Origin of the sequence: Streptomyces sp. NPDC047017 (assembly GCF_040644175.1) — a bacterium.
Classification (GTDB): Bacteria; Actinomycetota; Actinomycetes; order Streptomycetales; family Streptomycetaceae; genus Streptomyces.
Genome location: NZ_JBEYVW010000026.1, coordinates 56242 through 113064, shown reverse-complemented (window position 1 = coordinate 113064; position 56823 = coordinate 56242). Strand labels below are relative to the sequence as shown.

45 protein-coding genes and 1 pseudogene are annotated in these 56823 nt (G+C 74.0%); 23 read left to right on the top strand and 23 right to left on the bottom strand.

Features of this window, described 5'->3' with window-relative positions; translation table 11 throughout:
* Nucleotides 1-656 precede the first annotated feature (656 nt).
* Nucleotides 657-1415: a DUF3761 domain-containing protein gene (locus tag ABZ858_RS33495; protein WP_361387425.1), complete on the top strand. Its 759-nt coding sequence runs from the start codon at nucleotides 657-659 to the stop codon at nucleotides 1413-1415.
* Nucleotides 1416-1617: 202 nt separating this feature from the next.
* Here ABZ858_RS33495 and ABZ858_RS33490 read toward each other — a convergent pair whose 3' ends face one another.
* The gene (locus ABZ858_RS33490) at nucleotides 1618-2856 is read right to left on the bottom strand and encodes an FAD-dependent oxidoreductase (RefSeq protein ID WP_361387422.1); all 1239 of its coding nucleotides are present in this window, start codon (nucleotides 2854-2856) and stop codon (nucleotides 1618-1620) included.
* A 124-nt stretch (nucleotides 2857-2980) separates the two neighbouring features.
* On the bottom strand, nucleotides 2981-3925 hold the full coding sequence (gene sigJ, locus ABZ858_RS33485) for an RNA polymerase sigma factor SigJ (protein ID WP_361387419.1): 945 nt from the start codon (nucleotides 3923-3925) through the stop codon (nucleotides 2981-2983).
* Between the two features lie 401 nt (nucleotides 3926-4326).
* On the opposite strand from sigJ, the gene ABZ858_RS33480 reads away from it, so the two are divergent.
* On the top strand, nucleotides 4327-5823 hold the full coding sequence (locus tag ABZ858_RS33480) for a DEAD/DEAH box helicase (protein ID WP_361387416.1): 1497 nt from the start codon (nucleotides 4327-4329) through the stop codon (nucleotides 5821-5823).
* 281 nt (nucleotides 5824-6104) lie between these two features.
* Nucleotides 6105-6467, top strand: coding sequence for an SCO5918 family protein (locus ABZ858_RS33475; protein ID WP_361387413.1), 363 nt, complete (start codon nucleotides 6105-6107; stop codon nucleotides 6465-6467).
* Here the strand turns inward: ABZ858_RS33475 and ABZ858_RS33470 are convergent.
* The 5 genes from ABZ858_RS33470 to ABZ858_RS33450 all read right to left on the bottom strand — a co-directional run bounded on the left by ABZ858_RS33470 (nucleotide 6452) and on the right by ABZ858_RS33450 (nucleotide 9939).
* Nucleotides 6452-6826 (bottom strand): hypothetical protein, encoded by a 375-nt coding sequence (locus tag ABZ858_RS33470; protein WP_361387410.1) that lies wholly within the window; start codon nucleotides 6824-6826, stop codon nucleotides 6452-6454. The genes ABZ858_RS33475 and ABZ858_RS33470 overlap by 16 nt on opposite strands.
* 47 nt (nucleotides 6827-6873) lie before the next feature.
* Nucleotides 6874-7257: a transcriptional regulator gene (locus tag ABZ858_RS33465; protein WP_361387407.1), complete on the bottom strand. Its 384-nt coding sequence runs from the start codon at nucleotides 7255-7257 to the stop codon at nucleotides 6874-6876.
* Nucleotides 7254-7808: a hypothetical protein gene (locus tag ABZ858_RS33460; protein WP_361387404.1), complete on the bottom strand. Its 555-nt coding sequence runs from the start codon at nucleotides 7806-7808 to the stop codon at nucleotides 7254-7256. The genes ABZ858_RS33465 and ABZ858_RS33460 overlap by 4 nt, the downstream gene beginning before the upstream one ends.
* 167 nt (nucleotides 7809-7975) lie before the next feature.
* Complete coding sequence (locus ABZ858_RS33455) at nucleotides 7976-8620, bottom strand: response regulator transcription factor (RefSeq protein ID WP_361387401.1); 645 nt, start codon at nucleotides 8618-8620, stop codon at nucleotides 7976-7978.
* A complete protein-coding gene (locus ABZ858_RS33450) occupies nucleotides 8608-9939 on the bottom strand; it encodes a histidine kinase (protein ID WP_361387398.1) in 1332 nt (443 codons plus the stop codon). The genes ABZ858_RS33455 and ABZ858_RS33450 overlap by 13 nt, the downstream gene beginning before the upstream one ends.
* 172 nt (nucleotides 9940-10111) lie before the next feature.
* On the opposite strand from ABZ858_RS33450, the gene ABZ858_RS33445 reads away from it, so the two are divergent.
* From ABZ858_RS33445 to ABZ858_RS33435, 3 genes are all read left to right on the top strand, one after another.
* Complete coding sequence (locus ABZ858_RS33445) at nucleotides 10112-10528, top strand: hypothetical protein (RefSeq protein WP_361387395.1); 417 nt, start codon at nucleotides 10112-10114, stop codon at nucleotides 10526-10528.
* A gap of 183 nt (nucleotides 10529-10711) precedes the next feature.
* Nucleotides 10712-12076, top strand: a complete 1365-nt coding sequence (locus ABZ858_RS33440) for an alkaline phosphatase (protein WP_361387392.1) — start codon at nucleotides 10712-10714, stop codon at nucleotides 12074-12076.
* A gap of 239 nt (nucleotides 12077-12315) precedes the next feature.
* Complete coding sequence (locus tag ABZ858_RS33435) at nucleotides 12316-12945, top strand: phosphatase PAP2 family protein (RefSeq protein ID WP_361387389.1); 630 nt, start codon at nucleotides 12316-12318, stop codon at nucleotides 12943-12945.
* A 117-nt stretch (nucleotides 12946-13062) separates the two neighbouring features.
* Here the strand turns inward: ABZ858_RS33435 and ABZ858_RS33430 are convergent, their stop codons facing one another.
* From ABZ858_RS33430 to ABZ858_RS33420, 3 genes are all read right to left on the bottom strand, one after another.
* Nucleotides 13063-13221 carry a hypothetical protein gene (locus ABZ858_RS33430; RefSeq protein ID WP_361387386.1) on the bottom strand — a complete coding sequence of 53 codons (159 nt, stop codon included), beginning with the start codon at nucleotides 13219-13221 and terminating at the stop codon, nucleotides 13063-13065.
* Nucleotides 13218-18122 (bottom strand): DNA repair ATPase, encoded by a 4905-nt coding sequence (locus tag ABZ858_RS33425; protein WP_361387382.1) that lies wholly within the window; start codon nucleotides 18120-18122, stop codon nucleotides 13218-13220. The genes ABZ858_RS33430 and ABZ858_RS33425 overlap by 4 nt, the downstream gene beginning before the upstream one ends.
* Before the next feature lie 113 nt (nucleotides 18123-18235).
* Nucleotides 18236-20341, bottom strand: coding sequence for a flotillin family protein (locus ABZ858_RS33420; RefSeq protein WP_361387379.1), 2106 nt, complete (start codon nucleotides 20339-20341; stop codon nucleotides 18236-18238).
* Between the two features lie 637 nt (nucleotides 20342-20978).
* Here ABZ858_RS33420 and ABZ858_RS33415 point away from each other — a divergent pair.
* From ABZ858_RS33415 to ABZ858_RS33405, 3 genes are all read left to right on the top strand, one after another.
* Nucleotides 20979-22067 (top strand): hypothetical protein, encoded by a 1089-nt coding sequence (locus tag ABZ858_RS33415; RefSeq protein ID WP_361387376.1) that lies wholly within the window; start codon nucleotides 20979-20981, stop codon nucleotides 22065-22067.
* A gap of 175 nt (nucleotides 22068-22242) precedes the next feature.
* Complete coding sequence (locus tag ABZ858_RS33410) at nucleotides 22243-23046, top strand: hypothetical protein (protein ID WP_361387462.1); 804 nt, start codon at nucleotides 22243-22245, stop codon at nucleotides 23044-23046.
* Between the two features lie 26 nt (nucleotides 23047-23072).
* Nucleotides 23073-23438 carry a hypothetical protein gene (locus ABZ858_RS33405; protein WP_361387373.1) on the top strand — a complete coding sequence of 122 codons (366 nt, stop codon included), beginning with the start codon at nucleotides 23073-23075 and terminating at the stop codon, nucleotides 23436-23438.
* Here ABZ858_RS33405 and ABZ858_RS33400 read toward each other — a convergent pair.
* On the bottom strand, nucleotides 23402-24625 hold the full coding sequence (locus ABZ858_RS33400) for a hypothetical protein (protein WP_361387459.1): 1224 nt from the start codon (nucleotides 24623-24625) through the stop codon (nucleotides 23402-23404). The two genes, ABZ858_RS33405 and ABZ858_RS33400, sit on opposite strands and share 37 nt — an antisense overlap.
* Nucleotides 24626-25184: 559 nt before the next feature.
* On the opposite strand from ABZ858_RS33400, the gene ABZ858_RS33395 reads away from it, so the two are divergent.
* Nucleotides 25185-25847, top strand: coding sequence for a hypothetical protein (locus ABZ858_RS33395; RefSeq protein WP_361387370.1), 663 nt, complete (start codon nucleotides 25185-25187; stop codon nucleotides 25845-25847).
* Between the two features lie 35 nt (nucleotides 25848-25882).
* Here the strand turns inward: ABZ858_RS33395 and ABZ858_RS33390 are convergent, their stop codons facing one another.
* Nucleotides 25883-26854, bottom strand: coding sequence for an NAD(P)-dependent oxidoreductase (locus tag ABZ858_RS33390; protein WP_361387367.1), 972 nt, complete (start codon nucleotides 26852-26854; stop codon nucleotides 25883-25885).
* A 107-nt stretch (nucleotides 26855-26961) separates the two neighbouring features.
* Between ABZ858_RS33390 and ABZ858_RS33385 the strand changes: the two genes are divergently transcribed.
* Complete coding sequence (locus ABZ858_RS33385; protein WP_361387364.1) at nucleotides 26962-28635, top strand: glycoside hydrolase family 13 protein; 1674 nt, start codon at nucleotides 26962-26964, stop codon at nucleotides 28633-28635.
* 65 nt (nucleotides 28636-28700) lie between these two features.
* Here the strand turns inward: ABZ858_RS33385 and ABZ858_RS33380 are convergent, their stop codons facing one another.
* A complete protein-coding gene (locus ABZ858_RS33380; protein ID WP_361387361.1) occupies nucleotides 28701-29423 on the bottom strand; it encodes a DUF4142 domain-containing protein in 723 nt (240 codons plus the stop codon).
* Between the two features lie 234 nt (nucleotides 29424-29657).
* Between ABZ858_RS33380 and ABZ858_RS33375 the strand changes: the two genes are divergently transcribed.
* Nucleotides 29658-30341, top strand: a complete 684-nt coding sequence (locus ABZ858_RS33375; RefSeq protein WP_361387358.1) for a DUF6445 family protein — start codon at nucleotides 29658-29660, stop codon at nucleotides 30339-30341.
* 98 nt (nucleotides 30342-30439) lie between these two features.
* Here the strand turns inward: ABZ858_RS33375 and ABZ858_RS33370 are convergent, their stop codons facing one another.
* Complete coding sequence (locus ABZ858_RS33370) at nucleotides 30440-31411, bottom strand: nucleoside hydrolase (protein ID WP_361387456.1); 972 nt, start codon at nucleotides 31409-31411, stop codon at nucleotides 30440-30442.
* Between the two features lie 622 nt (nucleotides 31412-32033).
* On the opposite strand from ABZ858_RS33370, the gene ABZ858_RS33365 reads away from it, so the two are divergent.
* On the top strand, nucleotides 32034-32624 hold the full coding sequence (locus tag ABZ858_RS33365; RefSeq protein WP_361387355.1) for a hypothetical protein: 591 nt from the start codon (nucleotides 32034-32036) through the stop codon (nucleotides 32622-32624).
* Nucleotides 32625-32667: 43 nt separating this feature from the next.
* Here ABZ858_RS33365 and ABZ858_RS33360 read toward each other — a convergent pair whose 3' ends face one another.
* Nucleotides 32668-34011, bottom strand: coding sequence for a helix-turn-helix transcriptional regulator (locus ABZ858_RS33360; RefSeq protein ID WP_361387352.1), 1344 nt, complete (start codon nucleotides 34009-34011; stop codon nucleotides 32668-32670).
* A 199-nt stretch (nucleotides 34012-34210) separates the two neighbouring features.
* Between ABZ858_RS33360 and ABZ858_RS33355 the strand changes: the two genes are divergently transcribed.
* Nucleotides 34211-34384 carry a hypothetical protein gene (locus ABZ858_RS33355; protein ID WP_361387349.1) on the top strand — a complete coding sequence of 58 codons (174 nt, stop codon included), beginning with the start codon at nucleotides 34211-34213 and terminating at the stop codon, nucleotides 34382-34384.
* 66 nt (nucleotides 34385-34450) lie between these two features.
* Here the strand turns inward: ABZ858_RS33355 and ABZ858_RS33350 are convergent, their stop codons facing one another.
* The 4 genes from ABZ858_RS33350 to ABZ858_RS33335 all read right to left on the bottom strand — a co-directional run bounded on the left by ABZ858_RS33350 (nucleotide 34451) and on the right by ABZ858_RS33335 (nucleotide 40455).
* Complete coding sequence (locus ABZ858_RS33350) at nucleotides 34451-35863, bottom strand: extracellular solute-binding protein (RefSeq protein WP_361387346.1); 1413 nt, start codon at nucleotides 35861-35863, stop codon at nucleotides 34451-34453.
* Nucleotides 35864-35913: 50 nt separating this feature from the next.
* Nucleotides 35914-38823: a substrate-binding domain-containing protein gene (locus ABZ858_RS33345; RefSeq protein ID WP_361387343.1), complete on the bottom strand. Its 2910-nt coding sequence runs from the start codon at nucleotides 38821-38823 to the stop codon at nucleotides 35914-35916.
* Nucleotides 38824-38827: 4 nt separating this feature from the next.
* Complete coding sequence (locus ABZ858_RS33340; protein ID WP_361387340.1) at nucleotides 38828-39193, bottom strand: hypothetical protein; 366 nt, start codon at nucleotides 39191-39193, stop codon at nucleotides 38828-38830.
* A 167-nt stretch (nucleotides 39194-39360) separates the two neighbouring features.
* Nucleotides 39361-40455 (bottom strand): hypothetical protein, encoded by a 1095-nt coding sequence (locus tag ABZ858_RS33335; protein WP_361387337.1) that lies wholly within the window; start codon nucleotides 40453-40455, stop codon nucleotides 39361-39363.
* 165 nt (nucleotides 40456-40620) lie between these two features.
* On the opposite strand from ABZ858_RS33335, the gene ABZ858_RS33330 reads away from it, so the two are divergent.
* From ABZ858_RS33330 to metG, 5 genes and pseudogenes are all read left to right on the top strand, one after another.
* Nucleotides 40621-41073, top strand: coding sequence for a hypothetical protein (locus tag ABZ858_RS33330; protein ID WP_361387334.1), 453 nt, complete (start codon nucleotides 40621-40623; stop codon nucleotides 41071-41073).
* 260 nt (nucleotides 41074-41333) lie between these two features.
* Nucleotides 41334-42422, top strand: coding sequence for a hypothetical protein (locus ABZ858_RS33325; protein WP_361387331.1), 1089 nt, complete (start codon nucleotides 41334-41336; stop codon nucleotides 42420-42422).
* A gap of 68 nt (nucleotides 42423-42490) precedes the next feature.
* Nucleotides 42491-42682: pseudogene (locus ABZ858_RS33320) on the top strand (endonuclease/exonuclease/phosphatase family protein); the annotation flags it as partial.
* A gap of 67 nt (nucleotides 42683-42749) precedes the next feature.
* Complete coding sequence (locus ABZ858_RS33315) at nucleotides 42750-44084, top strand: VWA domain-containing protein (RefSeq protein WP_361387328.1); 1335 nt, start codon at nucleotides 42750-42752, stop codon at nucleotides 44082-44084.
* 141 nt (nucleotides 44085-44225) lie between these two features.
* Nucleotides 44226-45944: a methionine--tRNA ligase gene (metG, locus tag ABZ858_RS33310; RefSeq protein WP_361387325.1), complete on the top strand. Its 1719-nt coding sequence runs from the start codon at nucleotides 44226-44228 to the stop codon at nucleotides 45942-45944.
* Between the two features lie 126 nt (nucleotides 45945-46070).
* On the opposite strand, the gene aspS is transcribed toward metG, so the two are convergent.
* On the bottom strand, nucleotides 46071-47834 hold the full coding sequence (gene aspS, locus ABZ858_RS33305) for an aspartate--tRNA ligase (protein ID WP_361387322.1): 1764 nt from the start codon (nucleotides 47832-47834) through the stop codon (nucleotides 46071-46073).
* Between the two features lie 192 nt (nucleotides 47835-48026).
* Between aspS and ABZ858_RS33300 the strand changes: the two genes are divergently transcribed.
* Nucleotides 48027-50177 carry a SpoIIE family protein phosphatase gene (locus tag ABZ858_RS33300; RefSeq protein ID WP_361387319.1) on the top strand — a complete coding sequence of 717 codons (2151 nt, stop codon included), beginning with the start codon at nucleotides 48027-48029 and terminating at the stop codon, nucleotides 50175-50177.
* A 43-nt stretch (nucleotides 50178-50220) separates the two neighbouring features.
* Here the strand turns inward: ABZ858_RS33300 and ABZ858_RS33295 are convergent, their stop codons facing one another.
* The 3 genes from ABZ858_RS33295 to ABZ858_RS33285 all read right to left on the bottom strand — a co-directional run bounded on the left by ABZ858_RS33295 (nucleotide 50221) and on the right by ABZ858_RS33285 (nucleotide 52976).
* Nucleotides 50221-51249: an AI-2E family transporter gene (locus ABZ858_RS33295; RefSeq protein WP_361387316.1), complete on the bottom strand. Its 1029-nt coding sequence runs from the start codon at nucleotides 51247-51249 to the stop codon at nucleotides 50221-50223.
* 143 nt (nucleotides 51250-51392) lie between these two features.
* Complete coding sequence (locus ABZ858_RS33290) at nucleotides 51393-52370, bottom strand: pirin family protein (protein WP_361387313.1); 978 nt, start codon at nucleotides 52368-52370, stop codon at nucleotides 51393-51395.
* Between the two features lie 117 nt (nucleotides 52371-52487).
* Complete coding sequence (locus tag ABZ858_RS33285; RefSeq protein WP_361387310.1) at nucleotides 52488-52976, bottom strand: SseB family protein; 489 nt, start codon at nucleotides 52974-52976, stop codon at nucleotides 52488-52490.
* Nucleotides 52977-53215: 239 nt separating this feature from the next.
* Here ABZ858_RS33285 and ABZ858_RS33280 point away from each other — a divergent pair, with 239 nt between their 5' ends.
* The 3 genes from ABZ858_RS33280 to ABZ858_RS33270 all read left to right on the top strand — a co-directional run bounded on the left by ABZ858_RS33280 (nucleotide 53216) and on the right by ABZ858_RS33270 (nucleotide 56812).
* Entirely contained in the window at nucleotides 53216-55042 is a 1827-nt protein-coding gene (locus ABZ858_RS33280; protein WP_361387307.1) for an acyl-CoA dehydrogenase, read from the top strand.
* A 90-nt stretch (nucleotides 55043-55132) separates the two neighbouring features.
* Entirely contained in the window at nucleotides 55133-56437 is a 1305-nt protein-coding gene (locus ABZ858_RS33275) for a M18 family aminopeptidase (protein WP_361387304.1), read from the top strand.
* Nucleotides 56438-56560: 123 nt separating this feature from the next.
* Entirely contained in the window at nucleotides 56561-56812 is a 252-nt protein-coding gene (locus ABZ858_RS33270; protein WP_361387301.1) for a DUF6458 family protein, read from the top strand.
* Nucleotides 56813-56823 lie beyond the last annotated feature (11 nt).

Genomic DNA, 56823 nt, shown 5'->3' with positions numbered 1-56823 from the left:
GACAAGTGCGATGCGCTTTCACTAGTTTGACCCCGGCAGACCTTTTCAGCTCGACTAGGTGGAGTGAACCGTCGCCCCGGACGAGCGGGATGTCGACCTCGTCTCCCGGCACCAGTCGTCGCTGCTGGGCCTCACCGATGAAGCGCCCGCCGAATATCCAGTACATGCCCTTGAGCGCCCGTTGCAGGGCGTGTTCGGTAGCGGTGGCGTCTTCGGCAAAGGGCCGCCCCAGGATGTTCGCCGAGGTATTGAACGGCTTCCTTGCGCCACAAGTCGAGGTGGATCTCAAGAGCCATATCGGATCGTGTGGGCATGCCGGGATTCTGACGCACGGGTCTGACATCGAGCGGTCCAAGCCGTCCAGGCGCCCGGGACGCCCGGGCGGCCCGCCGTACGCGTCTTTGGCGAGTGGTGTTTCTCCCTGCCCCGGTCCACCGATCGGTGGACCCGAGGTTCAACCGGGCACCTCTGTCGGCCCAGGGCCCGTACTCCCCACTTATTTCATTGAACGGTCACCTACTCGGCGGTACGAAGCTAGAGTCGTCGCCCTGCCGGCATCCGCCCCTCGCTGTGGCGGTTGGGCACTGGTTCGCGAGTGCGGGCAGGACCGAGCGCGCTGGGGAGCGCGCAGCATGTGACGCAGGGGGGACCTGTACATGGCTCATGATCCAAGACGTCAGCAGACGGCGGAGGACAAGAAGAACCTTCGGGTCGGCTGCGGCGTGATGCTGGCCGCGCTTCTCGTGATCGGTGGCTGCGGCGCCCTGGTCGACGGCGGAAAGGACGCGTCGTCCAGCGTGTCGTCCTCGGCGTCCTCGCCTGGCGACGAACCGAGGTCGGTCACCGTCAAGGACTACGTCGGGATGGGGCTCCAGGCAGCCCAGGACGCGGCCCAGGGCGACGGCATCCGCCGCCTCGACTCCACCGACGCCACCGGCCGGAACCGCCAGCAGCTCTGGGACCGCAACTGGACCGTCTGCGCACAGACGCCCGCGGCCGGCGCGTCGATGAGCGCCGAGGACACGCTCACGTTCGACACCGTCAAATCCAGCGCGGGCGAGAGCTGCACCGGCCGGACGGGGACCGGCACGAGCGAGGCCCCCTCTGTCTCCGGGACGGACGATTCCCCCGCTGCCTCTGTCACGGAGGACGACGGCCCTTCCTCCGCAGGCGCCGGCACCGGTGACGACCACGGCGACGACTCCACCGGCGACGACTCCGGCTCGTCGAACAGCAGCTCCGGCTCGTCGGGGGACGACTCGGGTTCGTCCTCGTCCTCGGGCGGAGAGCAGCAGGCACCGGCCGGTGCCACCGCACGGTGCAGTGACGGCACGTACAGCTACTCCGCCCACCGCCGGGGCACCTGCTCGCATCACGGTGGCGTCGCGGTCTGGCTTGCCGGTGCGCCGTCCTAGGCTCTGTCGTCACCTTCCCGCCCGCCCCGCATGAATTCGCCGTTCTCCGTCGCGGCGAAGAAGCGAGTCGTACCCCCGTACGTGCCGGCCCTCTACCCGGTCTTCGCCTGGGGAACGCCCCTGTTCACTCTGCTCGTCGCCGCGACGGGGGCGCCCGGCGCCGAAGGACGTCCCGGGGTGAGGGCCGCCCGCGGCGGGGCGGTCAGGCCGCTGTCGTGGTCGGGGCGGTCGGGGTGCCGGGCGTCGTCGGTCGGGGCTGTGTCCGAAGGAGGTGGCGGCGGCGGGCCGGGAGGCCCGTGGTCGGGTTGGCCACGGCCCAGGCCGCGCCCTTGCAGACCAGTTCCTTGTAGACGGCGGCGAGGCGGCCGGTCAGGGCGGCGCGGACGGCGCGGTCGTCGGCGGTGACGTACTGGATCAGGCCCTCCTTGCGGCCCAGGGAGACGCACTGGTTGAAGTAGCGCAGCGGCACCTTCGGGAGCTTGCCGCCGGTCAGGCGGGCGGCGATCGCGTCGGCGGCCTGCCAGGCCATGGGCATGCCGGAGGCGCAGGACATCCGCAGCGGCTTGCCGCCCGGGCCCGCCGCCAGGGCCGCGTCACCGACGGCGTACACGTCCGGGTGGGAGCGGGAGCGCATGGTCTCGTCGACCACGATCCGGCCCGTGCCGGTGACCTCCAGGGTGGTGGCCCCGGCCAGGGGATGGACGGCGAAACCCGTGGTCCAGACGGTGACCGCCGCCGGGAGGTCCGTGCCGTCGGCGGTGATGACACGGTCGGCCCGCACGGCGGTGACGGCGGCGTGCTCGTACGCGGTGATGCCGAGCCGGCCGAAGACCCCGCGCAGGTGGCCGCGGCCCTTGGGCGAGAGCCAGTCCCCGAGCGCGCCGCGGGCGGCGAGGGTGACGTCCAGGTCCGGGCGGGCCTCCGCGATCTCGGTCACCGCCTCCACCCCGGTGAGGCCGCCGCCGACCACAACCACGGACTGCCCGGCGTCCAGGCGGGCCAGGCGCTCGCGCAGCCGGAGCGCTCCGGCGCGGCCGGCGATCTCGTGGGCGTGCTCCGCGACACCCGGGACGCCCTGGTCGTCCCACGCGCTGCCCAGGGCGTAGACGAGGGTGTCGTACGTCAACTCCTCGGTCGTGTCCGCCGCGTGCGCGCCGGTGCCGGTGACAGTGACGGTGACCGTCTTGCGGTCCGCGTCCACGGCGGTGACCCTCGCCTGCTTCAGGCTGACGCCGGTGCCCGCGAACATCTCGCCCAGCGGGCGGGACTTGAGCTTCTGGCCGACGGCGAGCTGGTGCATCCGGACGCGTTCGACGAAGTCGGGCTCGGTGTCGACGAGGGTGAGGGTGACGTCGTCGCGGTGCAGGCGCTTGGCGAGCCGCCCGGCGGCGGTGGCTCCGGCGTATCCGGCCCCGAGGACGATGATGCGGTGCTGCTGCATGTCCTAGCTCCTTGCTCCTGTCAGCTGCGGATTCGCCTCTTGAACCGGGCGGGCCGCGTTTTCCTGACAGGGAGCCGATGTGAAGCACCTCACACATCACATGCGGGGATTGCCGGGACGGGCTTCAGAAGGCGGTGAGCAAGGGGGTGCCGTGGTCGGTGGCCGCCCAGAGGCGGGTCGCGCGGTCGAGTTTGTCCGGGTTGACCTGATTGCGGAAGGCGGTGATGCCCTCGGCGGTGATCTCCAGGCACATGACGCCGACGACCCGGCCGTCGACGACCGCCACGAGGGCGGGGCCGCCGTTGGCGGTCGTCGCGTAGAGCGCGGGCGAGCCGCCGACCAGGTCGCGCTTGGCCTTGCTGGGCTTGAACAGGCCCCGCATGAACTTCGCGACCGCGAGGGCGCCCTCGAACGCCTTGGTGCGGGCCGGGACCTTCCCGCCGCCGTCGCCGACCGAGACGACGTCCTGGGTGAGCAGCCGTACCAGCGGCTCGGTCCGGCCGCTGGTGGCCGCCGCGAGGAACTCGTCGATGATCCGCCGGGCGGCGGCCTCGTCGATCTCGGTACGGGCCTTGCCGGCCGCGATGTGCTTCTTGGCGCGATGGAAGATCTGCTGGCAGGCGGCCTCGGTGAGGTCGAGCAGGCCGGCGATCTCCCGGTGCGGGTAGCCGAACGCCTCCCGCAGCACGTACACCGCCCGCTCGTTGGGCGACAGGCGCTCCAGCAGCGCGAGGACCGCGTACGAGACCGATTCGCGCTGTTCGGCGGTGTCGGCCGGGCCGAGCATCGGGTCCCCGGCGAGCAGCGGCTCGGGCAGCCACTGGCCGACGTAGGTCTCGCGCCGGGCGCGGGCCGAGGTGAGCTGGTTGAGGCACAGGTTGGTGAGCACCTTGGTCAGCCAGGCCTCGGGGACCTCGATGCGCCCGACGTCGGCGGCCTGCCAGCGCAGGAACGTTTCCTGCACGGCGTCCTCCGCCTCGCTCGCGGAACCGAGGAGGCGGTAGGCGATGGCCTCCAGGCGGGGCCTGGACGCCTCGAACCGGTCCACTTCGCTCATGGTCAGCGCCATGCCGGGATCCTAGCGAGTCCCGCCCGCGGGCACGCCGGGCACGCGGGGGGCGGTTCCTCTCCTCCGCGGGGCCGGGTCCCGACGTGTTAGTGTCGGTTCCAGATGCAGAAGGTGACGTTCGATAGCGGTCAGGGCCCGGAAATCCGACGGCCGAGAACATCGTTCGCGCTTGACGCCGACCGAACTGGCGCACAATTTTCGCAGCTGGAGCCCGCACCTCGGGGTGCGGACCCCGGCTCGCTGCATTTCCGGGGCCGTGCGGAATCTCCCCCGCACGGGACATGTTCTCCGTCCGACCCGTTCCGGCCGCCCCATCGTCCCCGACTCGTTCTCGCGATTCTCTGCGCTGCTCGACCGCTGCGGGAATTCCTTGATACGTGTCGCATCAAGGAAGGTCCCGCATGAACCGCGACCGTGCCCGCACGAACCGCGCCCACGATCGTTCCGGCGGCTCCGCCGCCCACCGCTCCGGCGGTCCCCGGCGCAGCCGCCGTCCCCAGGGCGGCGGTGGCCGTCCGGCCGCTCCCCAGGGCGAGTTCGCCATGCCGAAGACGATCACTCCCGCGCTGCCCGCGGTCGAGTCGTTCGCCGATCTCGCCCTGCCCGCGCGGCTGCTGAGCACGCTCGGCCGCGAGGGCGTGACCGCGCCGTTCCCGATCCAGGCGGCGACCCTGCCGAACTCGCTGGCCGGCCGCGACGTGCTGGGCCGGGGCCGGACCGGTTCGGGCAAGACCCTCGCCTTCGGTCTCGCGCTGCTGGCCCGGACCGCCGGGCGGCGCGCCGAGCCCCGGCAGCCGCTCGCGCTCGTCCTGGTCCCCACCCGTGAACTCGCCCAGCAGGTCACCGACGCCCTGACGCCGTACGCCCGTTCGGTCGGGCTGCGGGCGGCCACCGTGGTCGGCGGGATGTCGATCGGCCGGCAGGCGGGCGCGCTGCGGGCCGGTGCCGAGGTCGTCGTCGCGACGCCGGGACGGCTCAAGGACCTCATCGACCGCGGCGACTGCCGGCTGGACCAGGTCGCCATCACCGTCCTGGACGAGGCCGACCAGATGGCCGACATGGGCTTCATGCCGCAGGTCACCGCCCTGCTCGACCAGGTGCGCTCCGACGGGCAGCGGATGCTCTTCTCGGCCACCCTGGACCGCAACGTCGACCTGCTGGTCCGCCGCTACCTGAACGACCCGGTGGTCCACTCCGTCGACCCCTCCGCGGGTGCCGTCACCACGATGGAACACCACGTGCTGCACGTGCACGACGCGGACAAGCACCGTACGACCACGGAGATCGCGGCGCGCGACGGCCGGGTGATCATGTTCCTGGACACCAAGCACGCGGTGGACCGGCTGACCAAGCACCTGCTGAACAGCGGTGTGCGGGCGGCCGCGCTGCACGGCGGCAAGTCCCAGCCGCAGCGCACCCGGACGCTGGCCCAGTTCAAGGACGGCCACGTCACCGTCCTGGTCGCCACCAACGTCGCGGCGCGCGGCATCCACGTCGACAACCTCGATCTGGTCGTCAACGTCGACCCGCCCACCGACCCCAAGGACTACCTGCACCGCGGCGGCCGTACCGCCCGGGCCGGCGAGTCCGGCAGCGTGGTCACCCTGGTGACCCCGGACCAGCGCCGCGCGATGAGCCGGCTGATGGCCTCGGCCGGCATCACCCCGCTGATCACCCCGGTGCGTTCGGGCGAGGCGGAGCTGAGCCGCATCACCGGCGCGCAGGCTCCCTCCGGTGTCCCGGTGACCGTCGCGGCCCCGGTCGTGGAACGCGCCCCGCGCCGCACCGCGCCGTCCTCGTCCCGCGGCCGCCGCGGTGGCGGGGCCAAGGGCCGGCCCGCCGGTGAGGCCGCCCGCCGCGCCGCGCGCCGGCCGTCCGCCGTCGACCCGGCGGCCTGAGGGCTTCCCCGGCCCTCAAGGTCTTCCGTTCGGATCACGCCGCCTCATGGGCGCTCATCGGTGCTGATGGGCGCTCACGGGCCCGGGCACCGCTCCCCGACCCGGCCCGGTCCCGCCCGGCCCGGCGTGATCCGAACCAGCCCGATCCAGCCCGGCCCGGCGTGATCCGGCCCGACCGGCCCGATCCGAACCGAAAGCCCCCCGGCCGGGGCCCGCTCCCGACCCGACACGCAGTCACTCCCCACGCAAGGCCCATCGTCCCCCTCTCCCTGTGAGGCACCATGCGCTGTGTCATCGCCCGGTACCCGTTCGAGCTGACCCAGGCCGGAGTCCTGGCCTCGATGAAGGGCGTCAAGCCCGAAGCGGTCACGGCCGAGTCCGTGACCATCGGCCGACGCCGCTACCCCGTCAAGCAGGTGGGTGAGGTCATCACCCGCCAGGACCGCCGCGACTTCACCAGCGGCGAGGTCGTCCGGGCCATGACCCGCCTGGGCTTCACCTGCCACGCCGTCCCGGAGCCGGAACCGGCGCCCGGACTCACGCCCGAGTCCGGCCCCGCCGACCTCCCGCTGTGGGCCACACCCGACCCGGCCCCGACATCGCTGTGGAGCGCGCCGGAGTCCTCGCCTCACCGCTCGGAGTAGCTGAAGTCCCCCACCGTCCAGGCGTTGACGTCCTTGATGGCGACCCGGTACATCCCGCCCGTCTCCGGGATGCCGAGGCTGCCCTGGAGGATCCGCGCGAGGTGGAAGTGCAGGTGCGTCGGCGGCCCGTCGTGGGCGGGCCGCCGCCGGGCCCGGTGACCGGTGAAGACCTCGGCGAACGGGCCGAGCCGGTCGGAGTCCTTCAGGACCTCCGAGACGCGCTCCCGCCATGTGGCCTCGGGAGCCAGCCGGCCGGTGATGACGGCACCGCCGACGACCACGGTCAGCGACATCTGATTGCTTGGCTCCGACTCCACCATGGTGGCGAGGGCGATGAGCAGTTCGTCGGCATTCGACATGGCAGCGATTCTATTCAGCGGCGCGCGGGGCGACGGGGCGCGTGCCGTCAGGGACGTGGTGCCGCCGGGCCGTTCTCCGTCCCGCTCGTCCGGGCGGCGTCGGCGAGGGACTGGAGGGCGGCGAGGTGCGTCTCCAGGGCGGTGCGGCCGGTGGGGGTCAGGGAGAGCCAGGTGCGGGGGCGGCGGCCGACCGCGCCCTTGCGGACCGTGAGGTATCCGGCCTCCTCCAGGGCGGTCGTGATACGGCTGACGCTCGGGTCGGAGACCTGGCAGTAGTCGCGTACGGCGGCGAACTCCGCTTCGGCGCAGCCCGCGAGGAAGGCCATCATGATGAGCCGGGTCGGATGGTGGATGACCTGATTGATGGCCGGGGGCGGGGCCGGAGACGGGGACGGGGGCGGCGACTGGGGCGGGGGCGGCGCAGGGCTCATTCCGCGCTCTCCGTGCTCTCCGTGGCTCTCGGCGCGGTCGGCCCGGCGATGTGCGGGGTGTGCGGGGTATGCGGGGTGTGCGGGGTGTTCCTCCGGTCCTCCCGCCACCACAGGGCGGCTGCCGCCAGGACGGCCAGCACGACCGCGCCCACGGGCCGGCCGAACGCGAGGAACGCGAGGGCGGACAGGCCGTAGGCGGCCACCGGTACGCCTTCGCGCAGCAGGCGCTGCCGCGCGGTGCCCGGCGGCGGCCACGAGCGGACCCGCATGCGGGAGGCGCGCACCGCGCACATGACCGGGAAGACGGCCAGCGCCACGAGCGCCACGATCATGGCCACGGTCGCCGACGCCGTCGTACCGCCCTGGCGGTGGTACAGCGGGCCGAACAGCAGGCCCAGGCCGGCGCCGTGCGTGACGGCGGCCACCGGCGCCCACCACGAGGGCAGCGGCGGGGGCGTGTTGGCCGTCAGCCTGGCCCGCCTCGCGGCCTCCAGCGCCTTCCTGGCGCCCAGCGCGCCCAGCGCGCCCAGTCCGCCCGACGCGTTCGGCACGCCTGATACACCCGGTACGCCCGGTACACCCGGGTATTCGCTGCTCGACATGAGTCCCCGCCCGTTCGGTCGATTCCGCTGCCTCCTGGCGGCTTCGGCTCCTCCATCATGGCATCTACTTTTGTGATGCGAAAGTACTTGCGCGAGATTCGACCGAGGCCGCCGGTTCAGGCCACCCCGAGAAACCGCAGCGCCGCCAGGACGCGGCGGTGGTCCGTGTCGGCCTTCGGCAGGTCGAGCTTGGTGAAGATGCTGTTGATGTGCTTGGCCACCGCGCTCTCGCCGACCACGAGTTCCCGGGCGATCCCGGCGTTGGACCGGCCGCCGGCCATCAGCTCCAGGACCTCGCGCTCGCGCCGGGTGAGCCGGTCCAGGGGATCGCTGTGGCGGCGTACCAGCAGCTGGGAGACGACCTGGGGGTCGAGCGCGGTGCCGCCGGCCGCCACCCGGCGCAGCGCCTCGGCGAACTCCTCGACGTCCGCGACCCGTTGCTTGAGCAGGTAGCCGATCCCGGAGGTGTGGGCGGACAGCAGGTCGGCCGCGTACCGCTCCTCCACGTACTGCGACAGCAGCAGGACCGCCGTGTGCGGCCACTGCCGCCGGATGACCAGCGCGGCCCGCACGCCCTCGTCCGTGAAGCCGGGCGGCATGCGGACGTCCACCACCGCGATGTCCGGCCGGTGCTCCTCCACCGCCGCCAACAGCGCCTGCGCGTCGCCCACTTCGGCGGCCACCTCGAACCCGGCCATCTCCAGCACCTTCACCACGCCGATCCGCAGCAGGACGGAATCCTCGGCGATCACGGCACGCACGGCAGCTCCACGGTCAGCACGGTCGGCCCCCCGACGGGGCTGTCGACGGACAGCGTGCCATCGACCGAGGCGACCCGTTTGGCCAGCCCCGCGAGTCCCGTGCCGGCGGCCGGGTCGGCGCCGCCCGCGCCGTCGTCGCTGACGACGACCAGCAGGGTGCTGCCGAAGCGTTCCACCATCACCTCGGCGGTGGCCGCCGCCGCGTGCTTGACGACGTTCGTCAGCGCCTCGGAGACCACGAAGTAGGCGACGGCCTCGATGGTGGGCGAGGGCCGCGACGGCAGGTCCACCCGCACCCGGACCGGCAGGGGCACCCGGGCGGCGAGACCGGAGAGCGCGGCGTCCAGGCCGCGGTCCTCCAGGACGGCCGGGTGCAGTCCGCGCACCAGGCCGCTCAGCTCCTCGATCGCCTCCTTCGCCTCCCGGTGCGCCGCGTCGATCACCCGCCGGGCGTCCTCGGGCAGGTCGCGGAGGGTGGCCTTGGCCAGCCCCAGGTTGACCGCCAGGGACACCAGCCGCTGCTGGGCGCCGTCGTGCAGGTCGCGTTCGATGCGGCGGCGTTCGGCGTCGGCCGCGTCCGCCAGGCCCGCCCGGGTCTCGGTGAGCACCTCGACCCGGCGCGCCAGCCGCTCCTCGCGGCTGGGCCCGAGCAGCGCGGTGGCGGTACGGGTCTCCAGCCGCACCAGGGCGCCGCAGAGCCACGCCGCAGCGCAGAGCACGGCGAGGCCGGCCACCGTGACGTAGGCGCACCAGGTGCTGTACCCGGGCAGGTCCAGGCGGCGGTCCAGCGGGACCAGCCAGATCCACCCGTAGACCGAGGCGGCCAGGGCGCCCGCCGCCCACAGCAGCAGGACGCAGACCGCCGCGAGGGCCAGCAGCGGCCCGTCGACGAAGTGGTACGTCCACTGCCGGCGCGCCGCCGGGGACCGCAGCCACACGGCCAGGCGCGGCCGCGGCCCCTGGTAGGGGGCGGGCAGCTCGACGCCGAGCCGGGTGCGGAAGCGGCCGTGCTGGGCGGCGGTCAGCGCGGGTCCGGCCAGCGCGACGGCGGCGAGCGGGAGGAACACCGCGGTCAGGATCGCCGCCATCGAGGTGGGCACGGTGAGCATCCACGGCAGGCCCATGACGAGCAGCACGCCGAACTGGATCAGGACACCGGTGGCGAGGAACGCGACCGGTCGGCCGGTCCCCCTGAACGGCTTCAGGGCCAGGTGCTTCAGGCGTGCGGTGGTCCGGGAGGCCGGGGCCGTCGGGGCGGTCCGGGCCGGCGGGGCGGTCCGGGCCGGCGGGGCGGTCCGGGCGGTCGGCGTGGTCTGCATGAGAAGACCGTAGGTGCCGAGGTCAGAGGCGGTCCATGGCGTGGGTTCCCGCTTCGGGGGTGCAACTGGTGCCACCCCGGTCCGGTCCTCCGCGTTACTGACCGCGAGCGCCGCGCGGTGAAGGCTTGGGCCCATGGCGGAGTGCCGTGGACACGACGAGGAGAACCGACCGATGAGCGCTGTGACCGTCCCCGCGGGCCGCCGGCTCCGGGTGGAGTACGCCCTGATCGGCTGCGGGCTGGCGCTGCTGCCCTGGCTGGCCGTGCTGGCGGGCGTGCTGCCGGGGGCCGCCGGAGCCACGCGCTGGCGCGGGGCCTGGATCGGCCTGGACGTCCTGGAGGCGCTGGGCCTGATCGCCACGGGGCTGCCGGTGCTGCGCCGCCACCGCCTGCACGCGCTCGCGGCCACCGCCACCGCGACCCTGCTGGTCACCGACGCCTGGTTCGACACGATGACGGCGGCCCCGGGCCCGGACCGGCTCGCCGCGCTGGCCATGGCGCTCTGCGCGGAACTGCCGCTGGCGGTGGTGTGCGGCGTCCTGGCGGCTCGCCGCCAGGGGGAGAGTCACCGTGGCCGCCCACAGAGCTGAACGCACAGGGTCACGGAGTCCTGAACGCACAGGGGCGCGGAGACGTGAACCCGTCCGCCGTCACACCGGCGCAACCAAGCTCCGGGCAGTTTTTTCCCAACGGTTCACCAAGGACTGGTGAGCTGCACTCCACCGGTTCCCGCAGGGCACCCCGTCGTGCGGACGTTCCAAGGAGTCGCTGCCATGCACAGACCCACCCGTCGTCGCCTCACGATCGCCACCGCGCTGGCCGCCGCCACCGCGGCCGCCCTCACCGCCACCACGGTGGCCGGCGCCTCGGACGGCGAGCGGCACGCCGAGCGCGCCGTCCAGGGCGGGAAGGCGAAGAACGTCATCCTGCTGATCGGTGACGGCATGGGCGACTCGGAGATCACCCTCGCCCGCGACTACACCGTGGGCGCGAGCGGCCGGCTGGACATGGACCGGTTCCCGCTGACCGGCGCGTACACGACGTACGCGGTGCACGCCGACGGCACCCCGGACTACGTCACCGACTCCGCCGCCAGCGGCACCGGCTGGGCCACCGGCCGCAAGACGGTCAACGGCCGGATCTCCAAGACGCCGGGCACCGACAAGGCGGTCCCGACCATCCTGGAGCTGGCGCAGCGGGGCGGGTACGCCACCGGCAGCGTCACTACCGCCGAGCTGACCGACGCCACTCCGGCGGTGCTCGCCTCGCACGTCACCGACCGTTCCTGCCAGGGCCCGGCGGACATGGCCAAGTGCCCCGAGGACGCCCTCGCGGCCGGCGGGCCCGGCTCCATCGCCGAGCAGTCCGTGAACCACAAGGTCGACGTGCTGTTCGGCGGCGGCGGGCAGCGCTTCGACCAGAAGGTCACCACCGGGACGTACCGGGGCCTGACCGTACGGGAGCAGGCGCGCCGGCTCGGCTATCAGGTCGTCACCGACGACGCCTCGATGAAGGCCGCGAAGGCGGGCAAGCCGGTCCTCGGCCTGTTCGCCCCCGGCAACGTGCCCGTGGAGTGGACCGGCAAGGCCGCCGCGGTCGGCGGCACCGCCCCGCAGCGCTGCGCGAGCGCCAACCCGCAGCGCCCTGCGGCCACCCCGAGCCTGGCCGACTCCGCCGCCAAGGCGATCCAGCTCCTGGAGGCCAAGCAGCGGCACGCGCACGCCAAGAAGGGCTTCTTCCTGCAGATCGAGGGCGCCTCCATCGACAAGCAGGACCACGCGGCCGACCCGTGCGGCCAGATCGGCGAGACCGCCGCCTTCGACCGCGCGGTCAAGGTGGCCCGCGCCTACGCCGCCCGGCTCCCCGACACCCTGGTGGTGACCACCGCCGACCACGGCCACTCCAGCCAGATCGTGCCGCTGGAGGCCACCCCGCCCGGCCTGTCCTCCACCCTGGTCACCGACGAGGGCCAGCAACTGAAGGTCAACTACTCGACCAACACCCCGGGCCAGTCCCAGGAGCACACCGGCACCGAGGTCCGGATCGCCGCCCAGGGGCCGCAGGCGTACCGCGTCCTCGGCGTCACCGACCAGACCGACCTGTTCACCACGCTCCGCGAGGCGCTGCGCCTGCGCTGAGTCCCGCCGCGCCCCGTCGCGCGGTCACCACCCCGAGGGGGGTGGGAGAAGCCACCGGCTTCTCCCACCCCCCTCGCCCGTTCTCCGGCCGCACCGGTCCGTCCCCTGCCGTCCGTCCCCTGCCGTGCGGGCAACCACAACTCCGGCTGCTAACGTCTACCGACCTGGAGACGTTCATTCATAGGACATCCCGAATTCACGAGGATTCCACCTCCAGAACCGGCCCGGAGATCCACCTGATGACGACAACCTCCCCGACCGCCCTTGCGCTCGACGGCGCGTCCATCGACGGCGGGCTCTACACCGACGTCACCGACTTCGCCCGCCACACGCACTGGCTGAACGGGACCGCGGCCGCCTACTCCTCCGTCGGCATGGGTGTCTTCGTGATCATCCTGCTCGCCGCCTGGTGGACGGCGCGCCGGCAGGGCAACTCGGTCATGACGGCGGTCCTGGCGACCCCGTTCGCCGTCGTCATCGCCTACGCCGCCAACACCGGCGTCAAGGACGTCTTCGAGGAACCGCGCCCCTGCCGGGCCCTGCCGCACGACTTCCTCATCGAGGCGTGCCCGCCGGTGGACGACTACGCCTTCCCCAGCAACCACACCACGGTCGCCTTCGCCTTCGTGGTGGCGCTGTTCTTCGTCAACCGGTGGCTGGGCTCCATCGCCCTGCTCGCGGCCGTGGCGATGGGCGCCTCACGGGTGTACGTCGGCGCGCACTACCCGCACGACGTCGGGGTGGGCGCGGTCGTCGGCAGCGTCGTCTCGCTGCTCGTCGTCCTGGTGGCCTTCCGGTTCTGCACCCCGCTGGTGCAGCGGCTGCGCGCCGGGGCACTGCGCCCGTTGCTCGTCGACCGGTCCGCCTGAGCCACCCGCACCCCCGCCGCAGGGCCGCTCCGGACCGCCCTCATCGCACCCCCGCGGCCCACTCCGAGCCGCCCTCATCGCACGCCGCCGGGCCGCTCCCAGCCGCCCGCGCCCCGCTCACACGACGGACCCCGGGCCGTCGGCGCCCGCCGCCCGCGCGCGCCGGCGGTCCCGTCGTATCAGGACGCCGGTGGCGCCCGCGACGACCAGCAGGGCCGCGGCGGGCGGGACCAGGAACGCGGTGAGCACCGCCGTCAGGCTCATGGGCTCCGTCACGACTCCTTCCGGTGGGTGATCGCCGCCTCGATCGCGGTCAGCCGGTCGGCCAGCAGGGCGAGGGCGGCCGTGGCGCGGGTGAGCGGGTCCTGGGCCGGGCCGCCCAGGGCGCGGGCGCGGACGTGGGCGGCCTTCAGCTCGGTCCAGCGCGCGGCCCGGGCGGGGGTGAGGGTGCCGCGCAGTTCGGCCAGTTTCAGCAGGTTGGCCTCGGCCCCGGTGGTGAGGGTCCGGGCCTCGGCGGTGAAGTGGTCGTCCAGCACCGCGGCCAGCTCCGCCCCGTTCATGACGGGCCGGACCCGCTGCACGATCTTGTTCAGGGTGCGGTACGAGCCCTGGAGGCGGAACGGCGGCTCGGTGCGGGTGTCCTCGGACTGGGCGGCGGAGGCGATGTAGGCGGCGTTGACCGCGAGGACCGTCTCGCGCGCGGTGAGCAGATGGCGCAGCACCGACACGATCCGGTCCAGCTCGGCGGGGTCGTAGGGGTGGGTGAGGCGGTCCGCGCGGGCCGCCGGGTCGCCGGCCGCCAGCCGCGCCAGCAGGTCCAGGTCGCCCCGGTCGCGGCCGGCCAGCGGGGCGAGCACCGGGTGGGAGGTGAGCGCGTTCTCCAGGAAGCTGGACGCGAAGGCGTCCTCCTTGCCGGACAGCACGTCACCGAGGTTCCACACGTCGGCGCGGTTGGCGAGCATGTCGGGGACGCGGAAGCGGTCGCCGGACTCGGTGTAGGGGTTGCCGGTCATGCACACCGCGAACCGCTTGCCGCGCAGGTCGTAGGTGCGCGGCTCGCCGCCCCGCACCCCGTCCACCCGGCGGGTGGCGTCGCACAGCGGGATGAACTTCTGCAGCAGTTCGGGCGAGGTGTGCTGGATGTCGTCGAGGTGCAGCAGGGTGTTGTTGCCCGCCGCCAGCGCGAAGTTGATCTTCTCGACCTCCTGGCGGGCGGTGGCGTCCGGGGCCTCGGCCGGGTCGAGCGAGGTCACGCCGTGCCCGAGGGCCGGGCCGCTGACCCGGACCATCATCAGGCCGAGCCGGTCGGCGACGTACTCCATCAGCGTCGTCTTGCCGTAGCCGGGCGGCGAGACGAGCAGCAGCAGGCCGCCGGTGTCGGTGCGCCTGGTCTCGCCCGCCGTGCCGAGCTGGCGGGCGAGGCTGTCGCCGACCAGCGGCAGGTACACCTCGTCGATCAGCCGGTTGCGGACGAAGGACGCCAGGGAGCGCGGCCGGTGCTCGTCCAGCCGCAGCCGGGCCCGCTCGGCGGCCACCAGCGCGGTGCGCCGCCGCTGGTGGGCGCGGAAGGCCGGTACGTCGTGCTCGGCGAAGCGGCGGGTGCGGGCCAGGAACTCGTCGATCCGCAGCGTCAGGGTGCGTCCCGTGACGCGGGGGTGGGCGCCGAGCAGGCCCTCGGCGACGGCCACCGGTGAGACGTCGGACTCGTGGCGGACGAGGTCCGGGCACAGTTCGGCGGCGACCGCCTCGGCCAGGTCCCCGGCGGTGACGGCGGCGCCGGTCGAGTCGGCGTACGCCGTCAGCCACGCGGTGGCGAGCTGGTGCTGGGCGGCGAGGCCGCCGAGCGCGGCCAGGTCGTCGTCGTAGGCCGAACCGCCCACCGTACGGCGGAACTTGTCGAGCAGGGTGCGGGTGCCGGCGCTGATGACGAAGCCCTCGGGGCCGCCGGTCAGCTCCTCGAAGAGGTAGGCCGCGGCGGCCCGGCCGTCGTCGCGGTGCGCGGGGCCGGCGGCGGGGGCCGGCCACGCCGTGACCGCCGCCGCGAGTTCGGCCTCCAGTTCGGTGACCGCGCCGGCCGCCGCCGGGCCGAAGGTGTCGCGGGCGCGGGCCAGGGACACGGCCCGGCGGGTCCAGGCCGCGCGGTCCTCGGGGGCGGCGCCGTGCGCCCAGAAGAGCTGGGCGGCGGCCCGGGCGGCCGGCTCGTGCCGCATCACCCCGGCCCGTTCGTGCAGCGGCAGCAGGGCGGTGAGGAGCACGGTGGCGTCGTGGTCGTGGACGCCGCGCTCGTAGCCCTCGTCGTACGCCTCCTGCGCGGCCCGGCGGACCAGGGCGGCGAGGTCGTCGGCGGCGGCGAGGGCGGCCGGGCCGTGCTCGCGCAGCAGCCGGGCGGCCAGGTGCTCGGCGCGGTAGACCTCCTCGGACTCCGAGGGCAGCCGCCGGTCCCACCAGCGGCGGGCGCCCACGATGTCCGGGTCGGTGACCGGGGCGCGGTAGTCGGTGCCGGTCAGGGCGAAGGCGAGGCCGTCGCCGTCCGGGACCAGGGTGAGGTCCAGGGGCTGGGTGGTGACGGCGAAGCGGTGGGCGCCCAGGCGGATGGTCCGGCCGCCGTCGGCGTACAGGTCGGTGCGGTCGCGCAGCGCGCGGGACGCCTCCTGGCGGGCCGCCTTGAGCCGGCCGTCCAGTTCCTCCGCGCGGACCGGGTCACCGAGTCCGCGCAGCTCCTCGGCGGTGCGGCGGACCTTGGCGACCATCGGGTCGGAGGCGAAGTAGGTGCTGACCGCGTCGGCGTCGGCGAGGCCGGCCGCGCGCCGGGCGACCGTCTCCAGGATGCGGACGGCGGCCGCCGCGAGCTGCTCGGCGCGGCGGGCGCGGGCGTCCAGGAGGGACTGCCTGCGGGCGGAGAAGGCGTCGTGGACCTCGGCGCGCCGGGCGGCCAGCTCCCCGAGGAAGTCCTCGGACTCCGCGAACCGCGACTCCAGGTTCTCCAGCCGCACCAGCGCGCCCGACAGCTGCTCGTCGCACGCCTCGGGGCTGTCCGCGGCGGCCAGCGCGCCGGTGACGGCCTGGCCGAGCAGCGCGAACTCGGCGGCGAACTCGGCGCGGCCCTCCCGCTCGCCCAGTTCGCGGCGGCGGGCGTCCAGCAGGGCGCGGGCCCGGTTGACGCCGCCGAGCACCCCGGCGACGCGCTCCAGGACGGCGGTGCGCACGGTGGCGTCCGCGATGTCGAGCCCGGCGACGACCTCGGTGACCGTGCGCAGGGTGCCGGCCAGCTCGTCGAGCCGGTCCGCGACCGGTGCCGCCGCGGCCGCCGCCTCGATCGCCCCGGCGTCCTCGGCGAGCCGCTCGACCTCCCCGAGGTGCTCGGCGAAGGCGTCCTCGCGGGCCAGCGCGGCAACGGCCCGCTTGCCGAACGCGGCCAGGTCGCCGTCCGCCTCGGCGGCGAGTCCGTCGATGCGGGCGGTGTCGGCGTACCGCATCTCCTTCAGGGCCAGCAGATGGCCCTGGGCGGTGCGCAGTTCGGTCAGGCCGGTCACCCAGGCGGCGGCCCCGCGCGGTGCCTCGCCGCGCAGCCGGCGCACCACGGCGGCGAGCCGGCCGGCGGCCTCCTCCAGCGCCTCGGCCGCCCGCCGGGTCAGGCGCTGTACGGTACGGAACTCGCCGAGCACCTGCTCGGCGGTCTCCCGTACCGCCTCCAGCGGGCCGCGCAGGTTCCCGAGGCCGGGCTCGCCCAGCCAGTGGTGGGTGTCGGCGGCGCGTACGCAGGCCGCGGCCAGCGCCTCGTACACCTCTGTGGTCGGGGTGGTCTCCGCGACCGCGCGGCTGAGGGACAGGCAGTCGGAGATGCCGCGCACGAGGTCGGCGTTGCCGACCCGGGCGAGCGGGCCGGTGCCGGTCGCGGCGGCGGCGTGGGTGTCGGAGACGTAGGGGGAGGTCCACTGCTGGATCGGGTGCACGCGGGCCGGTGCGTCGGCCGTGGCCGCCGCCTCCGCGCGCAGCGCGAGCAGCCCGCCGTCCTCGAACAGCGCCCAGCCGTGGCAGGCCAGCGGGGTGGCGACCTCCTCGCGGATGGTGTTGTACGACAGCAGCAGGCCGCGTCCCCGGTCACGGTCGTGGAAGGCGTACAGCACGTCCTCGCCGTAGGGCGAGCGCACCTCGCGTTCGAACTCCAGGCCGGTGGTGTCGATCTCGTACGTCTTGTGCGTGCCGGTGGCCAGGCAGTAGCCGCCGGGGAAGATGACGCCCTGGTCCTCGGGCAGGCGGCGGCACGCCTGCCCGATGCCGTCGAGGCGGACGACCGTGCGGGTGAGGGTGTTGAAGACGAGGTGGCGGTGGGCGTCCTCCTTGTAGGGGCGCACCCGCAGCAGGATCAGCGCGCCCACCCGGGCGTACGCGATGTCGGCGTCGGCGAGCGCCTGGAGCGGTTCGTCGACCGGTTCGCCGTGGATGCCCTCGCCGGTCTCGGTGTCGTCCTCGGTCTTGACGGTGAGGGCGCCGCCGACGGTCGACACGTGGATCTCGCCGCCGACGGACACGTGCGGGTGGCGGCCCAGGCGGTGGTCCTCGCGGGTGGTCCGCGTCCAGGTGAAGTCGTGGGCGGGCGGCAGCACATGGTCGCGTTCGCCGCGCGCGTCGAGGAAGGCGGCCCGCCCGTCGCCGGTCAGGTTCCAGCGCAGCACCCGGATGTCGTCAGCCTTCTCGCCGGTGCGGAAGACGGCGAGGAGCCGGCCCTCGGCGCGGTGCAGGCGCAGCAGCCGGGCCTGCCGGTAGTAGCGGTGCAGGGCCGCGAACTCGCGGACGAACGCCGGGTCGTCGAGCAGGCCGGGCACGGCGTCCTCGGGCAGCCGGTCCAGGCCGCGGTCGTACAGGGCGAGGACGTCACCGACCCGGGGTTCGGGGCGGGTGCCGTCGTCCGGTCCGGTGTGGGCCGCGTCGCAGCCGAACAGCAGCCGGTCGCCGACGGCGACGACGTCCCGGGGCACGCCGGGGTGCTCGGTGCGCAGCCGGCCGGTGCCGGTGAGGTCGAGCCGGGTGGCGCCGAACTCCTCGGCGCGGCGGGCGTTGAGCTGTTCGGCGCCGCGGGCCAGTTCGGCGGCCCGGGCGGTGAGCCGGTCGCGCAGCACCTCGTACGTGCCGCTGTCCACGGCGTCGTACGAACCCGTCTCCTGGGCGGTGGCCATGGACGTGCGTCCCTTCGAAGGCTGCGGGGGTTCGGGGCTTGGGGAAGTGGGGGCCGGGAGCCGCCGCCCCCCGAGCGGCGGCTCCCGGCCCCCGTGGGCCTCGGCCGTGGGCGTCAGACCCGGGCGGTGCCGTTGAGGGCCGTGCCGTTGAGGGGGCCGGTGCCGCCGTCGAGGGCGGTGACCGGGAGGTCGGCCAGGCCCAGTTCGCCCGCGCGGTCCAGGAGTTGCTGGAACTGCCCGGCCTGCGTGCCGCCGCCCGTGTGCATCAGCTTCATCAGCAGCGCGGAGACGGTCAGGTTCCGCACATCGGCCGTGGAGACCGAGCCGAGGACGCGGCCCAGGTCGTCGGCGAGGCCGGCGGAACCGTCCAGGTAGGGCTTGGCCAGTGCCTGCGCGGTGTGCGAGTGCTCGACGAACCCGTCGACGCCCTTGCCCAGCGAGACGGCGTTGACCAGCCGGTCGAAGAAGACGGAGTCGCCGCCGACGATGTCGATGTCGGCGTGCTCCAGGCCGGTGGCGAGCACCGTGGCCTGCGCCTCGGCGACCTGGCGCTGCACGTCGAGCCCGGCCAGCCGGATCTCCTTCTCCGCCTGGAGCCGCAGCCGGTACTCCTCGTGGCCGCGGGATGCCTCGTCCAGGGCGGCCATCGCGGCCGCCTTCTCGCTCAGGCCCGCCGCCTCCGCCTTCAGCTTCTCGCCGATCGCGGTGGCCTCGGCGATCGCCTTGGCCTGGGCGCCCTCCGCCTCGGCGCGCAGCCGGGCCTCGGTGCCCTGGGCCTCCGCGCGCAGCCGGGCCTGGGTGGCCTCGGCCTCGGCGCGGCCGGTCTTCTCGATGACCTCGGCCTCCTTGTCGCGGACCTGCACGGCGGCCAGCCCCGCGGCGGCGGCCTCCGCCTGGATGCCCTCGGCCGTCCGCAGCTTGGCGCGGGCCTCCAGGTCGGCGGACTTGAGCCGGGCCTCGGCGAGGGTGACCTCCTCGGCGGCGCGGTGCGTGGCGGCCTGCTCGGCGGCCTCGGCGGCCTTGATGTCCTTGACCAGCTTCTCCTGAGCCTCCGCCTCGGCGGCGATGATCACGGCCTGCCGCTCGCGCTCCGCCTCCTCCACGGCGCGCAGCTTCTTGATGGACTCCTCCTGCTCGGCGACCGTGCGGTCCACCGCGACCCGCTCGCGCACCACCTCGGCGATCTCCCGCTTCTCCGCCTCGACCTCCTTGTCGGCGGAGATCCGCGTCAGCTGGGTCTCCCGCTCGCGGGCGATGACCTCCAGCATGCGGTCCTTCTCGATGCGCTCGTTCTCCACGGCGATGACCCGCTCGCGGTTCTTCGCGGCGACGGCGATCTCCCGGGCCTGGTTCTCCCGCTGCACGCCGAGCTGCTCCTCGGTGCGCAGGAAGGCGCCCTGCGCGCGCAGCCGCTCCTCCTCCACCACGCGGGCGGTCTCGGCCTCCTCGCGGGCGCGGGAGGTCTCGATCTCCCGCTTCTGCTTGATCTCGGCGTCGGCCTGGCGGCGCTCCAGCTCCAGGATGGCCTCGCGCGCGTCGACGTTCTGCCGGGTGATCTCCTTCTCCTCGGTGCGCTGCGCCTCGTTGGTGCGCACGTGCTCGACGGCCGTCAGCTCGGTGATCTTCCGGATGCCCTGGGCGTCGAGGACGTTGGCCGGGTCGAGCTGGGTCAGCGGCGTCTGCTCCAGGTAGTCGATCGCCGCGTCCTCCAGGTGGTACCCGCTGAGGTCGACGCCGATCAACTCGATGATCTGGTACCGCAGTTCTTCCCGCTTGGTGTACAGGTCCGTGAAGTCCATCTGCTTGCCGACGGTCTTCAGCGCCTCGGAGAACTTCGCGTGGAACAGCTCCTGCAGCGTGGCCTGGTCGCTGGCGCGGGCGGTGCCGACGGCCTGGGCGACCTTGATGACGTCCGCGGCGGTCTTGTTGACCTTCACGAAGAACGAGATGCGGATGTCGGCGCGGATGTTGTCCCGGCAGATGAGCCCGTCCCGGCCGGAACGGGTGATCTCTATCGCCTTCACCGAGATGTCCATCACCTCGGCCTTGTGCAGCACCGGCAGCACGACCTGCCCGGTGAAGGACACGTCGACCCGGCGGGTCCGGGAGACGATCAGCGCCCGGCCCTGGTCCACCTTGCGGTACAGCCGGGAGAAGGCGAGCAGCGCGATCAGCACGAGGATCAGGCAGGCTGCGGCGAACACGCCGATGACGAGCATGGCAAACGTCCCTTGCGATGAGGAATTCGAGCCGGGCGGGCGGTGCGGGCCGCCCTCGGCACTGACGCGGTCGCGGCGGGGACCGGGCCGCGGGATGCGCCTCGCCGGGCGGCACCGGCGCCTGGCATCCGCCGCCCGGCGCGGAACCGTTCCCGCGCCGGAACGTCCCGCGGCGGGCGCCAGGTGTCGGGCGCCGGCCGTTCCGGCCGGACATCCCACGCACCGGCGGCCGTCGGCCGCGGACGGGAATCCCCCTCTCCCCCGTACCGCCCCCGATGCCGGTGACCGGCAAGAACCCACCGGCCCCCGGTCCCGGAGGCATCCCCCGTAGTGCTCCCCCGCACCACATGCTGCCGGGTAACACGCACACGGCGCATTGCCGGTTCCCGGCAGAGTTCGACGGCCCCTCCATGCCGGGGAGAGACCCGGAACCGGCCGTCCGGGAGCCGTCAGGGGTTCCGTTTCAGCGAAAGCATTCTTCACTCAGTGTGTTCATGTGGGCACTGATCGTGCGGTACGGTCGCCTCGACAACCCGGTCTTCGAGGTGCCTCGCCAGGCATACGAAGACGGCCCCCGCGACGGCTGCAACCGTCCGCGAGGGCCTGAACCACCAGTGGAATCGGACTTCCCACCGTGATGTACCGGCACCATATCGCGCCCCCGCGCGCCTTCACCCAGTTCGCGCACGACCTCATCCGGCATCCTCGGCTGTCCTCCGACGCCGTACGGCTGCTGACCTGGCAGCTCTCGCTTCCGCAGGGGGCGCGCGAGTCGTTGTCGCGCTCCGCCGAACGGGCCCGTATCGGGGCGACCGCCTTTTCCCGGGCCAAGGCGCAGCTCAAGGCCGAGGGTTACGTGCACGAGCGGCGGGTGCAGGGGCCCGGCGGGCTGTGGGTGACGCGGCAGCTCGTCTCCAACGTGCCGTTGAACGCCGCCGAGGCGGCCAAGCTGCTGGCGCGGACGCCCATGACACCCGTGACGCCCGTGACGCCCGTGACGTCCGTGACGTCCGTGGGGGCCACGAGCGCGGCGGACGCCGTGCAGGCCGTCCGCGCGTCCCCGCGAACCGGGCGTACGGCACCCCCGCCCACCTGCGCGGACCTCGAATCACCGCAGCTCGCACCGAGTCCCGCGGTTCCGGCCGTCGGTGCGCCGAGTCCTCGGTCCACCGGCGGTCAACCAGGAAAAGACCCCGGAGGAAACACCTCCCACCATCCGGCGGCCGGACCGGCCCGCGCCCTCGTCGCCGCGCTCCCCGGCCTCGCCCGCGAACTGCGCGACATCCCTCGGGGCATGTACGGCGAACTGGCGCAGCTCACCGACCGCTGGCTCGCCGCCGGGCACACCCCCGCCGCGATCCGCACCCACATCCTGCGCGGGCTCCCCGACGACGGCACCCCCGTCCGGCGCCCGGGCGGCCTGCTGCGCCACCTGCTGCGGGAGGTACCGCCGCCACCCCCCGCGCGGCGGCCGGAGCCCCCGCCCGCGCCCGGCGCGGCCCCCCGCCTGTCGGCCCGGCTGGCCGGGACGCGCGAGTGCGAGGGCGACCACGTACAGCCGTGCCTGTTCCGGCCGGCCGGTGCGGAGAGGCTCTGTCCGAGCTGCGCCTCCCGGGGTGACTCCTGTGGTGACTACCGTGGTGACTCCTGTGGTGAGACGAACATCGCCCGTCCCCGAGCAACGCACGGGCCCGGATTACGGTCCCTACGGTTGGACCCAGAGTGAGGTGGGCAACTGCGTCGAGGAGCCGAGTGGTGGTGCACAGGTACGGAGGACTGGAAGGGCCGGCCGGGGGGGCGGTGTGACGCCGGGCGGGTGGCGCGGGGCGCGATACGGGCGTGCGGTGGCGGTCCGGGTGGCGCTGTTCGTCGTGCGCACCCTGCGCACCGAGTTCCATCACATGGTCACGGACCCGGTGCGCCGGCTGACGCGCCGGGGCCTGTCCGGGCTGGTGCTCGCCTTCGTCGCCGCCTTCGGCGTGATCTTCTTCCACGCGATCGCCCAGCACCCGGCGGGCGAGACGGCGGTGCGGATCACCGGCGGCGTCCAGGCCGACCTGCCGCTGTGGCTGGCCCTGCTGCGCACCCCCGTCTCGCTCTACGTCCCCGCCCTGGACCTGCCGGTGTGGGCGGGCATCACCCAGCTCTTCCTGGCGTTCGCGCTGGCCGAACTGGCCCTGGGCCGGCTCCGCACCCTGTTCATCTCCTACGTCACCACCCTGGCCGGCACCCTCACCGTGCGGGTGATGATCGCCGCGGGGCCGGGCTGGTGCGGCTTCGGGCTGCCGCCGGAGATCGGGCACGTCCTCGACACCGGCCCGTCGGCGGCCGTGGTCGGCCTGTTCACCTACCTCTCCCTGGTCCGGCGCGCCCCCGTCGTCTTCTTCCTCACCGGCGGCTCGATGGTCGCCGAGTCGATCGTCAAGCCCAACCTGGCCGGGCGCGAGCACCTGATCGCGGTCGCCGCGGCCGTCGTGCTCGCCGTCGTCCACGAACGCGCCTGGCGCCGCCTCCGGCTGCCCCGCCGGCCTCCCCGCCGCCCCCGCCCGCCCCGGCCGCCCGGGCGGCGGAGCCGGCCAGGTCCGGTCGCCGCGCCCCCTGTCGTACGGCCCGTGGTTGCCTATCCTGAAGCCACGCTCCGGCGCGCCGAACCCGCGCCGGCGATTCCGTGCGACCGCGTGCCGGGCGGCCGTGCGCAGGAGTGAACGGCAGGGGGAAGGACGGGGGAACGATGAACTGGATCTGGTGGGTGCTCATCCTGTTCTGGACCGGCGGCTTCGCATGGCTGGCGGACACCGCCAGGACCGCGCTGCGCAACCGGCACCAGCGCCGGATGGAGCTGATGGAGGCGCAAAAGGCGGACCGCCTCGCCGTGGAGGCCGCGCACCGGCCGCCGGAGCCGGTCTGCGGGTGCACGCACCACCTCGCCAAGCACGACCGCAGCGGCCACTGCCACGAGCGCGTGGAGGTGCCGACCGCCTGGGACGAGAACAAGCAGCCGGTGCGCTACGAGCCGGGGCGGTGCAACTGCCAGCAGTACGTCGGCCCGCAGCCGCTGTCTCAGGTGTACGCCGAGGAGCTGACCGACCTGGCCTGAGAAGAGCCGACCGACCTGGCCTGATGCGGTCCGTCCGGCGCGCGCCGCTGGCGCGGCAGGCGCGGGACGGCCCCGGCCGGGGCGCCGCGCCGGCCGCGGGGCGTGCGCTGCGGCCAGAACAGGACGTACAGCGCGGAACCGGCCGCGAAGGCCAGTCTCAGCAGGCCCTGCACGGAGTCCGAGGGGACCAGCAGGGCGCTGCCGTACAGCGAGATCAGCGCTATCCAGCTCACCCACGGCACCAGCCGCCGCTGCCCGATGGAGTCCCACACCAGGGTGCCGAGCAGCACCGAGGCGTTGTAGTACGTGTACACGCTCGGGTCGAGGACGATCCGGGCGTCGGCGGCCAGCAGCAGCACGGCCGGCCAGCGGCCGCGGCGTACCGCCAGCGCGCCCAGGGCGATGCCCAGGGTCATCTGCGCGGGCCGGTCCCACCACGGGGTCGCCGGATCGCTCACGCCGAACCAGCGCAGCGCGGAGGCCGCCTGGTTGGGGATGGTGAAGCGGGCGGCGGCGAAGGTCTCCAGGTGGGTGAGGTAGAACGGCAGCCAGGCCGCGGCCACCAGGCCCACCAGCCAGCCGCCCGCGCGCAGCCAGGCGGGCCGGGGCAGCGCGAGCAGCAGCGGCAGGAAGCCCACCGCCCACGGCTTGGAGTCCACGGCCAGTGCCAGCAGCACCCCGACGGCGGTGGCGTTGCCGCGCACCAGGGCCCGTACGGCCAGGGTGGTGAAGAACAGCGCCAGCACGTCGTCGAGGTGCGCGAACCGTACGGAGACCTCCACCCACATGGGGATGAAGGCGGCCCCGGCGATCAGCACCCGCTGCTGGAGGCGCTTGTGGTTCAGGCCGGTGCCGAGGTTGTGCTCGGCGGCGGTCCGGCCGATGAGGACCAGCATGTACAGGCCCAGGCCGGACATGAACGCCTCGGCGAGGTTCTCGCCCAGCGCGGGCGGGAACGGCTCGAACAGCGCGGCGACCAGGAAACTGACCGGGCCGATCTGGAGTTCGGGGTGGTTGGCGTACAGCGCGAGACCGCCGCCGGGCACCTGGGTGAACAGGAGTTCCTCACCGGACTTCAGATAGTGCCAGGACACGGCCCCGTGACGTTCGGCCACGCAGAACCACAGGACCGTCCACACCGTCAGCAGCGCGGTGTGCCATCGCACCGCGTAGGGGCCGATCCGCAGGCCGTCCCCGGCCGCGGTCGCCGTCGTCTCGCCGTTGCGCACGTTCCGTCCTTCCACCACGGGCAATCCACCACGGGCCGAACAGTCAGATGAGGATCGGCCGGGTGCGGTTCAGCCTCACCGCCGGGGTCCGGCCGGCGCACACGCGGTCCGGGCGGCCCGCCGAATCCGTGCAGGAGCATCACACAGGCCGCACACAGTGGGGTAACGCCCTTGTCAGCGTGGCCGACCGCCCGGCAGGCCGACCCAGGAAGATCCGCATGGACTACTGCTCCACGTGCCGACGACACCTCAACGGCACTCTGGTGTGTCCCGGCTGCGGTGCGTACGCGCCGGACATAGCCCCGGACACCACCGCGTCCGCCACGACGCCCTTCGCACCGGGTCCGGCGGCGGCCCGCGTCCCGCTGTCCGCCGGGCACGGCACACCGCCGTACGCCGATGCCGCGGAGGCGCCCGCCGGTCTCGCGGAGGCGCCCGCCGGTCTCGCGGAGGCGCCCGCCGGGCTCGCGGAGGGCGGCTTCGAGTCGCCGCGGCCCGGGCGGCGCGGCGGCGGAAGGTGGCGCGGTGGAAGAAGACCCAGCGCCGGGCCCTGGTGGCGACCGCCGTGGCGCTCGTCGGCGGCGGCCTGACCGTCGCCTCGACGGACCGGCACACCGCCGACCGGGCGCAGGCCGCCCCCGCGCCGCGGGACCCGGCCCCGGACAGCGCGGGCAGCCGCCCGGCCGGGGACGGCGACGGCCCGGCGGGGACCGCGGCCGCCGGGACCCGGCACACCTCACCCGGCTCTCCGGCCGCGCCCGGCCCGGCCGGTGCCGGCCACCGGAGGTCCGCCACGGCCAGCACGGCCACCGCGCCGCACGACACGTACGGCACGCGGGGCGCGTACGGCACGTACAGCACGTACAGCACGCAGGACGTCACGATGTCGCAGAGCGTGCAGCCGTACTCCCCCGCCGAGAACGGGACGGGCACGGGGAACGGGGCGGCGCGGCCGTCCGGCGGGCATCCGTCGTCCGCGCCGCCCCGGCAGCCGCAGCAGCCGGGCACGTCCACCGGCGCCCCGGCCACGACGGCCGGGCACCACCCCACCGGGGCCACCGGCCCGTCCGGTACGTCCGGCTCCTCCGGCACGGACCCCGGTTCTTCCCCGGCCTCCGGCCCCGCCGCCCCGCCGCCCTCCTCGCCGCAGCTCTGCCTGCTCGTGATCTGCCTGGGCTGACCGACCGGCCGGCCGCCCGCCGCACCCCTCCGGGCTCAGGCCCGGTCCGCGGCCTCCGCGCCCTCCGATGCCTCCGTGTCGAAGCTGGCGAAGTACGCCGCCGCCATGTCCTCCTGGGCGTGGCCCTGCGCGGCGGCGCGGGCGAAGCGTTCGGCGCTCGCGGCGGCCACGTCGAGGCGGACGCCGTACCGGGCACCGGCCCGCACGATCAGCCGGGCGTCCTTCTCGGCGGTCGCCACCGCGAAACTCGGCGGCAGCAGCCGGTCATCGAGCAGCAGGTCCGCCTTGGCGTGCAGGTAGCCCATGTCGAGCGGGCCGCCGGAGATCAGGTCGAGGAAGCCGCGCGGGTCCACCCCGAGCCCCTTGGCCAGGGCCAGGGCCTCACCGGCCGCGGTGGTGACCGCGAGCACCCAGCTGTTGGCCACCAGCTTCAGCCGGGTCGCGCCGGCCGCCGCCCCGTCCTCGCCGGACCACACCGTGCGGGTGCCGACCGCGTCCAGGACCGGGGCCAGCACGTCCCGCCCCCGGTCCGGTCCGGCCGCCAGCACGGTGAGCTGCCCGGCCTCCGCGGGCTGCCGGGTGCCGAGCACCGGGGCGTCGTAGAAGAGCAGGCCGTGCGTCCTGGCCAGTTCCGCCAGCGAGCGCACCGAGTCAAGCCCTGCCGTGGTGGACTGCATCCACACCGCGCCCTGCCGGGCCGCGGGGGCCGCCTCGCGCATGGTCTCCAGGACCGTGTCACCGTCGTACAGCATGGTCAGGACGACGTCCGCGTCGCGCACCGCCTCCGCCGGGGTCCCGGTGACCTGCGCGCCGTCGGCGGCCAGCGGCTCGGCCTTGGCGCGGGTGCGGTTCCAGACGCGGACGGTGTGCCCGGCCCGCGCGAGGTTGCGGGCCATCGCGGCGCCCATGATCCCGGTGCCCAGGACACCCACGGTACGGGTGGTGGTGTCGCTCATGTCGGGTCCTTTCTGATCCGTTGTCGTCGATCCCTGTCCGTACTGATTCATCCCGATCTCTGCGGCGAGAATCACGTGGGTTATCACCCGGGTTCACTTTTGCGGCTTTCTGGACAGAGTTCCCTTGTTGCTCCCTCGCTGCCCGAAGAGGAGACCGCGTGACCGGCCCCGCCTCCCCGCCCGCCTCCCCGCCCGACCTGTCCTCCCGCAGCCCCGACTGGTGGCGGCAGGCCGTCGTCTACCAGGTGTACCCGCGCAGCTTCGCGGACGCCGACGGCGACGGGCTCGGCGACCTCCGGGGCGTCACCCGGCACCTGGGCCACCTGGCCTCGCTCGGTGTCGACGCCCTGTGGCTGAGCCCCTTCTACCCCTCCGAGCTGGCCGACGGCGGTTACGACGTCGCCGACCACCGGGACGTCGATCCGCGCCTGGGCACCCTGGACGACTTCGACGCGCTGACCGCCGAGGCGCACCGCCTGGGCCTCAAGGTGATCGTCGACATCGTGCCCAACCACAGCTCGCACCGGCACCGCTGGTTCCAGGAGGCGCTGCGGGCCGGTCCCGGCTCCGCCGCCCGCGCCCGGTACGTCTTCCGGGACGGCCGCGGCGAGCACGGTGAACTGCCGCCCACCGACTGGCGGTCCGTGTTCGGCGGCAGCGCCTGGACGAGGGTGCCGGACGGGCAGTGGTACCTGCACCTGTTCGCGCCCGAGCAGCCGGACTTCGACTGGCGCGGCGAGGAGGTCCGCGCCGACTTCCGCAGCACGCTGCGGTTCTGGTCCGACCGGGGCGTGGACGGCTTCCGCGTCGATGTGGCGCACGCCCTGGCCAAGGACCTCGGCGAGCCACTGCGGGACGTCGGGGACATCGGCGCCACCGGCGAGGAGGCGCTGCCACGGCTGGCGCCGGGCAGCCATCCGTACTGGGACCGGGACGAGGTGCACGAGATCTACCGCGACTGGCGGAAGATCTTCGACGCCTACTCCCCGCCGCGCACCGCCGTCGCCGAGGCCTGGGTGCCCGACGCCCGGCGCGCGCTGTACGCCCGCCCGGAGGAACTGGGCCAGGCGTTCAACTTCGAGTATCTGCAAACCGGCTGGGACGCCGACGAGCTGCGCCGGGCCGTCACCGCGTCCCTGGCCACCGCCGGGGCCGCCGGCGCCCCGGCGACCTGGGTGCTCTCCAACCACGACGTGATCCGGCACGCCACGCGGCTGATGCTGCCGCCGGGCACCGACGACAACGCCTGGCTGCTGTCCGGCGGCCGTGCCCCGGCCGTCGACCGGACGGCGGGGCTGCGCCGGGCCCGGGCGGCGACCCTGCTGATGCTGGCGCTGCCCGGTTCGGCCTACGTCTACCAGGGCGAGGAACTCGGCCTGCCCGAGGTCGCCGACCTGCCCACCGAGGTGCTCCAGGACCCGATCTGGGAGCAGACGGGCCACCTCCGCAAGGGCAGGGACGGCTGCCGGGTGCCGCTGCCGTGGACGACGACCGGGCCGTCGTACGGCTTCGGGGCGGGCGGTGCCTGGCTGCCGCAGCCGCCCTCCTTCGCCGCGTACGCCGTGCGGGCGCAGGACGGGGTGGAGGGCTCGACGCTGGAGCTGTACCGCACGGCCCTGCGGCTGCGCCGCAAGCTGCTCGCGGGCGAGTCGCTGACCTGGGCGGAGGACACCCCGGCCGGGGTGCTGGCGTTCGCCCGGTCCGAGGGCTGGCGGTGCGTCACCAACCTGTCGGACGCCGAGGTGCCGCTGCCGCCGGGGGAGGTGCTGCTGAGCAGCGCGCCGCTGACGGGGCGCCGGCTGGAGCCGGACACCACGGTCTGGCTCGCGTAGGGCCGTTCAGGTCCGTTCAGGTCCGTTCAGGGCCTGTCCCTGTCACGGAAGGCGTCGGGCCCGGCTCACCCGGTCGTCGGGCTCGGGCCGGGCTGCGGGCCGCCGCCGACGTCCAGCGGGCTCGACGTGGCGCCGGGCGGCGGGGTGAGCACGACCTGGGGCGCGCCGCCGGAGGGGGGCGGCGGGGTCAGGTCGGAGGCGGGCAGCTTCGGCGGGGCGGTCTCCTGGTAGAGCACCCGGTCGTAGTCGACCAGGCCGGTGTTCTCCATGACCGTGATGTGGTCCAGGACGGTGGCGTTGGCCTGGTCGGCCAGCGCCCGGACCAGGCTGTTCCTGGTGGTGGACCGGATCTTGGCGATGGTGTTGAAGATCTGGCCGTGGGTGACCCGCAGGATGTTCGCCATGTCGCTGTCGAACCGCTTGCCGGAGTCGGCGCCCAGCGTGCTGACGAACCCCCGCTGCTGCGGGCTGGCCGCGTCGGGCAGCGTGATGTCCAGCAGCGGCGCGATCCGGCGGCAGCTCGCGTCCAGCGCCGCGTGCCCGTCGATCAGATGCTCGCCCGCGGTGACCACCGCCTTGGTGGTGCCCTTGCGCACGGCCATGTGCCCGACCGGGTACTCCCACAGCCCGGCCGCGCGCACCTTGACCACGAAGTCCCGGTCCGCCTCGGTGAGCGGCCCCCACTGTGTCTGGGCGACGACCCGGGTGGGGGCGCCGGTGACGGTCTGGAACCCGAGCATGCCGGGGTAGGCGAGCGCGGCGAGGGTCAGGCCGAGGGCTCCGCTCACGAAGAGCGTCCCCGTCGCGTTCCGCGAGAAGCGCACCGTCGTGTCTCCTGTCCGGTCGTGGCTCGTGCCCGTGGACGGTTCGGGCACCGCTCGGTACGGACGCGACGGCCGCGGAAACCTTTGGTCCCGGTAAAATCCCAAGTCCGTCAACTGACCTTCTGATCCAGAAGGTTGACACAATGTTGACCGCCGCGTGGGAGAGACCTGGCGAAGCGCCGCCCTACATTCGGCCGCATGCCCCCACAGCCTCCCCGCGTCCCCGCCGCGCTCCCCGTCCTGCCCTACCGCAAGCCCACCAAGGGCCGGGACTACTGGGTGCTCGACGACGTCCTGCCCGACGCGGCCGCCGTACGGGAGCGGTGCCTGACCAGGGACGACTGGGTGAAGGGGTACCCGTACACCGCGCAGACCTGGCCGGGGCTGCGGACCATGCCGGGCCTGGAACCGGCCGAACTGGCCCGGGTGGAGCGGCTGGTGAAGAAGGCGACCGGGGCGAAGGACCTGTGGGTGCAGCAGGCGACCGGCGGCGGCACCCTCAACCACAACTGCGTGCAGGTGGTCGGCGAGGGCGAGAGCGAGCCGCGCCCGCACACCGACTCCCGCGCGCTGTGCCGGTACGCGGCCGTGCTCTACCTCAACCCGGACGTCCCGGGGGACTGCGGGACCAGCTTCTACCGCCAGTCGCTGCCCGGCGGCCGGCTCGGCGGCAACATCGTGCAGGCCCCGCACACCAACCTCGTCGAGGCGCTGGGCACCCGGTTCGTCGCGCCGGACGCCTTCGAGGAGGACGTCCGCGTGCCGCACAAGGCCAACCGGCTGCTCCTCTACCACGCCAATCTGGTGCACAGCGCGACCGGTTACTGCGGCAGCACCCTGGAGGACAAGCGGATGACGGCGGTCTTCTTCTGGATGGCGTGACCACCCGCTCCCGGCGCTAGGGCCTGTGGCGAAAGTGGCGCCTGCCGGGCGACGCCCGGCACGCCCTCCGGGCGACGACGCCACTTTCGCAACAGGCCCTAGGCCCCCGCGGCGGCGCCGCCCTCGGCGTTGCCCTCGACAGTGGCCAGGTACAGCTTCACGTACCGTTCCACGTCGACGTCCAGCGCCACGTCCACCAGCCGCTGTTCGCGGGCCTCGCCGTGCAGTTCTGCCTCGCCGGGGCGGGGGCGGCGGTCGACGACCGTCTGCCCGCGTGCCGGTCCCGGCGCGAGGGTCACCTCGACCGGCAGCCGGTGCGTGGTCAGTCCCGCCGGGTCGGCGACCGCGCAGACCGCGCCCGCGTCGCCGAGGCCGCCGGCCGGGTCCTCCTCGGTGGTGACCGGGTCGCGGTGGCTCAGCAGCCGCCCGGCCAGCCGGGTGCCCGGCTCGGCGCTCGCGCCCAGCCGCCGTACGTCGTCGGCCGGGACGATCACCCGTTCGAACACGTCCAGGCCGTACATGGTGATCGGCACCCCGGCGGTGAGCAGGATCGCGGCGGCCTCCGGGTCGTGCCACACGTTGAACTCGGCGACCGCCGTGGCGTTGCCGGTGGCGACCGCGCCGCCCATGAAGACGATCCGCTCGATGTTGCCGGTCACCTCGGGGTGGGTGCGCAGCAGCAGCGCGATGTTGGTCAGCGGCGCGGTGGGGATCAGGGTGACCGGGCGGGGCGAGGCCAGGATCTCCCGGCGCAGCAGCGCGACCGCGTCCACCTCGGCGGGCCGGCGGGCGGGCTCGGGCAGCCCGAGGTCGCCCATGCCGTCGTGGCCGTGCACGTGGTGCGCGGTGCGCACCGGCTCGATCAGGGGCCGCTCGGCGCCCCGCGCGACCGGGATCCCGGGGGCGCCCGCCTGCTCCAGGACGGTCAGCGTGTTCCGTACCACCTGGTCCACGTCCGTGTTCCCGGCCACGCAGGTGACCGCGCGCAGGTCAAGGCCCGGGTGGCGCACGGCGAACAGCAGGGCGAGCGCGTCGTCGACGCCGGTGTCGCAGTCGATGATCACGGGGATGGCCGCGGCGGTGGCGTCGGGGGTGACTGCGGGGATGGGTGCGGGGGTGGCGTCGGGGGTGACTGCGGGGCTGGGCTGACCGGTCACGGCGGGGCTCCCTGGGAAACGTTCCTGCGTTGCGTCGTCCGCGCTTCTCGTACTTCCGTCGTCCGCGCTCCTGGTAACTGTCGCATCTTCCCGGCCCCGGCCCTGGCCCCGGCCCCTCACCCGGACGGCCCGGCGCGGTGGTGGACGCGGCGGGCCGGTGATGCCGTGGGATGCGCAGGAGGCTCGCCCGCCGTCCCTCCCGCTGCCCGCTCCCCGCCCGTTCCACCGTCCGTCCCCTGCCCGTCCGCCGTCCGTCCCGCTGGAGGCATCCGCCCATGCCCCGTCCCCCGGCCGTCCGTGCCGCGCTGTCCGCCTCCGTGCTCTGCGGGGCCGCCCTGCTGACCGCCACCGCCTGCTCCGCCGGGCAGCCGGGCCGGCCGGCCGACGCCCCCGCGTCCGCCGCCGCGGCCACCCCTGCGGCCACCCGCCCCGCCACCCCGGCCCCCACGGCCGCCGCCGCGCTCACCGCCGCCCAGGCGCAGTCCGCGCTGCTCACCGAGGCCGACCTCGTACGTCCTGGCAGCCGTCCGAGGGCGTGGCGACCTGGCGGGACGGCATCCTCAAGGCGCGCACCGACGCGGCACCCGACTGCCGCCGCCTGCTCGACGCCCTCTACGCCGACCAGCCCCTCGGCGCGCCCACCGGCACGTACGCGGTGGCCGGCTTCGACGACGGCGACGACCAGGCGCAACTGCGCCATCAGGTGCTCTCGCTGCGCCCGGCCGACGTGGACCGCACCCTGGCCTGGCTGCGGACGCTGCCGAAGACCTGCGCCCGGTTCACCGCGACCACCCCCGGGGCCGGGAAGCAGGACGTCCAGGTCAGCGAGCTGGCGCTGCCCGCCCTCGGGGACGCCCGCCAGGGACTGCGGATCACCTTCACCGCCCCGCCCGGCACCTCGGAGGACGCCGACGACCCAGACGGAGACGGCGACGGTGACGGCCCGGACGGCGGTACGGCGCCGGCCCTCACCCTGGACGTCGCCGCGGTGCGGGTCGGCGGCGACGCGTTCGCCCTCACCGACGGCGCGCCCGGCGACCTCGCGTCCGACGCCGCCGTGGCGGCGGCCCGGCGCGGCGCGGACCGTCTGACGGCCGTCCAGCACGGGGCCCGGGTCCAGGCGTGAGCCCCGCCGTACGGACCTGACGGGGTCCCGGCGGGCCCCGGTCTCACAGCAGCGGCGGCGCCGGGGCCGGACCCAGGGTCGTCGTGCCCGGGGCCGTACGGTGGCCCAGGCCGGTGCGGTACGCGTCCAGGGCGGCCTCCACCCGGCCGGTACGGCGCAGCAGATCGCCGAGGAGACGGCACAGGTCGGCCAGGTCACCGGCGGCGCCGGCGCGTTCCAGCAGACTCAGCGCGCGCACGTAGTGCTCCTCGGCGGCCTCCGTGTCCCGGGCGTCCTCCGCGATGATGCCGAGCAGCCGGTGCGCGGCGGCGGCGTGCACGGCGCCCCGCTCGGAGGACAGGTCACCGAGGACGTCCCGCAGCAGCCCGGCGGCCTCCTCGGACTTGCCCCGCCGGTGCAGGACGTCGGCCAGTTCGACCACGACCTGGCTGGTGTAGAGCGCGGCCCGCTTGGCGGTCAGCATGCCGTGCGCGGCGCGCAGCTCCTCCTCGGCGCGGCCGAGTTCGCCGTTCTGCGCGCAGACGTAACCGCGCATCCAGTGGCAGTTGGCGAGTTCGGTGCGCAGCTGGAGCTGCCGGTACAGCTCGGCGGCCTTGGCCAGCGAGGCGTCCGCCTCGGCGAGCCGGCCCTCGGCGAGCAGCGTGCGGGCGACGGACCGGTGCATCCGGGCCACCAGCGCCGGATCGCCGGCCCGGGGCGCGAGGGCGAGCGCGAACTCGGCCGCCTGGGCCGCCCGCGCGTGGGCGCCCATGTCCATGTACGGGCCGATCACACCGGCGTACAGCAGGAGCAGGGCGTCGGGGTCGTGCAGGCCGGTCCGGTTGAGTTCGTCGAGGGTGGACTCGAAGAGGTAGACGGCGTACCGCAGTTCCCCGGCCAGGTAGTGGGAGACGGCCCGGCCGCGCAGGGCGGGGACGCGGGCGGGCAGCGGCGCGCCGGCGAGGACCTGCTCGGACCGCTCGAAGTAGGCCCGGCCGCGCTCCAGCTCGCCGGTCTCCAGGGCGCACTCACCGAGCCCGAGCAGGGCCTCGGCCCGCAGGTCCGCGAGTTCGTGCCGCTCGGCCTCCGCGAGCAGCCGGTCGTACAGCTCCGCGGCCCCCTCGGTCTCCCCGGTGGCCAGGGTCCGCTGGGCCTCGGTGAGCCGCAGCCGCAGGTCGGTGACGAGATGGGCGGGCCGTCCGGTGGCCAGTTCCTCGAAGGCGACGCCGAGCCGTTCGGCGAGGTGGCGCAGCGCCTCGTCGGAGGGGCGCACCCGGCCGGCCTCCAGCGTGGAGACGTACGCGGGCGTGTAGACCGGTTCGGCCAACTGGCGCTGGGTGAGCCCGCGTTCGTGCCGCAGCCGCTGCACCCTGCGCCCGATGGTCTCCGGGTCGTCCCGCTTCGCCATGCGCTTCATCATGCCAGGAAGCGGGCCTGCGGCGGGCGGTTCCGGCGGACGTCGGAGGCCACCGGACGTTTCCGTCCCGTCCTGTCCCAACTCCCCTCGCCCCGCTTTTCGTTCGGCCCGCCCACCCCCTAGGTTGGGAAGCACGTTAAACCCGCTTAACCCGTCACTGTCGTCTGTCGCCGCTGCGAGGTCGGTTGCCGTGCTCGGACGCCCTGTCGCGCACCCCGGACGCGTCCGCGCCCGCCATGTCCGGGGAGTGGGCGCGGCCCTCGTCGCGGTGGCCGCCCTGGTCACCGCGGCCAACGTGGGCGGCCTGGCGCGGGCCGCCGACCCCGGCCCGGACCGGCCGGCGGTGGTCCAGGACGATCGCTAGTGCCTGGCCGCCCGTCCCTGCCGGTCGGGCCGGCAGGGACGTACCTGCCGGTCGGGCCGGTCGGGCTCAGTCCGGCAGTGCCCTGCGCAGGGCCGTGTCCAGGTCGCGGGCGAGCACCGCGTCGCTCGGCGGGTCGTCACCGAACAGCTGTCCCAGCACGGTGGTGAAGGTCTGGGTGAAGGCCCCGTACAGCGGGGTGCGGGGGCGGGAGACGGCCCGTTGCAGGGCCGGGAGCAGGATCGGGCGGGCGTAGTCCGGGCGGCCGGCCGCGTCGCGCGGCATCCGGTCGGTGCTCTCGCCGGTGGGTGCCGCCGTGGGCCCCGCAGCGGCGGCCGCGGCGGCGCACTTGACGCCGTCGTCCACGTACGCCGACGTACGGGTCGCGGCGAACCCCGCGTCCAGCAGGCAGCGTTCGCTCCCGGCGCCGGTGAGGAAGGCGATCAGCTGCGCCGCCTTCCCGGCCCGCTGCGAGGACCCGGTCACCGCCAGGTCCTGGCCGCCGAGCACCGCCCGGCCGGGCAGCGGCGCCACGCCCAACTGACGTGCGGAGAACGTCTGGTGGAGCGTGCCGTAGGCGTACGGCCACTGCCGCAGGAAGGCGGTGCGGCCGTCCGCGAAGTCGCTGAGCGAGGCGGTCTCGTCGGAGGCGACGGCGTGGTCCAGGGTGTACGGCTTCTCGGTGCGCCGACGCAACTCGGCGATCCCGTCGGCCAGTTGTTGACGGCTCCCGGTGTAGCGGCCGGCCGCGTCGGTGAGCGCGAAGTCCTTCGTGGCGGACGCGAACGCCTCGACGGCGTTGACCGTACGGCCCTCGTACGCGGCGAGCTGCGTCGTCCACAGCTTCTCGTAGCCCTGGGGCGGGTGCGCGTCCAGCGTGTCGCCCAGGCCCCGCAGATCCTGCCAGGTCAGCCCGGAGCCGAGGGTGGTCTGCCGGACGCCCGCCGCGCCCAGGTAGTCCTTCCGGTAGTACAGCAGCCCCACATCGCTGTTGAACGGCACCGCGTAGACCCGGTCCTTCCAGCGGGCCGTACCGGCGACCGACGCGATCACGTCACCGTCCAGCGCCGTGTCCGGCAGCGGCCGGACGAGCCCGGCCTCGGCGAACTCCGGCACCCAGGTCACGTCCAGGTTGACCACGTCGTACTCGGCGCTGCCCGACTGGAGCGCGCCCAGCAGCTGACTGCGCTGCTCGTCGGCGGAGCCGGGCAGCTCGACGAGCCGGGCGTGGTAGCCGGTGCCCTGCTTGTCCTGCTGCCGGTTCCAGGCGTCGATGAGCTGCTGGCGGATGCCGTTCTTGCCGGTCACGTCCCGGCCGCTGGCCACCACGATCTCGCCGGGCACGTCGGCGGCCGCGGTCGGCACCGCCTTGGGCGCGCCGCCGCCGCACGCGGTGAGCGCGAGGAGCGCGGCGAGCACGGGCAGCGCGAGGAGGCGGGCGCACCGGGAGGACGGCGGGCGGGCGGGACGCCGTACCGTCACCGGCGCTGCGGTCGGGGGCCGTCCCGTCGTCGGCCGTGTCGTCGGTGGCATCAGTCCTCCCCCGTCCCCACGCGCGCGACCTCGTCGTGCAGGCCCGCGCCGAGGTCGTCGACCGCGTCCAGGCAGCGGCCGTGGCCGGCCGCGGCGATCAGGGCGTCCGGGCGGCCCTGGTCGCAGGACCCGCCGACCAGGGACACCATGTCCACCGGCACCTTCCGCCGGCCCGCCCGGTCCAGCACCTCGGCCAGGTTCTTCCCGGTCAGCTTGTCGGCGTCCTCGTCGTCGGTGATGTAGACGATGAGCTGCGGCCGTTCGTCGTCGGTGCCGCGCGCCGCGAGGTAGTCCAGCGCGGCGAGCAGCGCCGCGTGCGGATCTGCCTCGGCGTCCCGCACCCGCGCCCCGGTGTCCACCGCGTGCTCGGCGTCGGCACGGCGGTGCGGGCCGAAGCCGAGCACCGTGTCGTGGTCCTGGCCGCCGGGCCCGTCGTAGACCCCCCACACCCCGTACTCGTCCTGGCTGCCGAGGCCGCCCAGGGACTGCTTGAGGATGCCGGGCCCGCCGCTGGGCCCCGGCCAGCGCGTGCTCATCGAACCGGAGCTGTCCAGGAGGTAGAGGACCCGGCCGGGACCGTTGGCGCCGCGGTACCGGTCGAGCGTGGTGTCCATCGCGGTCCGCGCGGCGGCACCGGGCAGCGGCCCCGGCGCGGGCAGCACGCCCGCACCGGCGTGGCCGGCGTCGAGCAGCGGATGCCCGGCGGCCGACGCGGAGCGGAACCCGGCGGCGGTGAACGCGGCGAGCCCCTCCGTGCCGGTCAGCCACCGCCGGAACCGGTCCACGCAGTCGTCGCGCGCCGCCGCGTCCCGGTCCCCGTCCTCCCAGCGGACCCGCACGAACGTGGGCGTCAGCGCCGGTACGTCGGTGGGGTACTCGGCGCTGCGCGGCACCCGTGTGGTGCGCGCGCAGCCCACCCCGCCGCGCAGCAGGAACTCCGGGACCAGCACGGCCGTACGGGCGTCGGCGGCGTGGTCGCCGGGCAGCGCGCACAGCAGTTCGGCGGCCGTGGGCGCGGGCGGTCCGGTGGGCCGTACGCCCTGCTCGGCGGCGCGCGGTTCGGCGCCGCCGCCGTACAGGCCGATCGTCGCCAGCAGCGCGGAGTCGGTGACCTCCGGGTCGGCGCGCAGCACCGCGGCGCCGCCGTCCTGCTTCTTCAGGTCCCCGATCAGCCGGGACAGCGACAGCCCGGTCCGCTGCCCGGCCGGCTGCCCGGTCCCCGTCTTGGTCCCGGTGGCGGTGGCGGTCCCGGTGGCGGTGCCGGTTCCCGGGACGGCGAGCACGACCGGGGAGTACGCGAACGGCGCCGCGTCCGGCTCCAGGTCGGCGAAGGAACGGTCGGTGCGGGCGGCGGTGACCCGGGCGGCGTCCGTCGCGGAGGCCGGGACCCACACGTCCGGCTGCGGCCCGACGTCCCGCTGCGGGTTGGTGTCCTCCTCCCGGGGCTCCTGCCAGGCGTCGGTCTGCTGGCGCAGCGCGGTGACCGCGCTGCTCGCGCCCGCGCTGTAGACGGTGATGCCGCTGCGGCGGCAGCCGTGGCCGGTGGTGTTGGCGTCGGAGGTGAGGTAGGCGTCCGCGGCGGCGCGCAGGGTCGGCTCCAGGTCGGGGTCGGTCAGCACCCGCAGTTCGAGCGGCGGGGCGCAGGCGTGGCCGCCACCGGCGCCGATCACGCGGTGGCCGGCGTACCCGAGCGTGGCGAGGGCGAGCACGAGGGCGGCGCTGAGCGCGATCCGGGCCACCACGCGCAGCCTCCGGAACCACCGCACGACCCCACCGGCGAAGCCGGCGAGGACACCGAGCGCGGCGAGGAGGGCGGTCAGCGGGGGCTTGGCTCCGGGCGAGGCCCCAGGCCCAGGATCTGGCCCCGGCCCAGGATCTGGCCCCGGCCCAGGCCCAGGATCTGGTCCCGGCTCCGGATCGGGCTCGGGACCTGCCTCGGGCTCGGGACCTGCCTCGGGCTCGGGCTCGGGCGAACCGGCTCTCGCTTCCACGGCCCCCGCCGGCGCCTCGGGTGCGGGAACTGGACCGGGCGCGGGCTCATGGTCTGGGGTGCCCCTCGATCCGGGCACGGGCCGCGGACCCGGCTCGGGAGTGGGTGCGGGCGCGGGGCCCACGCCGGGTAACGGCGTGGGGCCCGCCCCCGGCTCGTCGGCCTCCCCCGCCGTCAGCAGCACGTCCACGCCCGGTTCCCCGGCGAACTGCGGCTCCCACGCGTCCTGGCTGGTGGTCCGCAGCCCGGCGGTCAGCATCCGTTCCCGCAGCGGCGCGAAGAGCGAGGGGAGCGAGGACTCCGCGTCCGTGCCGAGGAGTCGTACGAGATGGTCGGTGAACGGAGTGGGCCCGGTGCCGTCGCCGGAGTCGATGAGGCGGTTGGCCTGCACGCACATCAGCAGCTGGGTCTTGCGCCGCCGGTCGGCGGAGTCGTGCCAGACCTTGGCGGCGTTGCCCGCGTAGCAGCAGTCGAGGACGACCACGATCCGCTCGGCCCGGCTGCCCGCGAGCACGGTGAGCACCCCGGTGAACGCGTCCGCGCCCGGGAACACCGCCTGCCCGCCCGCGACGACCCGCGCGTTGCGCATCTGGAGGAACAGCTCGTTGCCCGCGCTCGGCACCGCGCCGTGCCCGGCGAAGTAGAACAGGAGCAGCCCCTCGGCCTCCTGGGCGGCGGTGCGCAGTTCCTCGCTGAACTCGTCCAGGGTCGGCGAGCGGGCGACGACGATCTCCTGCTTGGTGAACACGCCGCCGCGCGGCAGCGCCCGCTGGAGCCTGCTGAGGTTGTGCCGGACGGCGGGCAGATCGCCCGGGACGCCGTCCGCCTCGGCCGGTTGCCGGTGGTCGTACTCCGACACGCCGACCACAAGCGCCCGGTTCACCCGCCCGCGCGGGTCGAAGCGGCTCTCGGGACTCACGGGGCTATCCCTCGTCGGGGTTCACCGGATCGACGTGGGGCTCGGGCGAGTCGCCGGACTCCACCCGGCGGCGGTTCGCCAGCCAGGCCGACACCGCCCGCCGGGTCTGCTCCACCAGCTCCTTGAAGAACGCGTCGGCGCCCGCGCCGACCACGACGAGCAGGATCTCCATCCCGGCACCCATGTGCCCGGGCGGCCCGTCGCCGCGGGGCCGCTCCAGGATGCGCAGCCGCCCGCCGCTGACCAGTTCCTCCAGCGGTTTCTCCCGCTCCAGCCACGCCTTCAGCGCGGCGACATCGTTGCTGCCGCCCGCGCCCCCGTCCAACCGGACCCGGATGCCCCGGCCGACCACGCCGTCCCCCTCAGCCATAACTCACCATCCTGGCACCGCGTCAGCTCCAGGGCGAGGGGTCGTACCGACCGGAACGCCCGCACCACCCCCGAAAGCCCCGCCCCCGCGCCCCCGCCACCGGTCGTGCGCCCGCACCCCCACCAATCCCGCGCCCGCACCCCCGTCAGTCCTGCGCCCGCCCCCCGTCAGTCCTGCGTCTGCAACTGCCGCAGCTGCCGGTGCACATCGTCCAGCGCGCCCTCCCGGCGTCCTGGCACGCGGTCGCGCAACTCCGCGAGCAGCGGGCCGAGTTCGCGGGCGCGCTCGGGGTCGTCGATGCGGCCCCACTGGTGGTGCGCGCGGTCCACGGCGGCCTCGACCGAGGGGGTGTCGGCGTGCTGGCCCAGGGCCAGCCGGGTGGCCGCGACGGTGAGCCAGGCCCGGCAGCTGCGGGCCGGGTCCCCGGCGAGCATCGCCAGGTCGGCGCGGACCTCGGTCCAGTGCAGCGCGTCCTCGGCGGCCGGTCCGTGCGCCCGTACGGCGTCCTGCTCCCAGCGCGCGGCCAGCGCGTCCGCGTCGCCGTGCCGCCCGGACTCCACGCAGGCCGCGATGGCCGCGTGCGGGTCGGTCGCGGCCGGCCGCGGCGCGGCGAGCACGATGCCCGGGCCGCCGTACGCCCGTCCGGTGCCGCCCGGCCGGTCGCCCTCCTCGGCCGCCAGCCGCGCCAGCGCCTGCTCGTGCAGCTGCTCCAGCGGAGGCCGGTGCCCGCTGCGCAGGAGCGTGGCCACCGTCCTCATGTACGCGGGTGCGGCCACCGCGCGCCGCGCCGAGGGCGGTGCGATCCGCCCGTACACGGAGATGTTGCCGCCCGTGTCCAGCGGGCGCTGAGCGAGCTGCTGCCAGCTCTCCTGGTCGGCGTACAGATCGGCCACGACCGTGGTCGTGCCCTCCGGGCGCAGCCGCAGCTCGTCGCGCAGCCAGTGCCAGGGCAGGGCGGTGTAGCGCATGGTCGCCGGGGTGGTGCGGGCCAGCGCCAGATGGGGCAGGCGCTGCTTGCGGTCGAGCTGGAGCTGGCCGGTGACGTAGACGGTCAGCGGGCCGGGGGCCGCGGCGGCGGCGCGCAGCCGGGTCAGGACGGCCTGCGGCTCCAGCGGGTCGGCCAGCTCGACGACGGTCGCGGTCCGGGTGCCGGACAGCACGGCGGGTTCGACGGCGGCCAGCACCGGCAGCACGGCGGCGGCGTCCACCAGCCGCCCCTTGCCCTGGGGCGAGGCGGCGAGCAGCAGCACGGTTCCGGGCATGGTCCCCCCGCGTCGGTGATCGGTCGGTCGCGTACGGCGTCACGGTAACCGCTGCCGGTACACCGGCGGATGCCGGACCGGGAACATCTTCACCCCGTCGACTTGCCAGGGTTGCCCTGGCGGTGTGCTCTGGTAGGGCGGGGGCGAGGAGAGAGGAGTGCTCCCATGGTCCACGCGGCACCCGTGTCCGGCTCCGCCACGCGCCCCGGCGCCCGGCACCCCCGCACGCCCGACCTCTTCAGCGACCGCGCGCACACCGTCGGCCGGTGGGCGGTCCCCCTGGCCGTCGGACTGGTCTACGGCTACTGGGCCGCCTCCAACCGGCGCTCCGGCGGGCCGATCACGGCCGGGAACGTGGTGTTCGGCTTCGTGACGGTGATCGTCTTCGCGGTGCTCATGGCGGCCGCGCTGTCCCTGGCCCCGCGCCTGCGGCGCGAGCAGCACGCCTTCCTGTGGTTCCTGTTCTCCGGCGCGGCCCTCGGCTTCCTGTACGGCCAGACCGGCGCGTCGATCCTGCGGACCATCGGGCTGTCCCTGGCGTTCGGTGTGGCGGTGGGCCTGATCTGCTTCTACTGGCTCTACACGCACGAGGACGCCCGGGGCCGCCGCATCGGCTGAGGCCACCCGGCGCCTGGCGCTTGGCGCTTGGCGCTTGGCGCTTGGCGCTTGGCGCTTGGCGCTTGGCGCCTGACACCCGGCGCGGGGGACGCGTAACGGACGAGGGCCGCGGGCCCGGCGTGTGTGCCGGGCCCGCGGCCCTCTGGGCGCGTCCTCCTCCCGCCCACTCCGCGCGCCCACTTCGCGTACTCGCTCCGCGCGCTCACCCGAATGCCGTGCCCCCGCTGGCGGAGCCGCCGCCGGGGGCCTTCGCTGGGAGCGTGTCCCGACGCCTGCGAAGCGGCCTGTCGGCCGTGCTGATCACGCTCTCGTGCCTGCTCGTGCCGTTCGGCGCGCTGTCGGCCTGGGCGGCGTACGGACTCGCCGACACCGGCCGGTACGTCACCACGATGGCCCCGCTCGCCGCCGACCCGGACGTGCGCGACGCCATCGCGGACACGGTCGGGAACGGGATCGTGCACCAGATCGGCCAGGAGATGGACGCCCGCGTGGTGCGCGGGACGGTGGCCCCGTTCGTGCACGACGCGGTCCGCTCGTTCACCCAGACCGCGGCCTTCCGCACCGCGTGGGACGAGGGCAACCGGGTCGCCCACGACGCCGTCCTGAGCGCCCTGCGCGACGACCGCGAGCAGCGCGACCGGCCGGTCACCGTGGATCTCGCCCCCGTCACCGCCCAGGTCAAGGCCCGTCTCGCCCAGGACCACGTGCCGCTCGCGAGCCGCATCCCCGTCGAGCACACCGAGGTCGCCCTCCTCCCGGCCCAGGACCTGGGCCGCCTGCGGAAGGGGTTCCACGTGCTGGAAGTCGCCGGGTTCTGGCTGCCCGTGTCGGCGATCGCGTTCGCCGCCGCCGGCATCGCCCTGGCCGCCCGCCGCCGCCGCGCGCTCACCGCGACCGCCCTCGGCACCGCGCTCGGCGGCGCGCTGCTGGCCCTCGCCCTCGCGGTGGGCCGCACCCTGACCCTGTCCGACCTGCCCGCCGAGGTCTCCCAGCCGGCCGCGGGCGCCGTCTACGACGCGCTGACGGCCACCCTGCGCACCACCTCCTGGCTGCTGGTGGCGCTCGGCCTGACCGTGGCCGCGCTGACCTGGCTCGCCCGGCACCGCCCTGGCCGCGCCCAGCCGCCCCGGCCCCCCGGCCCGCGCCCCCGCCCGCGCCTGGTCCTGAGCCGCCGCGCACGAACCACCGGCACCGGCACCGGCACCGGGGCCGGGGCTGGGGCCGGAACCAGGACCGGCACCGGGACTGTGGCCCCGGCCGTGGCCCCGGCCGCCGCCACGGAACCGCCCCCACCGCCCCGGCCCCAGGACCCACCCCCGGCCCAGGAACCGACGCGGTTGCGGGCCTGAGCCGCCCCAGCCGCCCCAGCCGCCGCAGCCGCCGCACGCCCCGGTGGCGCCGCCCCGCGCCGCACACCGGCCCCGACCGCACTCCCAGCCGGCCGGCCCGCACCGCACCGGCCCTGGGCGCCCAGATCGACCACGTACTGGTCTCGGCCCAGTTCTCCGCGGCCGACGCCCGCTTCCCGCGGGTGACCGGCAGCGATCACCGCGCGCTGCTGGTGGAGATCACCCTCCATGAACGCCAGGGGACGACCGGCCTCCGGTGACCGCTAACCTTACGTGTCCGTCCTGGCCAGGGATCGACGGGAACAACTCACGCGAAGGGTTGCGCACATGGGCATTCTCACTCGCCTGCGGAACGCGTTCGGCCGGTCACGCAAGGGGCGTGCGGCCGAGGCGGAGGGGGCGGATCAGGTTCCGGCCCAGGCACCGTCGCCCGCGGCCGCGCCGCAGCCGGAACCCGAGGCACAGGTCCCGTCCCCCTCGCCCGAGCCGACCCCGGAACCCCCGGCCACGGAGCCCCCGGCCACGGAATCTCCTGCCCCGGAAACCCCGGCCGCGGCCCACGTCCCGGACCCGCGCTCCGCGCCCCGCGAGGAGCAGGAGGAACACGACCTCGTCACGGCCGCCTTCGACAACGTCACGGTCCCCAGGCCGGCCCAGCCGACGGACCCGGTGACACCCCCTGAGCCCGAGCCCGAGCCCGAGACCCCGACAGCCGAGACACCGGAGCCTGAGCCGGAACCGAAGCCGAAGCCCAAGCCGGAACCGGAGCAGGAGCCGAAGCAGGAGCCGGAGCCGGAAGCTGAGCCGGAGCCGACCGACCCCCCGCAAGCCGCCGACGCCCCGGAACCCCCACAGGCGGCACCCGCACCCGACCACGCATCCCGCACGGGTGGTGCGGGTGGGAACGAACCCCCGGCCGAAGGCGAAGCCGAGGCCGAACCCGCCCCCACCCCGCTCCCGCAGGCCCCCCGCGAAGCCGAGGCCGAACCCGCCAGACCCGCCACCCCCCTCACCCGGGTCAAGTCCCGCGCAGCGGCCCTCGCCCCCGCCTACAAGGCCGCCACCACCGCGCTCAAGAAGAGGGACCTCACCGGCACCCGCGCCAAGGTCCACCTCGTCCTCGACCGCTCCGCCTCCATGCGCGCGTACTACAAGGACGGCTCCGCCCAGGCCCTCGCCGAGCAGACCCTCGCCCTCGCCGCCCACCTCGACCCCGAGGCCACGGTCCACGTCACCTTCTTCTCCACCGAGGTGGACGGCACCGCCGACCTCACCCTCGCCGACCACGAGAACAAGATCGACGAGGTGCACGCCGGCCTCGGCCGCATGGGCCGTACGACCTACCACGCGGCGGTGGAAGCGGTCCTCGCCCACCACGAGGAGTCGGGCGGCGACCCGGCCGCCCCCGTCCTGGTGGTCTTCCAGACGGACGGCGCCCCGGACGCGAAGACCCCGGCCACCCAGTCCCTCGCGGACGCCGCGAAGAGCCACCCCGGTGTCTTCTTCTCCTTCGTCGCCTTCGGGGAGCACGACAACAAGGCGTTCGACTACCTCCGCAAGCTGAAGACCGGCAACACGTCCTTCTTCCACGCCGGCCCGGTCCCGCGCGACCTCACGGACAAGGAGCTGTACGAGGGCGTACTCGCCACCTGGCGCCCGTAACGCCCGGCAGCGCACCCGCACCACACCCCGCGCGCCCCCGGCCGCCCCTTTCCCACCCTGTAAAACGGGAAGCGGGCGGCCCACCCGTCTCGGCTACCATTTCAAGGTTCGCAAAACAACCCGACCTGGGAGCAGCCCGAGATGGCTCGACACCTCATCACCAGCGCCCTTCCGTACATCAACGGGATCAAGCACCTGGGCAACATGGTGGGGTCCATGCTCCCGGCGGACGTGTACGCGCGCTACCTGCGCCAGCGCGGCCACGACGTCCTGTACATCTGCGCCACCGACGAGCACGGCACCCCGGCGGAGCTGGCCGCCAAGGAGCGGGGCGTCCCGGTCGCCGAGTTCTGCGCGCAGGCGCACGACGCGCAGAAGGCGGTCTACGACGGCTTCGCGCTGGCCTTCGACTACTTCGGCCGCAGCTCCTCCCCGGAGAACGTCGAGATCACCCAGCACTTCGCCCGCAGGCTGCACGAGAACGGCTTCATCGAGGAGCGGGCGATCCGCCAGGTCTACTCGCCCGCCGACGGCCGCTTCCTGCCGGACCGCTACGTGGAGGGCACCTGCCCGCACTGCGGCTACGACAAGGCGCGCGGCGACCAGTGCGAGAACTGCACCCGGGTCCTGGACCCGACCGACCTGATCGACCCGCGCAGCGCCATCTCCGGCTCCACGGACCTGGAGGTCCGCGAGACCAAGCACCTGTTCCTGCTTCAGTCCAAGTTGCAGCACGAGGTCGAGGAGTGGGTGGCGCGGCACGAGGAGTCGTGGCCGCAGCTGGCGTCCTCCATCGCCCGCAAGTGGCTGACCGAGGGCCTGCACGACCGCGCCATCACCCGTGACCTGGACTGGGGCGTCCCGGTCCCGGCGGACACCTGGCCGGAGCTGGCGGCCGAGGGCAAGGTCTTCTACGTGTGGTTCGACGCCCCGATCGAGTACATCGGCGCGACGAAGGAATGGGCCGACCAGGACCCGGAGCACCGTGACTGGAAGTCCTGGTGGTACGAGGCGGACGACACCGTCCGGTACACCGAGTTCATGGCCAAGGACAACGTCCCCTTCCACACGGTGATGTTCCCGGCGACCGAACTCGGCGTGCGCGAGCCGTGGAAGAAGGTCGACTTCGTCAAGGCGTTCAACTGGCTGACGTACTACGGCGGGAAGTTCTCCACCTCGCAGAAGCGGGGTGTCTTCACCGACCAGGCGCTGGAGATCCTGCCCGCCGACTACTGGCGCTACTTCCTGATCGCCAACGCGCCCGAGTCCGACGACTCCTCCTTCACCTGGGAGCACTTCACGGCCACGGTGAACAAGGACCTGGCCGACACCCTGGGCAACTTCGTCAACCGCGTCCTGTCCTTCTCCAAGAAGCGCTTCGGCGAGGAGGTCCCGGCGGGCGGCACACCCGGCGCGGCGGAGGCGCGGCTCGGCGAGGAGATCGCCCGGCTGCTCGCGGAGTACGAGGAGCACATGGAGGCCCTCCAGTTCCGCAAGGCGGCCGCCGCGCTGCGCGCGCTGTGGTCGGCGGGCAACTCCTACCTGGAGGAGAAGGCCCCCTGGCTGGAGATCAAGACCGACAAGGACGGCGCGGCCCTGACGCTGCGCACGGCGATGAACCTGATCCACCTGTACGCGGTGGTCTCGGAGCCGTTCATCCCCAGCACGGCCGAGGCGATGCGCGCGGCGTTCTCGCTCGCCGGTGACACGGCGACCTGGGCGACCGCCGCCGAGGCCAAGGCCCTGGCCGCCGTCCCGGCCGGCACCCCCTTCACCGTCCCGCCGGTCCTCTTCGCCAAGCTCACCGAGGACGACCTCGCGGCGTACAAGGAGCGCTTCGGCGGCACCGAGGCAGCCTGACCGCCACCCCGTCCCCACCGGACACGGAAGAACACGGAAGAACACGGAAGAGGGGGGAGAGGCCCGGAACCGGGCCTCTCCCCCCTCTTCTTCTCCCTCTGCCTGCTACCTACTACCTGCTACCTGCTACTTCGGCTGCGGCTTGCGCACCGACAGGTGCAGCTCGCGCAGCCGGGACTCGTCCAGCTCCGTCGGGGCGCCCATCATCAGGTCCAGCGCGTTGCCGTTGAGCGGGAAGGCGATGGTCTCGCGGATGTTGGGCTCGTCGGCCAGCAGCATCACGATGCGGTCGACGCCGGGGGCGATGCCGCCGTGCGGCGGGGCGCCGAAGCGGAACGCGCGGAGCATGCCGGCGAACTTCTCCTCGACGGTCTCCCGGTCGTAGCCCGCGATCTCGAACGCCTTGAGCATGATCTCCGGCTCGTGGTTCCGGATCGCGCCCGAGGACAGCTCCACACCGTTGCACACGATGTCGTACTGCCAGCCGAGGATGGACAGCGGGTCCTGGGTCTCCAGGGCCTCCAGACCGCCCTGCGGCATGGAGAACGGGTTGTGCGAGAAGTCGATCGCGCCGGTCTCCTCGTCCTTCTCGTACATCGGGAAGTCGACGATCCAGCAGAAGCGGAAGACGCCGTCCTCGAACTGGCCGGCCCGCTTGGCGGCCTCGACCCGGACCGCGCCCATGATCTTGGAGACCTCGTCGAACTCGCCGGCGCCGAAGAACACCGCGTGGCCGGCGGCCAGCGAGAGGCGCTTGGTCAGCTCGGCGACGTTCTCCTCGGTGAGGAACTTGGCGATCGGGCCGGTGAGCGAGCCGTCCTCGCCGACCCGGACCCAGGCCAGGCCCTTCGCGCCCTGCTGGACGGCGTAGTCACCCAGCTGGTCGAAGAACTTGCGCGGCTGCGCGGAGACGTCCGGCACCGCCAGCGCGCGCACGTGCTTGCCGGCGAACGCCTTGAACTCCGAACCCGCGAAGACGTCCGTGAGGTCGACCAGTTCCAGCTTGGCGCGCAGGTCCGGCTTGTCGGAGCCGTACTTGAGCATCGCCTCGCGGAACGGGATGCGCGGGAAGGGCGAGGTGACGTGGCGGCCGCCGCCGAACTCCTCGAACAGCTCGGTCATGAGCTTCTCGATCGGCCCGAAGACGTCCTCCTGCTCGACGAAGCTCATCTCGACGTCGAGCTGGTAGAACTCGCCCGGCGAGCGGTCCGCGCGGGCGTCCTCGTCGCGGAAGCAGGGCGCGATCTGGAAGTAGCGGTCGAAGCCGGAGATCATCAGCAGCTGCTTGAACTGCTGCGGGGCCTGCGGCAGGGCGTAGAACCTGCCCGGGTGCAGCCGGGAGGGCACGACGAAGTCGCGGGCGCCCTCGGGCGAGGTGGCGGACAGGATCGGCGTCGCCATCTCGTTGAAGCCCAGCGCCGTCATCTTGTGCCGGATCGCGGAGATGACCGCCGTACGCAGCATGATGTTGCGGTGCATGCGCTCGCGGCGCAGGTCCAGGAAGCGGTACTCCAGGCGCCGCTCCTCGTTGACCCCGTCCTCGGCGTTGATCGTGAACGGCAGCGGGGCGGCCTCGCCCAGCACCTCGACCTCGCCGACCTCGATCTCGACCTCGCCGGTGGGCAGGTCGGTGTTCACGTTCTCGGTTCCACGTGAAACGACGCCGCCGTCGATCCGGACGACCGTCTCCTTGGAGAGCTTGTCCAGCGTCTCGTACGCGGGCGTGCCGGGACGGGCGACGAGCTGCGTGATGCCGTGGTGGTCGCGCAGATCGATGAAGAGGATGCCGCCCAGGTCGCGCCGATTGTGCAGCCAGCCACTGAGCCGGACGTCGCTGCCGACGTCAGAGGCGCGGAGCTCGCCGCAGGTGTGGGACCTGTACCGATGCATCGTCGTTCATCCAGTCTTCGCGGATCGGGGATCGCCGGGCGGGCAGGGGCCCGGACCCACCCAGCCTACCGGCCGCCCCAAGATCGGCTCTCCCCGATTCCCGGCTCCCCGGCCGCGGACCGCCCCCGCCCGGGGAGCCCGCCCGTACGCCTTCGGTGGCAGTGTTCGATCGCCTCTTCTTACAGTGGGGCAATGCGCACTGGTGAGCCCCTGCCCGCCGTGGGGGACGTCCTCGCCGCCCTGGCGACCGGCCTGTGGCACTGGGACACCTCCACCGGGCTGGTCGCGGTCGACGCCGAGGCGGCACGGCTGCTCGGGCTGCCCGCCCAGGGCGTCACCCTCACGGAGGGCCAGGTGCGCGCCCGGCTGCACCCGGTCGACTGGAACGAGATCACCGGCGTGGTGCGGCTCGCCGCCGCCGAGGGCACCCTCGCCGAGGTGCGGGTGCGGATCATGGACGAGCGGGGCCGGATCATCCGGGTGGTGCGCAGCCGCTCCCGGCCCGCCTACGACTCGGTGAAGAAGGCGTACGAGCTGATCGGCACCCTCCAGGAGGTGGCCGAGCCCACCCCGGGCTCCCCGGCCGGGCGCAGCGCGGTCACCGGCGACTGGCGGCGCTCACGGGAGGCGTTCCTGCTGGACGCCGGGCGGGCGCTGGCGGAGGCGCGGTCCACGGCGGAGGTGCTGCGGGTGGCGGCCGGCCTGTCGATGCCCGGTTTCTCACCGGACGGGCTGGCCGTCTTCGGCGTGGAGGGCGACCGGCTGACGATCATCGGCCACCACGGGCAGCGCCCCGGCGACGAGGGCCCCTTCGTCCACATGGCGCTGGGCACCGACTACCCGGCCGCCGAGGTGGTCCGCACCGGCCGGGCCGTCTACCTGTCCTCACCCGAGGAGTACCGGGCCCGCTACCCGCTCACCTGGCCGCTCGCCCAGCAGTTCCACCGCCGCTCCTGGGCGTTCCTGCCGCTGACCGCCTCCGGCCGCACCATGGGCGCCTGGATGGCGGCCTTCACCTATCCGGTCGCCTTCAACCCGGACGAGCGCTCGGTGCTGACGACGGTGGCCCGGATGCTCGCCCAGGCGCTGTCCCGGGCCGGCACCGCCGAGACCGAGCGGGAGCTGAGCGAGGGCCTGCAGCGCTCGATGATGCCCACACTGGGCCCCGAGGTGCCCGGCATGGACCTGGCCGCCCGGTACATCCCCACCGGCGGCGGCCTCCAGGTCGGCGGCGACTGGTACGACATGATCCCGCTGCCCGGCGGCACCTCCCGCAACCGGCGCCGGGCCAGGGCCGGACGGTTCGCCCTGGTCATGGGGGACGTGCAGGGCCATGACGTGCGCGCGGCGGGCCTCATGGGCCAGTTGCGCATCGCGCTGCGCGCCTACGCCTCCGAGGGGCACCGCCCGGACGCGGTCCTCTCCCGCGCCTCCCGTTTCCTGCACGGCATCACCGAGGCCGAGGGCGACCTCGCCGACCTGCGCTTCGCGACCTGCCTGTACGCCGAGGTCGATCCGCGCACCGGCGTCCTGGAGGTGGCCCGCGCCGGGCATCCGGACCCGGCGATCCGGATGGCGGACGGGACGGTGCTGCTGCGGCCGACGGCCGGCGGGCTGCCGCTCGGCATCGACCCGGACGCCGACTACCCCACCACCCGGTTCGTCCTGGAGCCCGGCGAGACCATGATGGTCTGCACGGACGGCCTGATCGAGACCGGCGGCCACGACCTGGAGTCGGGCTGGCAGCGCATCCGGGCCACCCTGGAGCGGCACGACGGGGACGCCGAGGAACTGGCCGACGCGCTGGTGCAGGCCGTGCACGGGCCCTCCTCGCACCACTTCACCGGGCCGCTCGCCGACCGCCGCGAGGACGACATCGCCGTCCTGCTGCTGAGCCGCCGCCGCGACGCCCACGGCGGCGCGGTCACCGCACGCCCGGAGGTGCGGCGCACCCTGCTGACGGTCGCGCAGGCCGAGCCCGAGCGGATCTCGGTGGCCCGCCAGCAGCTGCGCGAGCTGCTGCACGACTGGACCTGCGCCGATCAGGTGGACTCGGCGGTGCTGCTGCTTTCGGAGACGCTCACCAACGTCCTGGTGCACACCGACACCGACGCGCTGCTCCTCGCCGAGGTCAGCGGCGAGCCGGGCGAGCGGCGGATGCGGGTGGAGGTCACCGACGCCGGCGACGACCTGCCGCACAAGCGCCGGCCGGGGGAGCTGGCCTCCTCCGGGCGCGGGCTGGTGCTGATCGAGGTGCTGGCGGACGCGTGGGGCGTCGAGCCGCGCGGGGTCGGCAAGAGCATCTGGTTCGAGCTGTACGAGCCGCCCCGCGACAAGCCCTGACGGGGCCGTACGCCCTCGTACGCCCCGGTGCGGGCCGCCGTGCTCAGCGCGCGTACCGCTCGCGCAGCTCGTGCAGCACCCCGGAGGCGGCCGCCGTCAGCGGCACCGCCAGCAGCATGCCGACGATCCCCGCGGCCGACGCCCCGGCGGTGATCGCCACCAGCACGGCCGCCGGGTGCAGCTGCACGGTCCGGCTCTGGATCACCGGTTGCAGCACGTGCCCCTCCAGCACCTGCACGGCGAGCACCACGCCGAGCGTCCACAGCGCGACGGCGAACCCGCGGTCGGCGAGCGCGACCAGCACGGACACGGTGCCGGAGATGAACGCGCCCAGGTAGGGGATGTAGGCGCCGACGAAGACCAGCGCGCCGAGCCCGAGCGCGCCCGGCACGTCGAGCAGCAGCAGGCCCACGGTGATGCAGACGGCGTCGATGAGGGCGATGAGCGTGGTCCCGCGCATGAAGCCCTCGACGGCCGCGAAGGCCCGCCGGGCCATGGCCTCCACGGTGTCGGCGGTCCGGCCGGGGGCGAGCGAGCGCAGGGCGGCCAGGGCGCGGTTCGAGTCGCGCAGGAAGAAGAAGGCCAGCAGCAGCGCCAGGACGGCCATGGCCAGGTACTCGGCGACCACGCTGACCCCGCTGATGACGTTGGAGACGGCCGTCCCGCCGAACTTCGACAGCAGCTCGCGGCCGTGCGCGGCGAGGTCCGACAGGGAGGTGCCGGCCGCCCCGAAGTACCCGGCGACGGACTTGGCCGCGTTCTCCAGCGAGGAGATGATCTGCGGCCCGCTGTCGATCATCGCGAGGACCACGATGTATCCCACGCCGCCGACGACGGCCAGCACGGCGGCGCAGGTGATCCCGGCCGCGAGCGAGCGGTTCACGCCGCCGCGCACCAGCCGCCGGAACAGCGGCCGCAGCAGGGCGGAGCCCAGCAGCGCCAGCAGGACGGGGGTGACGGCCGTGCGGAACTCGACGCACAGCCGCACCACGATCCACACCACCCCGGAGACCAGCAGCGCGACGGCGCACCAGGCGGCCAGACGCCGGACGGGTTCGGGCAGCAGACGCACCCCACCAGCGCACCACGCGCCGGGCGGGCTGTCCTGTACGGACGGCCCGCCCGGGTGACGGCACGGCCAGGTGACGGCACGGCCAGGTGACGGGACGGCCAGGTGACGGGACGCCCGGGTGACGACGCCCGCGCAGACGCCGGTCAGCCCTGGGGGCCGTCCTCCGTCATCCCGTGCACGGCCGGGACCGTGCCCAGCCGGCCCTTCTGGAAGTCCTCGAACGCCTGCATGAGTTCGTCGCGGGTGTTCATGACGAACGGGCCGTAGTGGACCATCGGCTCCCGGATCGGCCGGCCGCCCAGCAGGACCACCTCCAGGTCGGGGGTGTGCGCGTCCTGCTTGCCGTCCGCGCGGACGGTGAGCGAGGAGCCGGTCCCGAAGACCGCCGCCTGGCCCAGGCGGACCGGGCGCCGCTCGGTGCCGGCCGAGCCGCTGCCCGCCAGCACGTAGGCGAGGCCGTTGAAGTCCTCCCGCCACGGCAGCGTCAGTTCCGCGCCGGGCGCCAGCGTCGCGTGGATCATCGTGATCGGCGTGTGGGTGATGCCGGGCCCCTGGTGGCCGTCCAGCTCACCGGCGATCACGCGCACCAGCGCGCCGCCGTCCGGGGAGGCGAGCAGCTGCACGCTGCGGCCGCGGATGTCCTGGTAGCGCGGGGCCATCATCTTGTCCGCGGCGGGCAGGTTCACCCACAGCTGGAGCCCGTGGAAGAGGCCGCCCGACATGACCAGGTGCTCCGGCGGCGCCTCGATGTGCAGCAGGCCGGAGCCGGCCGTCATCCACTGGGTGTCGCCGTCGGTGATGGTCCCGCCGCCGCCGTTGCTGTCCTGGTGGTCGAAGATCCCGTCGATGAGGTAGGTGACGGTCTCGAAGCCGCGGTGCGGGTGCCACGGGGTGCCCTTCGGCTCCCCGGGCTGGTACTCCACCTCACCCATCTGGTCCATCATGATGAACGGGTCGAGATGGCGGTGATCGATCCCGGCGAACGCCCGGCGCACCGGGAAGCCCTCGCCCTCGAAACCGCCCGGCGCGGTGGTGACGGCGAGCACGGGCCGGGAGACGGCGTCGGCGGGCGCGGCCACGCGGGGGAGCGCCAGCGGGTTCTCGACGGTCACTGCGGGCATGTCGGTACCTCCTTGTGCGGCCAGTCTAGTTGAGCATTCAACTTCCTGCCAGCCCCAACGCGAGGAGCCCGGAGGGCATTCCCTCCGGGCTCCGCGCACCTGCCGCGAGCGGCCGCGTCAGCCGCCGTACATCCGCCGCATGGCGAACTCGACCATCTGTTCGACCGCCTTCGCGTCGAACACGATCCGGTGCTCGCCCTCCATGTCCAGCACGAAGCCGTACCCGGTGGGCAGCAGGTCGATGACCTCCGCGCCGGTGATCACGAAGTACTTCGACTCCTTGCCGGCGTACCGGCGCAGCTCCTTGAGCGAGGTGAACATCGGGATCACCGGCTGCTGGGTGTTGTGCAGCGCGAGGAAGCCCGGGGTGTCGCCGCGCGGGCAGTACACCTTGGAGGTGGCGAAGATCTGCTGGAAGTCCTCGGCGGCCAGCTGGCCGGTGGTGAAGGCACGGACCGCGTCCGCGAGCGAGGGCGGCGACGGCTCGGGGTACAGCGGCTGCTGCTGTCCGTAGCCCCCCGGCATACCGCCCGGCATCTGCTCCTGCGGCGGCGCGTACTGCTGCCGCGCCGCGCCCCCGTCCATCGGCTGGCCGTATCCGTACATGCGGCAAGCGTACCGACGCGAACGCGCCCGCAGGACCCGGGAGAAGACACCTCCGCGCCCGGGCCCCGCCCGCCGCCGGGCACCCCGCCGCGCCGGCCGCCCGGTAAGAGACGCGTCACAGAGGCGGCGCCAGGGGTTGCTTCTTATTACCGACGGGTAGCATCATCGGGGTTACTAGTTGGTACGTGAACCGGATGCGAGGAGACAGTGCCTCGCCGAGTCCTACGGGAGCCGTCGCCATGGGGCACTACAAGTCGAATCTCCGCGACATCGAGTTCAACCTCTTCGAAGTACTCGGACGCGACAAGCTGTACGGCACCGGACCGTTCGAGGAGATGGACAGCGACACCGCCAGGAGCGTCCTGGCGGAGCTGACCCGCCTCGCCGAGAACGAGCTGGCGGAGTCCTTCACGGACGCCGACCGCAACCCGCCGGTCTTCGACCCGGAAACCAGCACCGCGCCGGTCCCGGCCACCTTCAAGAAGAGCTACAAAGCCTTCATGGACTCCGAGTACTGGCGGCTCGGCCTGCCCGAGGAGATCGGCGGCACCACCGCCCCGCCGTCCCTGATCTGGGCGTACGCGGAGCTGATCCTCGGCGCGAACCCGGCGATCTGGATGTACTCCTCCGGCCCGGCGTTCGCCCGCATCCTCTTCGAGGAGGGCACCGAGCAGCAGAAGAAGGCCGCGAAGGTCGCCGTCGAGAAGACCTGGGGCTCCACCATGGTGCTCACCGAGCCCGACGCGGGCTCCGACGTGGGCGCAGGCCGCACCAAGGCGGTCCAGCAGGAGGACGGCTCCTGGCACATCGAGGGCGTGAAGCGCTTCATCACCTCCGGTGAGCACGACATGGAGGAGAACATCCTCCACTACGTCCTCGCCCGCCCCGAGGGCGCCGGACCCGGCACCAAGGGCCTGTCCCTCTTCCTCGTGCCCAAGTACCTGTTCGACTGGGAGACCGGCGAGCTGGGCGAGCGCAACGGCGTCTACGCCACCAACGTCGAGCACAAGATGGGCCTGAAGGCCTCCAACACCTGCGAGATGACCTTCGGCGACCGCCACCCCGCCAAGGGCTGGCTGATCGGCGACAAGCACGACGGCATCCGCCAGATGTTCCGCATCATCGAGTTCGCCCGCATGATGGTCGGCACGAAGGCGATCTCCACCCTCTCCACCGGCTACCTCAACGCCCTGGAGTACGCCAAGGAGCGCGTCCAGGGCCCCGACCTGGCGCACTTCATGGACAAGTCCGCGCCCAAGGTCACCATCACGCACCACCCCGACGTGCGCCGCTCGCTGATGACGCAGAAGGCGTACGCCGAGGGCATGCGCGCCCTGGTCCTCTACACCGCCTCGGTCCAGGACACGATCGCGGTCAAGGAGGCCGAGGGCGAGGACGCCAGGGCCGAGCACGCGCTCAACGACCTCCTGCTGCCCATCGTCAAGGGCTACGGCTCCGAGAAGGGCTACGAGCAGCTCGCCCAGTCGCTGCAGACCTTCGGCGGCTCCGGCTTCCTGCAGGAGTACCCGATCGAGCAGTACATCCGCGACGCCAAGATCGACACCCTCTACGAGGGCACCACCGCGATCCAGGGCCAGGACTTCTTCTTCCGGAAGATCGTCCGCAACCAGGGCGCCGCGCTGAACTCGCTCGCCGAGGACATCAAGAAGTTCCTGGCGCTGGCCACCGGCGGCGAGGAACTGGCGGGCGCCCGCGAGCACCTGGCCAAGGCGGCCGTCGAGCTGGAGGCCATCGTCGGCCTGCTGCTGACCGACCTCGCCGCCACCGAGCAGGACGTCAAGAACATCTACAAGGTGGGCCTGAACACCACCCGCCTGCTGCTCGCCTCCGGTGACGTGGTCGTCGGCTACCTGCTGCTCAAGGGCGCCGCGATCGCCGCCGAGAAGCTGGAGACCGCCTCCGCCAAGGACCGCGCCTTCTACACCGGCAAGATCGCCGCGGCGAAGTTCTTCGCGGCCAACGTCCTGCCGGGCGTCACCCTGGCCCGCAAGCTGTCGCAGAACGTCGGCCTGGACCTGATGGAGCTGGACGAGGCCGCGTTCTAGTCCCCGCCCCGCCGTCCGGTCGTCCGGCCTCCGCACGAGGGTCCGCTCCCGCCCAGGGAGCGGACCCTCGTGCGTCGTTAAGGTGAACCCATGAGCACAAGCCGGCCCTTCGACCGCGGCCACACCGACGACCTGATGTCCTTCCTGACGGCCAGCCCGTCGCCCTACCACGCCGTGGCGAACGCCGCCGGACGGCTGGAGAAGGCCGGCTTCCGGCAGGTCGCCGAGACGGACGCGTGGGACGCCACCGCGGGCGGCAGGTTCGTCCTGCGCGGCGGCGCGATCATCGCCTGGTACGTCCCCGAGAACGCCGCCCCGCACACCCCCTTCCGGATCATCGGCGCGCACACCGACTCGCCGAACCTGCGCGTCAAGCCGCGGCCCGACACCGGGGCGCACGGCTGGCGCCAGATCGCCGTGGAGATCTACGGCGGCCCGCTGATGAACTCCTGGCTCGACCGCGACCTGGGCCTTTCCGGCCGGCTCACCCTGCGCGACGGCTCCACCCGCCTGGTCACCGTCGACCGGCCGCTGCTGCGCGTCCCCCAGCTCGCCATCCACCTGGACCGCGCGGTCTCCACCGAGGGCCTCAAGCTGGACAAGCAGCGCCACCTCCAGCCGGTGTGGGGCCTCGGCGACGACGTCCGCGACGGCGACCTGATCGCCTTCCTGGAGGAGGAGACGGGCCTCACCGCGGGCGAGGTCACCGGCTGGGACCTGATGACGCACTCCGTGGAGCCGGCCGCCTACCTGGGCCGCGACCGCGAGCTGCTGGCCGGCCCGCGCATGGACAACCTGCTGTCGGTGCACGCCGGCACGGCGGCGCTGGCGGCCGTGGCCGGCGCGGACGGCGCGGCGGACCTGCCGTACATCCCGGTGCTGGCCGCCTTCGACCACGAGGAGAACGGCTCCCAGTCGGACACCGGCGCGGACGGCCCGCTGCTCGGCACCGTCCTGGAGCGCTCGGTGTACGCGCGCGGCGGCGGCTACGAGGACCGGGCGCGCGCCCTGGCCGCCACCGTCTGCCTCTCCTCCGACACCGGCCACGCCGTGCACCCCAACTACGCCGAGCGGCACGACCCGACCCACCACCCGCGCGCGGGCGGCGGCCCCCTCCTCAAGGTCAACGTCAACAACCGCTACGCCACGGACGGCACCGGCCGCGCGGTGTTCGCGGCGGCCTGCGAGAAGGCCGGCGTCCCCTTCCAGTCCTTCGTCTCCAACAACTCCATGCCGTGCGGCACCACGATCGGCCCGATCACCGCCGCCCGGCACGGGATCAGGACCGTCGACATCGGCGTGGCCATCCTGTCCATGCACAGCGTCCGCGAACTGTGCGCCGCCGACGACCCGTTCCTGCTGGCGAACGCCCTGGTGGCGTTCCTGGAAGGCTGACCGGCGCACCCCGGGGCCGCCGCCCGAGCATGTCCACCGCCCCTGCGGGTATCCGGAGTTGACCGGAAGGGACCGGACGGGCCGGAACCACCGGACCTGACACCGGACTAGGAGGCGACAGCCATGGGCCTCGGCGGGTGCATCATCCTCATCGCCGCGGGAGCCATCCTCACGTTCGCGACCGACTGGCACATGCAGGGCGTCAACCTGCACATGGTCGGCGTGATCCTGATGATCGTCGGACTGATCGGCGTCACCACGTTCAGCAGCATCGCCCGGCGCCGCCGGGTGATGGTCCCGCCCTCCACGGTCGTCGAGGAGGACCCGCACCACCACGGGCCGCGGGACGGCTACAGCGACGGTTACGGCATCTGATCCCGTGACCG

Excerpts from the sequence above, each read along its gene's own strand:
- ABZ858_RS33495 (WP_361387425.1), top strand. The coding sequence starts at position 657 with ATGGCTCATGATCCAAGACGTCAGCAGACGGCGGAGGACAAGAAGAAC.
- ABZ858_RS33490 (WP_361387422.1), bottom strand. The coding sequence starts at position 2,856 with ATGCAGCAGCACCGCATCATCGTCCTCGGGGCCGGATACGCCGGAGCC.
- sigJ (WP_361387419.1), bottom strand. The coding sequence starts at position 3,925 with ATGGCGCTGACCATGAGCGAAGTGGACCGGTTCGAGGCGTCCAGGCCC.
- ABZ858_RS33480 (WP_361387416.1), top strand. The coding sequence starts at position 4,327 with ATGAACCGCGACCGTGCCCGCACGAACCGCGCCCACGATCGTTCCGGC.
- ABZ858_RS33475 (WP_361387413.1), top strand. The coding sequence starts at position 6,105 with ATGCGCTGTGTCATCGCCCGGTACCCGTTCGAGCTGACCCAGGCCGGA.
- ABZ858_RS33470 (WP_361387410.1), bottom strand. The coding sequence starts at position 6,826 with ATGTCGAATGCCGACGAACTGCTCATCGCCCTCGCCACCATGGTGGAG.
- ABZ858_RS33465 (WP_361387407.1), bottom strand. The coding sequence starts at position 7,257 with ATGAGCCCTGCGCCGCCCCCGCCCCAGTCGCCGCCCCCGTCCCCGTCT.
- ABZ858_RS33450 (WP_361387398.1), bottom strand. The coding sequence starts at position 9,939 with ATGCAGACCACGCCGACCGCCCGGACCGCCCCGCCGGCCCGGACCGCC.
- ABZ858_RS33445 (WP_361387395.1), top strand. The coding sequence starts at position 10,112 with ATGAGCGCTGTGACCGTCCCCGCGGGCCGCCGGCTCCGGGTGGAGTAC.
- ABZ858_RS33440 (WP_361387392.1), top strand. The coding sequence starts at position 10,712 with ATGCACAGACCCACCCGTCGTCGCCTCACGATCGCCACCGCGCTGGCC.
- ABZ858_RS33435 (WP_361387389.1), top strand. The coding sequence starts at position 12,316 with ATGACGACAACCTCCCCGACCGCCCTTGCGCTCGACGGCGCGTCCATC.
- ABZ858_RS33425 (WP_361387382.1), bottom strand. The coding sequence starts at position 18,122 with ATGGCCACCGCCCAGGAGACGGGTTCGTACGACGCCGTGGACAGCGGC.
- ABZ858_RS33420 (WP_361387379.1), bottom strand. The coding sequence starts at position 20,341 with ATGCTCGTCATCGGCGTGTTCGCCGCAGCCTGCCTGATCCTCGTGCTG.
- ABZ858_RS33415 (WP_361387376.1), top strand. The coding sequence starts at position 20,979 with ATGTACCGGCACCATATCGCGCCCCCGCGCGCCTTCACCCAGTTCGCG.
- ABZ858_RS33410 (WP_361387462.1), top strand. The coding sequence starts at position 22,243 with ATGGTCACGGACCCGGTGCGCCGGCTGACGCGCCGGGGCCTGTCCGGG.
- ABZ858_RS33405 (WP_361387373.1), top strand. The coding sequence starts at position 23,073 with ATGAACTGGATCTGGTGGGTGCTCATCCTGTTCTGGACCGGCGGCTTC.
- ABZ858_RS33390 (WP_361387367.1), bottom strand. The coding sequence starts at position 26,854 with ATGAATCAGTACGGACAGGGATCGACGACAACGGATCAGAAAGGACCC.
- ABZ858_RS33375 (WP_361387358.1), top strand. The coding sequence starts at position 29,658 with ATGCCCCCACAGCCTCCCCGCGTCCCCGCCGCGCTCCCCGTCCTGCCC.
- ABZ858_RS33360 (WP_361387352.1), bottom strand. The coding sequence starts at position 34,011 with ATGGCGAAGCGGGACGACCCGGAGACCATCGGGCGCAGGGTGCAGCGG.
- ABZ858_RS33340 (WP_361387340.1), bottom strand. The coding sequence starts at position 39,193 with ATGGCTGAGGGGGACGGCGTGGTCGGCCGGGGCATCCGGGTCCGGTTG.
- ABZ858_RS33335 (WP_361387337.1), bottom strand. The coding sequence starts at position 40,455 with ATGCCCGGAACCGTGCTGCTGCTCGCCGCCTCGCCCCAGGGCAAGGGG.
- ABZ858_RS33330 (WP_361387334.1), top strand. The coding sequence starts at position 40,621 with ATGGTCCACGCGGCACCCGTGTCCGGCTCCGCCACGCGCCCCGGCGCC.
- ABZ858_RS33315 (WP_361387328.1), top strand. The coding sequence starts at position 42,750 with ATGGGCATTCTCACTCGCCTGCGGAACGCGTTCGGCCGGTCACGCAAG.
- metG (WP_361387325.1), top strand. The coding sequence starts at position 44,226 with ATGGCTCGACACCTCATCACCAGCGCCCTTCCGTACATCAACGGGATC.
- aspS (WP_361387322.1), bottom strand. The coding sequence starts at position 47,834 with ATGCATCGGTACAGGTCCCACACCTGCGGCGAGCTCCGCGCCTCTGAC.
- ABZ858_RS33300 (WP_361387319.1), top strand. The coding sequence starts at position 48,027 with ATGCGCACTGGTGAGCCCCTGCCCGCCGTGGGGGACGTCCTCGCCGCC.
- ABZ858_RS33290 (WP_361387313.1), bottom strand. The coding sequence starts at position 52,370 with ATGCCCGCAGTGACCGTCGAGAACCCGCTGGCGCTCCCCCGCGTGGCC.
- ABZ858_RS33285 (WP_361387310.1), bottom strand. The coding sequence starts at position 52,976 with ATGTACGGATACGGCCAGCCGATGGACGGGGGCGCGGCGCGGCAGCAG.
- ABZ858_RS33280 (WP_361387307.1), top strand. The coding sequence starts at position 53,216 with ATGGGGCACTACAAGTCGAATCTCCGCGACATCGAGTTCAACCTCTTC.
- ABZ858_RS33275 (WP_361387304.1), top strand. The coding sequence starts at position 55,133 with ATGAGCACAAGCCGGCCCTTCGACCGCGGCCACACCGACGACCTGATG.
- ABZ858_RS33270 (WP_361387301.1), top strand. The coding sequence starts at position 56,561 with ATGGGCCTCGGCGGGTGCATCATCCTCATCGCCGCGGGAGCCATCCTC.